Raw genomic sequence first — 51,338 nt, 5'->3', positions numbered from 1 at the left:
TTTTCATGGGGCAAACGAAGCTCTTATTGTACGGTCGGAGTCTCGCCCGCAGCCTGCATGCGTTGCAGCTCTTGCGCGTACAGCGCGTCGAAGTTCACCGGAGCCAGCATCAGTGCCGGGAACGAACCACGGGTCACCAGGCTGTCCAGCGCTTCGCGAGCGTACGGGAACAGGATGTTCGGGCAGAACGCGCCCAGGGTGTGGCTCATCGATGCGTCGTCCAGGTTCTTGATCAGGAAGATACCGGCCTGTTGCACTTCGGCGATGAACGCCACTTCGTCACCGTTTTTCACGGTAACCGACAGGGTCAGCACGACTTCGTGGAAGTCGTTTTCCAACGCCTTTTGACGGGTGTTCAGGTCCAGACCGACGCTCGGCTCCCACTGCTGGCGGAAGATCGCCGGGCTTTTCGGGGCTTCGAAGGACAGGTCACGTACGTAGATGCGCTGCAAGGAGAATTGCGGTGCGGTTTCTTCTTCGCTAGCTGCAGTGTTCTGTTGGTCAGTCATCTCAGATCCTTTCTGATCTTGGGCTTTTTATAGGGTATGGAATTCAGGCCTTGAGCAGCGCGTCGAGCTTACCCGCGCGCTCCAGGGCAAACAAATCATCACAACCGCCAACGTGGGTGCTGCCGATCCAGATCTGCGGCACGGACGTACGTCCGGCCTTCTGAGCCATTGCGGCGCGCACCTGCGGCTTGCCATCGACCTTGATCTCTTCGAAGGCCACGCCTTTGTTCTCGAGCAGGTATTTGGCTCGGGAGCAATAAGGGCAGTAATCGCTGGAGTAGACGACGACGTTGCTCATATCACTTCACCAGCGGCAGATTGTCGGCTTTCCAGCTGGAAACGCCACCGGACAGCTTGGCGGCGGTGAAACCGGCCTTCACCAGCTCGCGAGCGTGGGTGCCGGCGGTCTGGCCCATGGCGTCGACCAGGATGATGGTCTTGGCCTTGTGCTTTTCCAGCTCGCCTACGCGGGCAGTCAGTTTGTCGTGAGGAATGTTCAACGCGCCAACAATGTGACCGGCGGCAAAGTCTTTGGCCGGACGAATGTCGATCACCACGCCCGCGTCTTTGTTGACCAGACCGGTCAGTTCACCGGTGCTCAGGCTACGGCCGCCGCCTTGCATCTGATACGCGATCAGTGCGGCCAGCAGTACGACGAAGATACCGACGAGAATGTAGTGGTTAGTGGCAAATTCAATCAGGTGAGCAACCATCGAAGGAGGTTCCAGGGCGTTAAAATGTCGGCCAGTATACACAGCCACTATGGTGGGCCAAACCCCGTCCGGCGGTGACGTGGCCGGAACTTCGCTTTAAACTGCGACTCCCTTTTTCCATTACCCCTTTTTACCTCAGCCACGAGTGGATTCCATGACTACCACGCCTAAACCTTTGGTCCTGATGATTCTCGACGGCTTCGGTCACAGTGAAAGCCAGGAAGCCAACGCCATCTACGCGGCCAAGAAGCCTGTGCTCGACCGTTTGTGGGCCACCGTGCCCAACGGCCTGATCTCGGGCAGCGGCATGGACGTCGGTCTGCCGGACGGCCAGATGGGCAACTCCGAAGTCGGCCACATGAACCTCGGCGCCGGCCGCGTGGTGTACCAGGACTTCACTCGCGTGACCAAATCGATCCGCGACGGCGAGTTCTTCGAGAACCCGACCATCTGCGCCGCGGTGGATAAAGCGGTCGCCGCCGGCAAAGCCGTGCACTTCATGGGCCTGCTGTCCGATGGCGGCGTGCACAGCCACCAGGATCACCTGGTCGCCATGGCCGAACTGGCTTTCAAGCGCGGCGCCCAGAACATTTACCTGCACGCTTTCCTCGACGGCCGCGACACGCCGCCGAAAAGCGCTCAGTCGTCGATCGAACTGCTCGATGCCACGTTCCAGGCGCTGGGCAAAGGCCGTATTGCCAGCATCATAGGCCGCTACTTCGCCATGGACCGTGACAACCGTTGGGACCGCGTGTCCCAAGCCTACAACCTGATTGTCGACGGCAACGGCGAATTCAACGCTGCCACCGCCCAGGAAGGTCTGCAAGCTGCTTACGAGCGTGGCGAGAGCGACGAATTCGTCAAAGCCACCTCCATCGGCGAGCCGGTGAAAGTCGAAGATGGCGATGCCGTGGTGTTCATGAACTTCCGCGCCGACCGCGCCCGCGAGCTGACCCGCGTGTTCGTCGAGGACGATTTCAAGGAATTCGAACGTGCTCGCCAGCCAAAACTCGCAGGCTACGTCATGCTGACCCAATACGCCGCCAGCATTCCTGCGCCATCGGCCTTTGCTGCCGGCAGCCTGGAAAACGTGCTGGGCGATTACCTGGCGAAAAACGGCAAGACGCAACTGCGCATCGCTGAAACCGAGAAGTACGCCCACGTGACGTTCTTTTTCTCCGGCGGTCGTGAAGAACCGTTCCCGGGCGAAGAGCGCATCCTGATCCCGTCGCCGAAAGTCGCCACTTATGACTTGCAGCCGGAAATGAGCGCGCCGGAAGTCACTGACCGCATCGTCGATGCCATCGAAAACCAGCGCTTCGACGTGATCGTGGTCAACTACGCCAACGGCGACATGGTCGGTCACAGCGGCGTGTTCGAGGCAGCGGTGAAAGCCGTTGAGTGCCTGGACACCTGCGTCGGCCGTATCGTCGAGGCATTGGAAAAGGTTGGCGGCGAAGCCCTGATCACTGCTGACCACGGCAACGTCGAGCAAATGTCCGACGCATCCACCGGCCAGGCGCACACGGCGCACACCACCGAACCGGTGCCGTTCATTTATGTCGGCAAGCGTGATCTCAAGGTCCGCGAAGGCGGCGTGCTGGCGGATGTGGCACCGACCATGCTGAAGTTGTTGGGGCTGGAGAAGCCGGCGGAAATGACCGGGACTTCGATTCTCGTCTAACCACCGAAAAACCCTGTGGGAGCGGGCTTGCTCGCGATAGCGATCTGACAGCCAACTTCAGTGTTGAATGCCAAGCCGCCATCGCTGGCAAGCCAGCTCCCACAGTGGTTTGTGGTGGTTTTGAAGACTAATTGCAGGTGTATTCCGGCCCAGTTATCACACAGTCCCAATTGGGCGTTTTTTTTGCAGCGTGGGGCGGGCATACTAGGCCGTCCCTTTCCCTGGTGTCGCCCGCCTCTATGCTTCGCGTCCTGATCGCCCTTGCCCTGACCTGCCTGCTCCAACCGGCCTTCGCTGACGAGCGCGCGCAAACCCAACAACAGTTGGACGCCACGCGTCAGGACATTGCCGAGCTGAAGAAACTGCTGGGCAAGTTGCAGGAAGAAAAATCCGGCATTCAAAAAGATCTCAAAGGCACCGAGACCGAAATGGGCAAGCTCGAGAAGCAGGTCGAAGCCCTGCAAAAAGAGCTGAAGAAAAGCGAATCCGAGCTGCAGCGTCTCGATGCGGAGAAAAAAAAACTCCAGAGCGCGCGCACTGAACAACAACGACTGATCGCCATCCAGGCCCGCGCCGCCTACCAGAACGGTCGCCAGGAATACCTGAAGCTGCTGCTCAACCAGCAGAATCCCGAGAAATTCGCTCGCACCCTCACCTATTACGACTACCTGAGCCAGGCCCGCCTGGAGCAGCTGAAGAATTTCAACGAAACCCTGCGCCAACTGGCCAATGTCGAAAAAGACATCGGCTTGCAGCAGGCGCAATTGCTGGTACAGAAAAGCAGCCTCGACACCCAGCGCGACGAACTCGACAAAGTCCGCCAGGAACGCCAGCAAGTCCTGGCCAAGCTCAGTGACGACGTAAAAGCCCGCGACCAGAAACTGGCAGCCCGCGAGCAGGATCAGGCAGACCTGTCTAAAGTCCTTAAAACCATTGAGGAAACCCTGGCCCGCCAGGCTCGCGAGGCAGAAGAAGCGCGACAGAAAGCGCTGATTGCCCAGCAGGAAGCCGAAAAAAAGCGTTTACGTGAGGCCCAGGCTCAAGCAGAAGAGACTGACGCCCCACGCAAACCGGTTAAATCAACACCTGGCGCACTGGTTTCCAGCTCCGGCGAAACCTTTGGCGGCCCGTTTGCGTCAACTCGCGGCAAACTTCCATGGCCAGTCGATGGTCGACTGTTGGCACGCTTCGGTGAAAGCCGTGGCGACGATGCCCGGACCAAATGGGACGGCGTGATGATCAGCGCCTCGGCCGGCAGCGCAGTGCATGCGGTGCATGGCGGTCGCGTGGTGTTCGCCGACTGGTTGCGCGGCGCCGGGTTGCTGGTGATTCTCGACCACGGCAACGGTTTTTTGAGTCTCTATGGTCACAACCAGACGCTGCTCAAGTCTGCGGGTGACGTGGTAAAAGCCGGCGAGTCCATCTCCACTGTCGGTAACAGTGGCGGACAAGACACGCCGGCATTGTATTTCGCGATTCGTCAGCAGGGTCACCCGAGTGATCCGGCACAATGGTGTCGCGCGCAAGGATAAGCGCGCTGCCTAATTCAGGAGTTCGTTCGACATGCTGCATTTGTCCCGCCTTACCTCGCTGGCCCTGACGATCGCCCTGGTGATCGGCGCGCCTCTGGCGTTTGCCGCTCAACCGGCCCCGGCGGTCGCGCCTGCGGGCACTGCTGCGACCACCAAGGCGCCATTGCCGCTGGAAGAGTTGCGCACCTTTGCCGAGGTCATGGACCGGATCAAGGCCGCCTATGTCGAACCGGTAGACGACAAGACCCTGCTGGAAAACGCGATCAAGGGCATGCTCAGCAACCTTGATCCGCACTCCGCTTACCTGGGGCCTGAAGACTTCGCTGAATTGCAGGAAAGCACCAGCGGCGAGTTCGGTGGCCTGGGCATCGAAGTCGGTGCCGAAGACGGCTTCATCAAGGTGGTCTCGCCAATCGATGACACACCGGCCTCCAAGGCGGGCATTCAGGCGGGCGACTTCATCGTCAAGATCAACGGCCAGCCGACTCGCGGCCAGAGCATGACCGAAGCCGTGGACAAGATGCGCGGCAAGATCGGCCAAAAAATCACCCTGACCCTGGTTCGCGACGGCGGCACGCCGTTCGACGTGACCCTGGCCCGCGCCATCATTCAAGTGAAGAGCGTGAAGAGCCAGTTGCTGGAGTCCGGCTACGGCTATATCCGCATCACCCAGTTCCAGGTCAAGACCGGCGAAGAGGTCTCCAAGGCACTGGCCAAGCTGCGCAAGGACAACGGCAAGAAGCTCAACGGCATCATCCTCGACCTGCGCAACAACCCGGGCGGCGTGCTGCAATCGGCGGTGGAAGTGGTCGACCACTTCATCACCAAAGGCCTGATCGTCTACACCAAGGGCCGGATAGCCAACTCCGAATTGCGCTTCTCGGCTACCGGCAAGGACGAAAGCGAAGCCGTGCCAATGGTCGTGCTGATCAATGGTGGCAGCGCCTCGGCGTCGGAAATTGTCGCCGGTGCCTTGCAGGATCAGAAACGTGCCGTAGTCATGGGCACCACCAGTTTCGGCAAAGGCTCGGTACAAACCGTGCTGCCGCTGAACAACGACCGCGCATTGAAAATCACAACTGCGCTGTACTACACGCCGAACGGCCGCTCGATCCAGGCCCAGGGCATCGTGCCGGACATCGAAGTGCGCAAGGCCAAGATCACCAGCGAGCAGGACAGCGATTACTTCAAGGAAGCCGATTTGCAAGGTCACCTGGGCAATGGCAACGGCGGCGCCGACAAACCGAGCGGTTCCGGCGGCAAAGCCAAGGCAATGCCGCAGGACGACGATTACCAACTGGCCCAGGCCCTGAGCCTGCTCAAAGGGCTGAGCATCACGTCCGGCCGTTAAGATGTTTCTACGGCTAGCCTTGAGTCTGTTGTGCTGTCTGGCGGGTGTGGCTCACGCTGCCCCCGCCGCAACCCCGCCGCAAAAGGCGTACCTGACGCTGATCATCGATGACCTGGGGCAGAGCCTGCCCCGGGATCGCCGCGTGCTGGCCCTGCCCGGCCCGGTGACTACGGCAATCATGCCCGACACACCTCACGCTACCGAGTTCGCCCGCGAAGCCCATCGCGCCGGCAAGATCGTCATCCTGCATATGCCTATGGACCCGGCCACCGGGCCGTTCGCCTGGCATCCCGAGCTTCCCATCGAAGAGCTTGAGAAACGCCTCAACGCCGCATTCAAAATGGTCCCCTACACCGCCGGCATCAACAACCACATGGGCAGTCGCATGACCGCGCAACCCGCCGCCATGGCCTGGTTGATGGCGGACTTGCAGCGTCGCCACAAGTTCTTCGTCGACAGCCGCACCAGCGCGCAGACCGTGGCCGCGCAGCAAGCGCAGAAGGTCGATCTGGCGAGCGCTTCGCGGGATGTGTTTCTCGATGATGAGCGCACTGAAGCGGCCATCTTCACGCAGCTACAGACGGCGATAAGCCTGGCGCACAATCAGGGTTCAGCGGTGATGATCGGGCATCCGTATCCGCAAACACTGGCGGTGCTGGAGCGAGAATTGCCCAAGCTCAAGGCGCAAGGTATCGAGTGGATCGATATCAGGCAGATGATCAGCGTGCGCGGCAATCGCGCCATGTCCGCGCACGGGAAAGAAGGGATTTATCGGTAATAACCTGTAACGAGCCTATACATATTTACCGCCAAGCGTCTTGTCCAGTTCCGGATATTGAAGTCGCCACCCAATTGGGTTGCCTTTCAATTATCAGGAATGATCATGAACACACAAGATGATGACGCGATACCCGCAAGGCCAATGGAGTCGATCAAAGTTGAAAACCTGCTGATCAACTTTACGACCGAGTTCCACCGGATCTGGGACAACAAAGGTTCACGCTCCAAGCCCGGCGGTTTTTGGCGCCCCACCCCCGCCCCTGATTTGCTACCGGGTTTTTTCCCGCTCGGTGACCTCGCCGTTTCCGGCCACGACAACATCAACGATAAAAGAGTGATGGCCGTTGTTTGCGAAGGCGAACTGCCAAGTGCCGGCGCCAATCAGAGCAAGGCATTGAGCAAGCCCCATGACTTTGAACAGGTCTGGAAAGATACGGGGTCTGGCGCCAAAACGGACTGTTCGATATGGCGACCGATTCCACCTGATGGTTATGTGGCGCTTGGGCTGGTGTGCTCCGATAGTCTGGACAAACCCTCAGTCAACGCCGTTCGTTGCGTGCGGGCGGATCTTGTCGTGGCATCATCCATCGACGAAATGATCTGGAGCGACAAGGGCAGTCGAGCAAAGCAGGACTTCAGCGTCTGGAGTGTTCAACCTCCGGTGGCGGCCCCAGGAGAAATTCATTTTGCGCCTGGCACATTCGTGGGCACCAACAGCTATACCAAACCGGACACGCACGCCGCGGCTTTTTCCCTGCGCATGCTCATCCCGCTGCAGGTCGAACCTGCACCTGTTCCTCCAGTCCTGAGCGGATATGAACCACCGCCCTCAACGCTGCACGCCAAAATCACGCACACTGCAAGGCTTCCCTGGTTCGCGATCAAAGATCCCGAGCTGAATCCCTTTGAGCAGTTTCGTACGACCCCTTACTACCATTTGCAAAGAAAGGATCAGTACCTGCTGATCGGTTTTGGCCATAACACGGGTTCCACGGGACAAACCTTCAAATGGACTGCCGAGGTACAGAATGCAGACAGTCTCGAAACATTCTCCCGGCTGACAGCGATCGAGATAGGGACCGAATGGAGCTCCAGGTGGCCGCCGTTTTCCATAGCGCCTCGACCAGCTTTTTCAGTCGGGTTCTCGGCCAATCTGAGCAACAGCGTCTCACCCGTCGAAACACCCAACAGCAGGCTGGTCGCCCCCGTGCCTACCGATGTCGTTACCATTGTTGCGAAGAACCAAATCGTCGCGGTTTACCGCACACAGTTCGACTATCGGCTACTACGCAGCAACGGCACGCAAGTGGCAAATGAGGGCAGTTACTCAGACTTCGACAAACTGTATTTGACCGAATATCCGCCTGAAAAATAGCCGGATGCTGTCCGGCTCTACGATGCGCGGCAGGCTCGTCAAAATTACAGATACCGTCCCATGATTGCGTCGACTCCCCCTTCCTTGCGGAGCTGATCAAGCGCAGCCTGCAGTTTGGCGACGGTCTCGTCAGGCACGTCCCGGTTCAGCGCCAAATACAGCTCCGCGCTGTTGAAACGCAGGACAGTCTTGAGGCCAGTCACCCCGTCCTGGCGCGCCAGATAGCGCCCGGCCGGGTCGCCGGTAGCCCACAAGTCGATCTGGCCGCTGACCAGTTTTTTCGCGTTGTCCTGATCGCGCAGAACAACGATGGGATTGAGCCCTTGCTTGGCCAGGGTCTCGGCGATCGCATCACCTTTGTAGGCGCCAATCTTGTACTTGCGTGCGTCGTTCAGAGTTTCGAGGGTGATTTTGCTGTCGGCCTTGGCCAGCATGATCCAGTCGTCCGGACCGATCGGCCCGACCCATTTGAACAGCCGCTCGCGATCCGGCAAACGCGCCATCACAAAGGCACCGTAACCGGGGTTTTCCAGGGCGAGTTTGTAGACCCGCTCCCAAGGGAAGCGCAAGGTCAGGCTGTAGGTAATGTCGGCACGCTTGAAGATTTCGCGGACGATATCGGTGGCGATGCCATCGATGTTCTCGCCCTGGGCAAAGTTCTTGCCGTTTTTCGCCATGTTGTAGGGCGGGAAGTTTTCCGTCAGCAACACCATATCGGTGTCGGGACGGTCTGCGGCGTGCGCTGCGCTGACGAACAACAGAGAAGCACTGGCGAGGGCAAGAAGAAGGCGTTTAAGCATGTCTGGCTACCGAAATCCATGGCGTACCCAAGAGTGCCCTGAGCCCGCCATGATGTCCACTGGCCTGTATCGGAATGTTTAGCGCATCACGATTCCGCGATGGGCCATGTAAGCCTTGGCTTCCTGCACGGTGTATTCACCGAAGTGGAAAATACTCGCCGCCAACACCGCACTGGCGTGACCTTCGAGAATGCCGTCGGCCAGATGCTGCAGGTTGCCAACGCCGCCAGAAGCGATCACCGGAATACCTAGCGCATCGCTGATGGCGCGAGTGACGCCGAGGTCGAAGCCGTTTTTCATGCCGTCCTGATCCATGCTGGTCAGCAGAATCTCGCCAGCACCGAGGCCTTCCATCTTTTTCGCCCACTCGACAGCGTCGAGGCCGGTCGGCTTGCGGCCGCCGTGGGTGAAGATCTCCCAGCGCGGGGTTTCGCCCGGACCGGAAACCTTCTTCGCATCGATGGCAACGACGATGCACTGCGAGCCGAAATGCTGCGCGGCTTCGCCAACGAATTCCGGGTTGAACACGGCGGCAGTATTGATCGACACCTTGTCCGCACCGGCATTGAGCAGATTGCGGATGTCCTGCACGGTGCGCACGCCACCGCCCACGGTCAGCGGGATGAACACCTGGCTGGCCATGCGCTCGACGGTATGCAGCGTGGTGTCGCGACCATCGACGCTGGCGGTGATGTCGAGAAAGGTAATCTCGTCGGCACCCTGCTCGTCGTAGCGACGGGCGATTTCCACCGGGTCACCGGCGTCGCGGATGTTTTCGAATTTCACACCCTTGACCACCCGGCCGTTGTCCACGTCGAGGCAAGGGATGATGCGTTTGGCCAGCGCCATGGTCAGTCCTCAGCCTTTGTACGAGTCGCAGAAAGCTTGCGCTTCAGCGACGTCGAGGGTGCCTTCGTAGATCGCCCGGCCGGTGATCGCGCCGATGATGCCTGGCGCCTTGGCGTCGAGCAGCGACTTGATGTCGCCGAGGTTGTGGATGCCACCGGAAGCGATGACCGGGATCTTCGTCGCAGCAGCCAGTGCGGCAGTGAACGGTACGTTGCAGCCCTGCATCATGCCGTCTTTGGCGATGTCGGTATAAACGATCGCGGACACGCCGTCGGCTTCGAATTGCTTGGCCAGGTCGATCACCTGCACGGTGCTGATTTCAGCCCAACCGTCGGTGGCGACAAAACCGTCTTTGGCGTCCAGACCGACGATGACTTTGCCCGGGAATGCGCGGCAGGCTTCGGCGACGAAAGCCGGATCTTTCACAGCTTTGGTGCCGATGATCACGTAGCTCACGCCAGCCTTGACGTAGTGCTCGATGGTTTCCAGCGAACGAATACCGCCGCCGATCTGGATCGGCAGGTTCGGGTAGCGCTTGGCGATCGCGGTGACCACTTCGCCGTTGACCGGCTGGCCTTCGAACGCGCCGTTCAGGTCGACCAGATGCAGACGACGGCAACCGCCCTCTACCCACTTGGCAGCCATGCTCACCGGGTCATCGGAGAACACTGTGGAATCTTCCATGCGGCCTTGGCGCAGACGAACACAGGCACCGTCTTTAAGATCGATAGCGGGAATAATCAGCATCTGGCAAACCTTTAAATTCGATTTTTCAGCATTGCTCGGAAATCAGTTTTTCTCGAGCGCCCACAGGTCGCTTTCGATGCTTTCGAACCTCTCTTTGAGGTGCGTCTGCACATCGAAAATCGCCCTGTTGTAATAGTGCGGAGCAATTTCACGGGTAAACAGCTCAAGAATCTCAGCCGCCTCGAACGAGCCGAGGTCGAGTTCAAAGCGGTCTTCCATGAAACGCTTGATCTTGCTGTTGGCCTCGTTCTCCTGCTCGGGAGTGAGGGTCAGGATCGGCGGCTTCTTCTTGACGGCCATTTACCAGCGACCATCCCACGCGGCGAAGTTCTGCAACAGTTGCAGGCCATGGGTATGGCTTTTCTCCGGGTGGAACTGCACGGCGAATCGCGAGCCATCGGCCAGCGCGGCGGCGAAATCGACACCGTAGTGACCGCCACCGACCACCTGGCGCGCATTGGCGGCCGCGATGTAGTAGCTGTGCACGAAGTAGAAACGCGCCATGTCCGGAATGTCGTGCCACAGCGGGTGACTCACCTTCTGCTGCACTTCGTTCCAGCCCATGTGCGGGACTTTCAGGTGTTCGCCGTCTTCATGCAGGTCTTTGCCGAAGAACTTCACCGCGCCCGGGAACAGGCCGATGCAGTCGACACCGTCATTCTCTTCGCTGGTGTCGAGCAAGGCTTGCATGCCGACGCAGATGCCGAGGAACGGACGGTCCTGGCTGACTTCACGCACCAGCGAATCGAAACCGAGGCGACGAATCTCCGCCATGCAGTCGCGAATCGCACCGACGCCGGGAAAAACCACGCGGTCGGCTTCGCGAATCACATTCGCATCGCTGGTGATCAAAACCTTGCCGGCACCGACGTGCTCGAGGGCCTTGGCCACCGAGTGCAGGTTGCCCATGCCGTAATCGATAACCGCGACTGTCTGCATTACAGAACGCCCTTGGTCGACGGCATTTGCCCGGCCATGCGGTCATCGAGCTCAACGGCCATGCGCAGGGCGCGGCCGAAAGCCTTGAACACGGTTTCGATCTGGTGGTGGGTGTTGTGCCCACGCAGGTTGTCGATGTGCAGGGTGACGTTGGCGTGGTTGACGAAGCCCTGGAAGAACTCCTGGAACAGGTCAACGTCGAAACCGCCAACGGTGGCGCGGGTATACGGAACGTGCATCTGCAGGCCAGGACGGCCGGAGAAGTCGATCACGACACGCGACAGCGCTTCATCGAGCGGCACGTAGGCGTGGCCGTAGCGACGGATGCCTTTCTTGTCGCCGATGGCTTTGGTGAATGCCTGGCCGAGGGTGATACCGACGTCTTCCACGGTGTGGTGGTCATCGATATGCAGGTCGCCCTTGCTGACAATATCCAGGTCGATCAGCCCGTGACGGGCGATCTGGTCCAGCATGTGCTCAAGAAAAGGAACACCGATATCGAATCGGGCCTTTCCGGTGCCATCAAGGTTGATCGAGGCTTTGATCTGGGTTTCCAGAGTGTCGCGCTCGACAGACGCCATACGTTCGGCCATCACCAGCTCCGCAAAATCATTGGGCGAAAAAGGCAACCATTATAGGGGCGCGGGCCGGAAACAGAAACACGAGAGGTGATATCGCTGACGGATAGAATCCCCAGTCGTCGGGGATAGACATGTCCATACAAGACATTTCAGACACCCCGAAACAACTGTAGGAGCGAGCCTGCTCGCGATGAGGCCCTGACATTCAACATCTTCGTTGACTGTCAGACCGCAATCGCGAGCAGGCTCGCTCCTACAGGTTTTGCGTTTTGCAGGATATTAGTGGAACAGTACCGCCGTCTTCTGCAGAGTCACCCAGACACCCCACGCCAACGGAATACCCACAGCCAGCCAGGCAGCGATTGCCAGAGGCTTCGTGCCCGGTGCCGCTTTCCATTCCAGCGAGGTGCTGGCATCAGCGCCTTTATCGTGACCCAGCGCCTGTTCGGCAGCCAGTTCAGCGTCGGTCATGAAGTACTTGTCGGCCACCGGACGCACCAGCAGGTTGCAGATGAAGCCCAGCACCAGCAGGCCAGCAAGGATGTACAAGGTGATGTCGTAAGCCGCGGCACGTTCAACACCGATGCTCAGCTGATACTCACGCAAGTAGTTCACCAACACTGGACCCAACACGCCCGCCGCTGCCCATGCGGTCAGCAGACGACCGTGGATCGCACCGACCATTTGTGTACCGAACAGGTCCGCCAGGTAAGCCGGAACCGTCGCAAAACCACCGCCGTACATCGACAGGATGACGCAGAACGCCGCCACGAACAGCGCAACGCTACCCAGATGACCCAGGTTCGGAATCAGTGCGTACAGCGCAAAGCCCAGGGCGAAGAACACGAAGTAGGTGTTTTTACGGCCCAGGTAGTCCGAGAACGATGCCCAGAAGAAACGGCCACCGATGTTGAACAGGCTCAGCAGACCGGTGAAACCGGCAGCGATCGCAGCGATCGAGGCCAGTTGACCTGCATCCAGCTGACCGAACGGCAGATCATTGCCCAGCAATTTGCCGCCGAACACTTCCTGCAGCAGCGGCGAGGCCATGCCCAGGATGCCGATACCCGCAGATACGTTCAGGCACAGCACCAGCCAAACGAGGCGGAACTGCGGAGTTTTCCAGGCAACATTCACGTGCACGTGACGGTTGGTGATCATCGCGTTCGAAGCTTTCTTCGCTGGAGCAGTCCAGCCTTCAGGCTTCCAGCCGGTTGGCGGCACGCGGTAGGACAGTGCGCCACCGATCATGAACACAAAGTAGATCGCGGCCATTGCGACGAAGCTCTGCCAAACGCCAACGCCTTCTGGCGAACCGAAGTGGCTCATCAGGGCAGTCGCCAGCGGTGCACCGACCATCGCACCACCACCGAAGCCCATGATCGCCATGCCGGTCGCCATGCCGCGCTTGTCCGGGAACCACTTGATCAAGGTCGACACCGGCGAGATGTAGCCCAGGCCCAGGCCGATACCACCGATGACACCGGAGCCGATCCACATCAGCCAGATCTGGTGCGTGTAAATGCCCAGCGCCGAAATCAGCAGACCGCCGCACCAGCACAGTGCCGAGACGACACCGGCCTTGCGTGGCCCGGCATGTTCCAGCCAGCCGCCCCAGATGGCTGCCGAGCAACCCAGGAAGATGAAGAACAGGGTGTAGATCCAGCCGAGCATCGAGATCGGCCAGTCGCATTGCGATGAAAAGACTTGAGCAATGAAGCTCATGTCAGGCGCGCAGGCCATCGGTTTGGTGATGCCCAGCGCTTTGGACAGTGGCAACCAGAACACCGAGAAGCCGTAGGCCATGCCGATGCAAAGGTGGATGGCCAGAGCGGCCGGTGGCACCAGCCAACGGTTGAAACCGGGCTTGGCGATGATGCGCTCCTTGGACAGGAACGAGGGCTGGTCGGCATAGCCGTCCGCCGCGATACTCGTGGTCATTGTGTATCCCCCAATTATTAGTATGGTTCGCCAGCCACTCTTCACCCCCAGCCTTTATGCGCACGCATGACTGTTTTTTCAGGGTGAAGCTCCATTTTAGTGCGACATCAGGTCGCAGAAGGACCGACGAACGGGTGAAGGTTACCATTTGCACGTGACAGAAAAACCAAACTGATATCACCTTTTTCTACGTTGTCCGTTCTCGTACTACTGAAGGAAGCTCCATGCCCATCGTTGTCGAGTCATTGAACCAAGCCACTGATCAAGATCGGCTGGATTTGCAGAAGATCTACCATGACGCCCCGCAGTGGCTGTTTACGCCGTTTACAGGGGCTGCGCAGCTGATTGAGGCCTGTTTACGGGACGGCTCGCTGATTGCCGGACGCTTCAATGATCGACTGTTGGGTGCGGCACGACTGCAACGGCACCCGGACGTTTGGCATCTGTCTTATTTGTGTGTAAGAAAAATCACCCGCCGTCGTGGCGTCGCGGAACGCCTGGTGCGAGAAGCACAGAGCATGGCCACGCAATCCGGCGCCGAATTGCGCCTGCTCGCGCCCGCCGGTCATCTGGAGGCCCAGGCGTTGGCGGCCAGCCTGAACGTGCCGCTGGATGCCCTGTCCGAGTGATCACTGACCGGTCGTCTCTTTTGGAGCGCTATACTCCCCGGCTAAATTTCGAATTCGACTAACTACAAGGACTCGCCCATGAAAGCGTTCGGCAAAATCCTGGGTCTGGTACTTCTCGGGCTGTTGCTGATCATTGTGGCGCTGGGCTTTGCCCTGACCCACCTCTTCGATCCCAACGACTACAAAGACGAGATTCGCCAGATTGCCCGCGACAAGGCCCACATCGAACTGACGCTCAATGGCGATATCGGCTGGAGCCTGTTCCCGTGGCTGGGCCTGGAATTGCACGACGCCGCTGTCGCGACCCTGGCCAAGCCCGCCGAGCCGTTCGCCGATTTGCAGATGCTCGGTCTGTCGGTCCGCGTGCTGCCGCTGTTGCGCCGTGAAGTGCAGATGAGCGATGTGCGCGTCGAAGGCCTGAACCTGCGCCTGAACCGCGACAAGGACGGCCACGGCAACTGGGAAGACATCGGCAAGGTGCCGAAACCTGCGACCACGGACACGCCGCCTGCAACCACCAGCGAACCTGAACCGCAAACCACCGCCCAAGCGGAGAAACCGGCGCAGCCGATTCGCCTGGACATCGACAGCCTGACCGTCAACAACGCCCGCGTTGAGTACAACGACGAAAAAACCGGCAAGCAGTTCAGCGCCGAAAGCATCCAGCTCAGCACCGGTCCGGTGCATGACTCCACCAACATACCGGTCAAGCTCACCGCGTTCCTCGGCACCAACCAGCCGGTTCTGCGAGTGCGCACCGAGCTCAATGGCGAGTTGCGTTTCGAGCGCGCATTGCAGCGCTACAAGCTTGAAGACATGAAACTGTCCGGTGAAGTGGCTGGCGATCCATTGCAAGGCAAGACCATGACCTTCGCCGCACAGGGCCAGTTGCTGCTGGACAAGGCTGCCAACGTCGCCGAATGGACCGGCATCAAAATTTCCGCCAACCAGCTTCGTGCGCTGGGTGAGCTGAAGGTTAACGACCTCGACAAGACGCCACAGGTCAGTGGCGGCCTGTCGATTGCCCAATTCGATCTGGCGAAATTCGTCGACAGCATCGGTCAGAAACTCCCGGCCATGGCCGAAGGCAGCCTGAGCAAAGTGGAACTGGCGACCCGGCTGACCGGTACGCCCACCAGCCTCACGCTGGATGACATCAACCTGAAACTCGATGACAGCACGTTCAGCGGTCGCATCGCCGTCGAGGACTTTGCCAAGCAATCGCTGCGAGCAACCCTCAAGGCAGATACCTTCAACGTCGACCGTTACCTCGCGCCGAAATCAGCCGAAGCCAACAGCGCCAAACAAGTGCGTCAGGCCGAAGTCGCCAGCACCGAAGCCGATGCCATGGCCGGCGCCGGCAGCACACCGCTGCCGCAATCCCCGACCAAAGAAGCGTGGAGCAACGAACGCCTGTTGCCGGTGGAACGCCTGAGCAAGCTGGATGTGGACGCTGACCTGACCTTCGGCCAGTTGACCCTGGAAAAACTGCCGATCCATAACGCGGTACTCAAGGCCAATGGCCAGGGCGGATTGCTGACGCTGGCGAGCCTGCGCGGCGATCTCTACGAAGGTAACTTCGAAGCCAAGGGCACCCTCGATGTGCGCCAGCAAGCGCCAGTGCTGAACATGCAGACGCAGATCAGCCGCGTACCTGCGGAAAAAATCCTCGAAAGCCAGGGCAAAGAACCACCCGTCAAAGGTCTGGTCACGCTCAACAGCACCCTGACCGGTACCGGCAACAGCCAGAAAGCGCTGATCGAAACCCTCAACGGCAACGCCAGTTTTGTCATCAACAATGGCGTGCTACTGAACGCCAACCTTGAACAACAGCTGTGCAAAGGCATCGCCACACTCAACCGTAAAAGTCTCAGCGGCGAGCCACGGGGCAAGGACACACCGTTCCAGGAACTCAAGGGCAACCTGAATTTCCGCAATGGCGTGGCCAGCAACCCGGACCTGAAAGTGCGCATCCCGGGCATGACCGTCAACGGCGACGGTGATGTCGACCTGCGGGTGCTGGGCATGGACTATCGCGTGGGCATCATCGTCGAAGGCGATACGAGCGCCATGCCGGACCCGGCCTGCCAGGTCGGCGACAGGTTTGTCGGCATCGAGTGGCCACTGCGTTGCCGTGGCCCGCTGGAGTTGGGCGCCAAGGCCTGTCGCCTGGATAACGAGCGCATGGGTCAGGTCGCCAGCAAACTGGCGGGCGAACGGATCAGCGAAAAGATCGACGAGAAACTGGGCGACAAGGTCAGCCCGGAACTCAAAGACGCGCTCAAGGGGCTGTTCAAGCGATGAGAGCCGAGCAGTTTTCAACGGCGGTGCTGGACTGGTTCGATCGCCACGGCCGCCACGATTTACCCTGGCAACAGGACATCAACCCGTATCGGGTATGGGTCTCGGAAATCATGTTGCAGCAGACTCAGGTCAGCACCGTGCTGAATTACTTCGACCGCTTCATGGCCTCGCTGCCGACGGTCGAAGCCTTGGCTGCTGCGCCGGAAGACGAAGTACTTCATCTGTGGACGGGGCTGGGTTACTACACCCGTGCGCGCAATCTGCAGAAGACCGCGAAGATCGTCGTCGAGCAGTACGGCGGCGAGTTTCCCCGGGACGTGGAAAAACTCACTGACCTGCCCGGCATCGGCCTGTCCACCGCCGGCGCGATCGCCAGCATCAGCATGGGCCTGCGCGCGCCGATCCTCGACGGCAACGTCAAACGCGTGCTGGCGCGCTTTACCGCGCAAGAGGGTTATCCCGGCGAGCCGAAGGTCGCCAAACAGCTCTGGGCGAATGCTGAGCGCTTCACGCCGCATGATCGGGTCAACGCCTACACCCAGGCGATGATGGACCTGGGCGCGACGCTCTGTACCCGCAGCAAACCGAGTTGCCTGCTTTGCCCGCTGGAACGGGGTTGCGAAGCCCACATGCTTGGCCTGGAAACCCGTTACCCGATCCCCAAGCCGCGCAAAGCCATTCCGCAAAAACGTACGTTGATGCCGATGCTCGCCAACGGTGAAGGGGCGATTCTGCTTTACCGTCGCCCTTCTACGGGCTTGTGGGGCGGTCTTTGGAGCCTGCCGGAACTCGATGACCTCGATGACCTGCAGCATCTGGCGACTCAGCACTCACTGGAACTGGGCGCGCAACAGGCGTTGCCGAGCCTGGTGCACACCTTCAGCCATTTTCAGTTATCCATCGAACCCTGGCTGGTTCAGGTCCAGGAGGCCGGCCATCACGTGGCCGAGGCCGACTGGCTCTGGTATAACCTCGCCACCCCGCCGCGCCTGGGCCTTGCCGCCCCGGTCAAAACCTTGCTCGAACGCGCGGCCGCCGTATTGAACGCAGGAGAGTCGTCATGACCCGCACCATCATGTGCCGCAAGTACAAAGAAGAATTGCCAGGCCTGGAACGCGCTCCGTTCCCGGGCGCCAAAGGCCAGGATATTTTCGACCACGTCTCGCAAAAGGCCTGGGCCGACTGGCAGAAGCACCAGACCCTGCTGATCAACGAAAAACGCCTGAACATGATGAACGCCGAAGACCGCAAATATCTTCAGGGCGAGATGGACAAGTTCTTTTCCGGCGAGGAATACGCCAAGGCCGAAGGCTACGTGCCGCCGTCGGAATAACCCCTCGATTTCGTAAGCGACGGAATTAATTTAAGAAATTTTAAAAAAGTCGTTGACGTAAATCCGAAAAACCCTTTTAATGCGCCCCGTTGCCCAGATAGCTCAGTCGGTAGAGCAGGGGATTGAAAATCCCCGTGTCGGCGGTTCGATTCCGTCTCTGGGCACCAAATACCGAAAACCCTGAATCGCAAGATTCAGGGTTTTTTTATGCCTGCGATTTGATGAGGCTCTGTTCCAGACCAGCTACGCGCCAGATGCAGTCTCCTTCCCCACTCCTATTGCCACAGCATCAAGTTCTCTCAGATCTATCAGAACGCTCTGCATGCTTTAACGGAAATGGATGACATACGCTGATCAGCGGATTAAGCAGAATCGGAGAAGGAGCTGCCGCATAACCGGGAGCAGATTCACAACAGGGATGTAGGCAATGACCGACGCCATTCAATCAGACGGCGAAACCGCAGAGTTTTTTACTGAGCAAGAGATCAGAATTTTCAACTTTGATGTTCGGCAATCAGTATTGCTTCACAAGTTCGCCGAAGAACTGGCCGCCATCGGCGGGCCGCAGGCACCAGGAGCCAAATCCAAAGCCTCACAGGCCGCCACCGAATTAAAACAGTCGTTTTCGAAACACCAATGCGAATTGCTGAGTACCTACTCAGATGGCCTTTTTTCCGCATTGATCTTTGAAGGGCTACAAAAAATCACCGATGCCAGCCCTCCAGATGAGCTGCCTGATCTCACATCCATGGAAAATCGCCACGACGTCCTTTGCCTGGCGGCACGCAATCAGATCTTGTTGAAACTCGTGGATAACAGTGCCTTTGCCTATGACATGGACAACGAAGGAAAACTGGTTCGATTAGTGGCCAACTTCAAAGGTGGCGGACTCATCAAAATCAATGCCGAGCCGGAATTCAAAGAACTGAGTTCCCATTCCGGTCTCGCACTTGGCCCGCATACCGAGGCGCCCTACTGGTGCGCAGTGAGTGCGAAAGACGGACACTCACCCTCACCCTCGTCGCTCATACTTTCTGCCTTGTGGAACCCGAGCCTGGAACCCACACGGGTCATTCCACTCCCTCCCATACTTGAAAAAATTGGCGTCACCAACTGCCTTGCTTTAACAACGGATAACTTCCAATTCACTCGTAGCGACTCCTTTGTAGGTGGCAAAGGGGAAGGTGGGCGCAACGTTTCGATTCTGGAATTCGACGACAAGGTAGGATTCGCAGCCCGCTTTAATTCCTATCGTTTTTCGGTCAATAGCAACGTCTCAAGCGTCGTCAAAGAAGCTTACCGCGCTCTATGCCAAGGTGTCGGCGAAGCAACTCCCGCTGAGTACACACTGACCCAGGAATCGGCGATGGCCATCAATAACATCCGGGCCCTGCACTGCCGCGATGTGATCAAAGACAACAGACGGGTGCTGATTCGTATTTTCGGTCTTTCTAAATTTGCTTCCTCTGTCGTTATTTCAGAGGACCCGCTACTGCTGCAAGGCTGACCTTCCAAGTGTTCCGGCTGTTGAACAGCCAGCCATGTAATTACTCGCCAATAACTAAAAAGAGAGAATCCAATGTCGTGGGATGTAATCGGCATGCTGGCGCTCGTCGCTTTTTGCGCCGGCTTTTTTGATGCGATTGCCGGTGGTGGCGGCTTGATCACCTTGCCTGCGTTGTTTCTAGCGGGTGTAGATCCGATCAGTGCCATTGCAACAAACAAGTTCCAGGCCGCTTCGGCAACCATTTCGGCAACCGCTACCTTTGCTCGCAAAGGAATGATCGAGTGGCGCGAAGGCCGTTTCCTGGTTATCTGCGGGTTTATTGGCGGTGCCAGTGGTGCCTTGCTGGTCAGCTCTATTGATAAGCGCTATCTGGAAGTGTGTGTGCCTATCATGCTGATGCTGGTGGCCATCTATTTTGCACTGTCTCCAAAGCTGGCCAATGAAGATCGACGCAGGAGAATCAGCATCCTGCTTTTTTCATTTACCGTTGCGCCGATCCTGGGCTTTTACGACGGTATTTTTGGTCCCGGTGTGGGGTCTTTCTTGATTGTCGGATTTGTACTTCTCTGCGGCCTGGGCATGATGCGGGCCATGAGTTTTACCAAACTGGCCAACGCCTCCTGCAATCTCGGTGCTCTGTCGGTCTTTATCACCAAAGGTGTGATTATCTGGCCGGTAGCTATAGCCATGGCTTTAGCGGCCTTCCTAGGCGCCCAGTTGGGCGCACGAGCAGCTGTTCGGGTCGGACCACGATTGATCAAACCCATGTTGATCGTGGTCTGCTGCGCCTTGGCCATCAAGCTGCTGAGTGTAGAAACCAACCCTTTACGCGTTGCAGTCATCAAGACATTGGCATCCTTGTGATCGCCACGTCGGTAACGACCTTGCTCGGCGCCTGACGATACACCCACTCCACGCCTCAGATACCAGAGCCCTCTAAATTGCAAAACCGGAGGGCTTCTGTGCGTGAATAAACCTCTGCAAAAAACAATACTCGTCACCATCACGCAGCTGTAGTAGCGTTGTGCCACAAATTCAACGTACGCCACGGAAAACGGCCGAGTTGAACAGATGCAATCCACTGCCCAATCCGCAGTTGGACCACGCAGAAAAAAGGACAGACAACAACGCATGGATAGCCTCCCCCGCCACACCCTCCCTTGCGTTAACCACAACTCGTTGTAACGCCACACACCCCCAAAATCACAGGACATGGAAGAGTTATGTCAACAATCAATGAGCTGAAAGATAAAATCGATACGAAAACACTGAATATGTTTCTGTTGTCGGTCGCCACTGCGGGCATTTATCTTATTTTGTGGATGTACAGAAATAACCAGATCATCAGTGAAACCACCAAGGTACGAGTGGTCTACGACAACTACATCATCTGGCTTGCTGTTTGTGTTGGCTTGAGTGGTGCATTCGCCAATCTGGGCGATGTGCTTTTTGACTCGATATCCGGAATTTGTACCATTGCTTCCGCCGTGCTGTACATCGTATGGGCATACAAGGCTAAACGCGCGCTCTCGGAATATGCGCTCAACGAGCACAAGATCGACCTGCGCATGAACGCCTTCTACACATTCCTGTTCAACGTGTATTACATCAACTACTGCATCAACGACCTGCCTGAAGAACAGCGCAAGCAACAGATTCTCAGAGGCCAGGTGTCGCAAGCCTGATTACAGAGAACGACATCGAGAGCAGGGGGAGACTTTCCTCCTGCTCTAGCCGCTGCATTTACTCGTCACCGTTCCAATGGAAGACGAGATTGCGCGCCGCCCCGCTGCCGATATCCGCCGTATCACGCCGTTCCTCGCCATTGCGCGTGGCAACGACTGTGTATTTGCCGGCAGGCAACTGCACATAAACCAGCGGACCAGCCTGACTCAACGTCAACACCGTCTGCCCCGGCGCTTTCTGAACAAGTACATCCACATCGGGAATGTATTTGTTTTCCGGACCGACAGAGAACGTCATGTGCAAGTTGTAGCCCGTGGCTTGTTGAATAGCTCTGGATTCATCCTCGCCAATCCCCCCGGACAAGTAAGCAATCCCGTTCTGCTCCTGCCTCTGAACCTGCACACCCGAGCTGTCGACAGGCTCAATACTGGTAGCTGTCAGTAGGGTGGGGAACAGCAAAACGCCGACTGTGGCGAGGGGCAACATCAGTGAATGGACGTACTTCATGATGACGACTCCCGGGCTCTACAGAACCTAATCGTTACTTGAATTTTGATTTCCCGAGGAGTGGTGGGGTTTTAGATCGATTTGAACTTGGGCTGAATGCGAAAAGTACTACACGAATAACGCCTGAAACCTGACCTGCCATCAGCGCGGTCCTGCCGGCAAACGCGGAATTTTCTGCTGTTTTCTCAGCTGCACCCTGCATCGTCGACGAGCGAGCAGTGCTTGATCAGCGACTCAATCAAATTTCGTGATAGTAACGACGGATTGTCCATATGCAGTGGCAAGACTATCTTTGGCATCTCCCCGCAAAGGTCCGAAGCCAATGAACTTGCAGGACATGCCCTTTCTGGCTCCCACTCAAATCGAACTGCCGCTGACAACAGACGCAATTGCCGAGCCCTTCAAGCAACCTGCCGCCGACGGCTTCATCCTTGGCGGTTTCACTTGGCGACGCGTTGCACGGGACACCTCCCGCCCAGTCGTCATCATCAACGCCGCCACCTCCGTCCGCTGCCGCCATTACTCACGTTTCGCCGACTACCTGTTCGCTAACGGCTTCGACGTCATCACCTACGACTACCGCGGCATCGGCGAATCGCGTCCGGCATCGCTCAAGGGGCTTGAGGCTACATGGACCGATTGGGGAGCGTTGGATTTCGAGGCGATGCTCAAACGCGCACAGCGTGAATTCCCCGGTCAGCCTGTCGATGTGGTCGGCCACAGCTTTGGCGGCTGTGCAGCGGGCCTGGGAGCCTCAGGTCACCTTATCCGGCGACTGGTGACCGTTGGCGCGCAGTTCGCTTACTGGCGCGATTATGCGCCGGCCCACCGCTGGCGGATGTTCGGCAAATGGCATGTGGTGATGCCGCTGGTGACGATGATTTGCGGTTACTTTCCCGGCAAGCGCTTCGGCTGGCTGGAAGATACGCCCGCCGGCGTTGTCCGTGACTGGAGCACGCCGACTGCCCGTTTCGAAACTCGCCCCAGCGGCCATGCAATCAACGCCGCCAAAGGGCGCCTGCCCTTCGCAACCGTCAACGCGCAAATCCTCGCGATCAGCATCAGCGACGACCCTTACGGCACCATTCCGGCCATCGAACGCCTGCTTGCCTACTTTACCGGCAGCGACAATACCCACCTGCGCATCACCCCCGAAGACATCGGCGAGACAGAAGTTGGACATTTCGCCTTTTTTCGCAGCGCATACCAAGCCACACTATGGCCCATTGCATTGTCCTGGCTGCAAACCGGCGAACTGGCCCCCGATACACCCGGGCGGACAGTCCCGCGCAACTGAGCCACTGCCCTTTCAACGAATTACGGAACGACGACCATGGCCTCCGCCAACAAGCAGCAAAAACGCGCCTCTCGCGCCAAGGCCAAGGCCAAGCAGAACCGCACCCAACGCGCCGCCGCGCCGGTCGAGCTGGACCCGAACGACGATCGCATCGATTTCGAATCGGTGGACCTGACCGACCTGTTCAAAGAAATGATCGATGCACAAAAGATCAGCCAACAAGCAATGTGTGCAGCCTTTCTTGAACACCCGCTGCTCGCACTGGTGCTGGAGCAGGAGGGCGAAGAAACAGCGACAGACTTCATCATCGCTGCACTGATCGAGTATCGCCAATGGTCTACCGAAGCGGATGAAGCCAGCGCCCTGGCGTGGATCGAGTCCCCGGCCTTCCAGACTGACTACGTAACGGCGTCCGAAGTCATCGCAGCCCAAAACCAACAGAAACCGAACTGAGTTCCCATGGCCTCCCTGAACAAGCAACAGAAACGCGCCAAGCGTGCAAAAGCCAAAGCCAAGCAGATCCGCATGGTCGGCAGAAAATCGATTGTAGATCAGGATCTGCCCGATTTCGGCGAGCCGATCCCTGAGTACACCCTGGCGATGTTCAGCAAAATGCGCGACGCGGAAGCCGTCAGCCGCAGCGAAATGCTCTCGGTCTTGCTGACGAACCTCGCCGTTATCATCATCGACCATCCAGAACTGCTGGACATGGAAAACGCCGACGACGAAGGCATGGCCGCCACCCACCTGGCTGCCGACATGCTGATCGACTACCGCATGTGGGCCGATGGCATGGACCGAGAAACCGCCCAGGCCTGGCTCAGCGAGCCGCAATTCATCACCGACTTCGGCGATGCCCTGGACGCCTACACCCAGTCTCTGGATGCGCCGGAAGAAAAAGCCGAGTAACCACTTGGCTTCGGCAAACAAAACGGCCGCTTGTCATCACTGACAGCGGCCGTTTTAGTTGGAGCCAGACCAATCGCGACCCTTGGTCCGAATGCACGTATATCCCATTGACATATCCCACCTGGATCTTATTCTGGGCCACATAGCGACAGCATCAGCGCTGGAGGTCCGTAATGGAACAAACCACCCTTTTCATGAGTAACCGAAGCCAGGCTGTTCGCCTGCCTAAGGCCGTAGCAATGCCGAGCGATGTGAAACGCGTCGATGTGGTCGCCATCGGCAGAACCCGTATCATCACTCCTGCCGGTGAAAGCTGGGACAGTTGGTTCGACGGCGACAGTGTTACGACAGACTTCATGACTGACCGTGAGCAACCTGCCGACCAGGAGCGCGAGTCGTTCTGATGATCAAGTACATGCTCGATACAAACATCTGCATCTTTACCATCAAGAACAAACCTCAAACCGTGCGCGAGGCATTCAACCGCCATCACGGCCAGCTCTGTATCAGCGCCGTCACGTTGATGGAGTTGATATACGGCGCAGAAAAATCTGCTGCCCCGGAAAGAAACCTGGCGGTCATAGAAGGGTTTGCAGCTCGACTTGAGGTCCTGCCTTTTGATAATGATGCCGCGGCGCATACGGGAATGATTCGAGCCGAACTGGCCAAGAACGGCACGCCCATCGGGCCTTATGACCACATGATTGCCGGACATGCGCGTTCACGCGGGTTCATTGTCGTGACAAATAATGTAAGAGAGTTTGAGCGAGTGCCGGGAATACGGGTGGAAGACTGGGTTACCACCGGCTGACTGAGCATGCTTTCTGAAATAAAAACGGCCGCTTGTCATCACTGACAGCGGCCGTTTTTATTTCAGCCAGAGTACTTAGTGCGCGACTGCCGCGACCAGTTTCTCATTGCGACGACGGCGGGCCACCAGCAAGCCGGCAGCCACCACCATCAGGCTCAACAACCCTGTGGCGATGATTTCCACACGGTGGGCATCCTGGAACAGCATGATGGTCAGGGCCGCGACGATGAAGACAATTACCGCGTAGGTCAGGCCCGGGAACAGCCACATGCTGAAGACGATTTTTTCACCGCGAGCCATGCGTTGTTTGCGCATGCGCAGTTGCGAGATCGCGATCACCAGATACACCAGCAGTGCAATGGCACCGGAGCTGGCCAGCAGGAACTCGAACACCGCAGCCGGGGCCACGTAGTTGGCGAATGTGGCCAGGAACGCCGCGCCAGTGGACAACATCACGGCCCAGTACGGCGTACCGCTTTTATTGGTGCGCGTGGACATCGCCGGTGCATCACCGCGTTTGCCCAGGGAGAACAGCATGCGCGACGAGGTGTAGAGCGCCGAGTTCAGGCAGCTGGTCACAGCAACCAGCACCACAATATCGACGATCATCTTGGCGTTCGGGATGCCCATGCGATCAAGTACGGTCTGGTAAGAACCGACGCTGGCCAGAATCGGGTCGTTCCATGGCACCAGGGCCACAACGATGAAGATCGATACGAGGTAGAACAAGCCGATCCGCCAGATCACCGAGTTGGTGGCCTTGGAAATTTGCTTGCCTGGGTCTTTCGATTCCGCGGCCGCAATGGTCACGATTTCGGTACCCATGAAGGAGAACATGGTGGTCAGAATGGCACCCAGCACCGCGCCCATGCCGTTTGGCAGGAAGCCTTGGGTATCGAACAAATGCGAAACGCCGCTGACCTGACTGTTCGGCAGGAAGCCAAAGATCGCTGCCAAGCCGAGAATAATAAAGCCAATGATCGCCAATACTTTGATCAGGGCGAACCAGAACTCGAACTCACCGTAGTTCTTCACGCTAAACAGGTTGGTCACGGTCAGCAGCATCGTGATGACCAGCGCGAAAGCCCAGATGTCCACACCCGGGAACCAGGCGTGCAGGATAGTCGCGGCGGCGTTGGCCTCCAGCGGGATCACCAGAACCCAGAACCACCAGTACAACCAGCCGATGGTGAAACCGGCCCAGTGACCGATCGCCCGATCGGCATAAGTAGAGAAGGAGCCAGTGTCCGGTGAGGCAACAGCCATTTCACCGAGCATGCGCATCACCAACACCACCAGCATACCGGCGGCCGCGTAGGCCAACAGCACAGCCGGGCCTGCTGCAGCGATGGCGTGGCCCGAGCCAACGAACAGGCCGGCGCCGATAACCCCGGCGATCGACAGCATGGTCACATGACGCGGTTTGAGCCCCTGTTCGAGGCCGTTAGAGCTTTGGGTACTGCTCATTGAAACTACCTTTGTAAGGAAAAGCGAATGCATGCATCCCGCCTGGAAATCTCTTCTGTAAAAAGAAACCAACGGGGCGTTCCGGAATCTGCACGCAATAATTACGCCAAAATGTTTCAAAACCCTCTAGTTCGGCGACTTGGGACCTGACCGGACAGTCATCGCAAGTCATTGAAAGTAATAGCACTTTGCCAGAACGTTACCCTGCGACTCACTTAAAAGACGAAACAGCGCTCCGGAAACACACCCGCTAATGGCTCAATGCACAATAAAAGTGCAGATCAACAACGTTTGGCCGGGTTAGCGCTTCACACCCCCCGCCAAAGCTGGCAACATCGCGCCCTTTTTTACGCGACAGCCACCGCGCTTTACCTGAAAGAAGGGTTCAAACGGCTGTTCGGTTGTTGATGGGGCGACAGTCTGCTGTGCCGATGCGACAACCTGCCACATGCCACCCGTTTACTGCCCGTAGCGCTGTTGGCTGCCTTTGAAACGCTATGCTAGGTTGGCCGCCTCGCCAGGAAGGCCACCAACAGCAGGAGCGAATACACAATGAGGAACGCACATGGCTGAGGCCACGCCCGCGCTTGAAATCCGCAACTTGCACAAACGCTACGGCTCGCTGGAGGTGCTAAAAGGCATCTCGCTGACCGCCCGCGACGGCGACGTGATCTCGATCCTCGGCTCCTCCGGCTCCGGCAAGTCCACGTTCCTGCGTTGCATCAACCTGCTGGAAAACCCGCATCAGGGCCAGATCCTGGTGGCCGGCGAAGAACTCAAGCTCAAGGCCGCCAAGAACGGCGAACTGGTTGCTGCCGACGGTAAGCAGATCAACCGCCTGCGCAGCGAGATTGGTTTTGTGTTTCAAAACTTTAATCTGTGGCCGCACATGAGCGTGCTCGACAACATCATCGAAGCCCCGCGCCGCGTGCTCGGCCAGAGCAAGGCAGAAGCCATCGAAGTCGCCGAAGCCTTGCTGGCCAAGGTCGGCATCGCCGACAAGCGCCATGCTTACCCGGCGCAGTTGTCCGGTGGACAGCAACAACGCGCCGCCATCGCCCGCACGCTGGCCATGCAGCCCAAGGTCATCCTGTTCGACGAGCCCACCTCGGCGCTTGACCCGGAAATGGTCCAGGAAGTACTTAATGTCATCCGCGCACTGGCAGAAGAAGGCCGCACCATGCTGCTGGTCACCCATGAAATGGGTTTTGCCCGTCAGGTTTCCAGCGAAGTGGTGTTCCTCCACCAGGGCCTGGTAGAAGAGCAAGGATCGCCACAGCAGGTGTTTGAAAACCCGCTTTCGGCGCGCTGCAAACAATTCATGTCCAGCAACCGCTAACGGAGCTACCCACATGCAGAACTACAAAAAGGTCTTCCTGGCTGCCGCCGTCACCCTGGCGTTCAGCGCCGGTGCCATGGCCGAAACCCTGAAGATGGGCATCGAAGCGGCTTACCCGCCGTTCAACAACAAAGATGCCAGTGGCAATGTCGTCGGCTTCGACAAGGAAATCGGCGACGCCCTGTGCGCCAAGATGAAAGTCGAGTGCACCGTGGTCACGTCCGACTGGGACGGCATCATCCCCGCCCTGAACGCCAAGAAGTTCGACTTCCTGATTTCCTCGATGTCGATCACCGACGAGCGCAAGCAAGCGGTGGACTTCACCGAACCGTACTACTCCAACAAGCTGCAATTCATTGCGCCGAAGACCGTCGACTTCAAAACCGACAAGGCTTCCCTGAAAGGCAAAGTGATCGGCGCCCAGCGCGCAACCCTGGCGGGTACCTGGCTGGAAGACAACATTGGTGACGACATCACCATCAAGCTCTACGACACCCAGGAAAACGCCTACCTCGACCTGACTTCCGGTCGCCTGGACGGCATCCTGGCCGACAAGTACGTCAACTATGAGTGGCTGAAAAGCGACGCCGGCAAATCCTATGAATTCAAGGGTGACCCGGTAGAAGAAAGCGACAAGATCGGTATCGCCGTTCGTAAAAACGATCCTATCCGCGAGAAGCTGAACGTCGCGCTGAAAGAAATCGTTGCTGACGGCACCTACAAGAAGATCAACGACAAGTACTTCCCGTTCAGCATCTATTGATACTGACCTGCCTGGCCGGCGCCTGAGGGCGCCGGTTCTCGGCCTTGCCTGCCGCGATTTGAAAAGAAATCCATGATTATCGACCTCTACGGATTCGGCCCGGCGCTCGCCGCTGGCGCGCTGATGACTGTGAAACTGGCACTCTCGGCCTTGTGCCTGGGGCTGGTGCTCGGTCTGCTCGGCGCCTTGGCCAAGACTTCCCCATACAAGCCGCTGCAATGGCTTGGCGGCACTTATTCGACCCTGGTGCGCGGCATCCCGGAATTGCTCTGGGTACTGTTGATCTACTTCGGTACGGTCAACCTGATGCGCGCCCTGGGTGAGTTCTTCGGCAATCCCGACCTGGAACTCAACGCCTTCGCCGCCGGCGTGATCGCGCTCGGCCTGTGCTTCGGCGCCTACGCCACGGAAGTGTTTCGTGGCGCGATCCTCGCCATTCCCAAAGGCCATCGTGAGGCCGGCGTGGCCCTGGGCCTGTCGAAGTGGCGCATCTTCACCAGGTTGATCATGCCGCAGATGTGGCGTATCGCCCTGCCCGGCCTGGGCAACCTGTTCATGATCCTGATGAAGGACACCGCGCTGGTGTCGGTGATCGGCCTGGAAGAAATCATGCGTCACGCGCAAATCGGCGTGACCGTGTCCAAGCAGCCGTTCACCTTCTATATGGTGGCCGCGTTCATGTATCTGGGCCTGACCGTTCTAGCCATGACCGGCATGCACTTCCTGGAAAAACGCGCCGCTCGCGGCTTCGCGAGGAGCACCCAATGAACTGGGAAGTCATCATCAAGTGGCTACCGAAACTGGCCCAGGGCGCGACCCTGACCCTGGAGCTTGTCGCCATTGCCGTTATCGCTGGCCTGCTGCTGGCAATTCCGCTGGGTATCGCTCGCTCGTCGCGCCTGTGGTGGGTGCGCGCATTTCCCTACGGCTACATCTTCTTTTTCCGTGGCACGCCGTTGCTGGTTCAGCTGTTCCTGGTCTACTACGGCCTGGCGCAGTTCGACGTGATCCGCAACAGTTCGATGTGGCCTTACCTGCGCGATCCGTTCTGGTGCGCCACGGCGACCATGACCCTGCACACCGCGGCCTACATCGCCGAGATCCTGCGCGGCGCCATTCAGGCGATTCCACCGGGCGAGATCGAAGCAGCGCGAGCCTTGGGCATGTCCAAACCCAAAGCGCTGTTCTACATCATCCTGCCCCGTGCGGCGCGCATCGGCCTGCCGGCCTACAGCAACGAAGTGATCCTGATGCTCAAGGCCAGCGCCCTGGCCAGCACCGTGACCTTGCTGGAACTGACCGGCATGGCCCGCACCATCATTGCCCGGACCTACCTGCCCGTGGAGATCTTCTTCGCCGCCGGCATGTTCTACCTGCTGATGGCTTATGTGCTCGTGCGCGGCTTCAAGCTGCTGGAGCGCTGGCTGCGCGTCGATGCCTGCCAAGGGCGTTGATTCCCACGTGCTGACGGGCGAGGACCTGCTCGCCCGCTTCACCGCGCTGGATGCTTTTCTGATAGAGCATCAGGCGCTGTGGAAGCCGCGGCCGTTCACTTATCTGCATCTTCCCTGGGAAACCTCCTACCCCGAGTTGGCCGGTTGGCTACGCGGGCGCTCGCTGGAGGATGCGGAAAACAGTCATAACCAACCTTGCCTGCTTGATGCGCCAGAGCCATTTGCGACCCTGGCGCAGATATCCCTTGCCCTGAGCGCTGTGGATGAATTGCCCGTTCATGCACTGGAAGCCGCGGGTCATCGACTGAACGTCGATGTTCCGGGCCGCAAGTGGCAGCAGATCGAAGCCTTCGCCAGTCGCTTGCAGTTTGCCGAAGCGCCAAGGCATTGGCTGGATTGGTGTTCAGGCAAAGGACACTTGGGGCGACGCCTGCTGCAAACGGGGCAACAACTGACCTGCCTGGAATACGACCCAACGCTGGTTGCCAGCGGCCAGGCACTCAGCCAGCGTCATCATTTGCATGCGCTGCATGTCGAACAGGATGTACTCGCGGCCAACACGGCTTCGTTATTGAAGTCAGAACATACGCCCGTTGCACTGCACGCCTGCGGCGATCTGCATGTGCAACTGATCCAGCTCGCCAGTGCGGCGGGGTGCAAGCAACTCGCCATCGCCCCTTGCTGTTACAACCGGATCAGTCTGACCCATTACTCGCCGATTTCCTCGGCCGCCCAAGACTCTGACCTACAGCTGTCCCTCGACGATCTCGCGCTGCCGATGAGTGAAACCGTCACCGCTGGCGCTCGCGTGCGACGTCAACGCGATATGTCCATGGCCCGGCGACTGGGGTTCGACCTGTTACAGCGAGAGCTGCGCGGTGTTGACGAGTATCTACCCACCCCTTCCCTGCCGAGCGCATGGCTCGATAAATCGTTTGCCGACTACTGCCATCATTTGGCCTCAATCAAAGAGTTATCCACAATCGGCCCGCAGGATTGGCCAGCCCGGGAAGCCGCCGGCTGGCAGCGCTTGGCACATGTGCGCAATCTTGAGCTGCTGCGCGGACTTTTCCGACGCCCGCTGGAGCTTTGGCTGGTGCTTGATCGGGCGCTTTTCCTGCGTAATCAAGGCTACGAAGTTCGTCTCGGCACCTTCTGCGAAACCCCGCTCACACCGCGCAATTTCCTGCTGCTGGCAGAACGCGGATAAATCACTACAGCCTGTGGATAACTCTGTTGATGAAAATATCATGGATCCAATATTTACAGCTGTTTCAGGGGTGGAACGATACTGTTCAGTTTTCGTACACTTGAATAAAAAACCCGTAAAACAGTGATTTGCGTGCTGATGAGAACGGATCCACAAATTCGTCATATAGCCCGTGCAATGCAAATCCCGTTGTGCATAAGCATCCGATCAAAAGGACATAACTGCCGAAATAGAGGTGCTTGTGCAGAAAATGCTGGGGAACTCGTGAGGTGCCGGTCGCAGGTTTTCGACCTGGATTTTCCAGCGCTCGATTACCCCTATGGAGCGCCCGACATCGACGATGGAAGCAAATCCAAAAATAGTCAGAATTCAGGGGTTTACAGAACCTCTCCAATCGCTATAATCGTCGCCCTGACACGCCGGTATAGCTCAGATGGTAGAGCAACTGACTTGTAATCAGTAGGTCCCGGGTTCGATTCCTGGTGCCGGCACCATACAAGGTTCCAGAGAAGGCTTTCAAAATCTCTGAAACCCCCGAAAAACCCGCCTTCCGGCGGGTTTTTTCGTTTTGGCGTTCCATCGGTTTCCGTCAGAAACTAGTGGATTCCAACCGTTTTAAGGGTAGAGTTTGGGATATAGGTCACTTCGATAAAAGGGAGTACCCTTATGTCGCGCACCACAGCTCCGCTCTCCGACGCAGCTTGCCGCTTGGCAAAACCTACAGACCGCGCCTACAAGCTTTTCGACGGCGATGGCCTCTACCTCCTAGTCCAACCCAATGGCCGCAAAGGCTGGCGGCTCCGTTACGTCAAACCCGACGGACGGGAAGGACTGACCTCGTTCGGCAACTACCCCGTCATTGGCCTCGCCGATGCGCGCCGCAAGCGCTTGGAGGTCAAGCGAATGCTGGCGGATGGCATTGATCCCATAGAGACCAAGCACCAAGCCAAGGCGGAAGCCGTGATCAAAGGCAGAACCTTTGAAAGCGTTGCGCTGGACTGGCACACGGAAATGTCGGCCAAGTGGGCACCAGGCCACTCCAAGACTGTGATGAGCCGCCTCAAAACCCACGTTTTCCCGCTGATCGGCACCCGCGCCATTGTCGACCTCGACACTCATGACCTTATGCAACCCTTGGAAGAGATCAAGAAGCGCGGAACGATAGACGTTGCTTTAAGGGTACAAAACTACCTGCAGAGCATCATGCGCGAGGCAAAGCGCCTCCGGCTTATCACCATAAACCCTGCTTACGATCTCGAAGGCTCGATCAAAGCCCCGCGGGTGGTACATCGCCCCGCTCTACCCTTATCGCGACTGCCTGAACTACAGGAACGGATCGACACTTACAAAGGCCGGGCACTTACCCGTCTGACGGTGATGCTGTCGCTGCATGTATTTGTACGATCCAGCGAGCTGCGTTTCGCACGCTGGAGCGAGTTCGACCTCAAGCGCGGCACCTGGGAGATACCGGACACTCGCCCCGCGCTGGAAGGAGTACCCTTTTCCACAAGGGGTACGAAGATGGCAGGGGATATCCATTTAGTACCCTTATCGCCGCAAGCAGTGGCGCTACTCGAAAAAATCCATGCACTCACAGGCAAATTCGCATTGGTCTTCGCAGGGGATGCCAAACCCTGGAAGCCCATGTCCGAAAATACCGTGAACAACGCGCTTCGGACGATGGGATACGACACCAAAACCGATATCTGCGGGCATGGGTTCCGTTCGATGGCCTGCAGCGCACTGATCGAGTCAGGATTGTGGTCGGAGACAGCCATTGAGCGGCAGATGAGCCACAAGGAGCGCAACAACGTCCGCGCCGCTTACATCCACAAGGCCGAGTTCATTGAGGAGCGCAGGCTGATCATGAACTGGTGGAGCCGGTATCTGGAGGCTAACCGGCAGGAGTATGTCACTCCACACGAATTTGCAAACCAGACCGGGACGAACGTCACGCGGCTCAAGGCGAAAAGCCGCTCGAGGGAGTAGGCCGTTAACCTACTCCTCGTCCTGTCCACCAATGTGCGCTTTGTACGCCTGCCTTTCATGAGTCGGCTTGGACGGAAATGCCAACTGAATCTGCCTACTTTTCACCATTCCATTCAGGTACTGCTGACGGAGGGCATCAGGACTGCGCTTTACCAAATTAGCCAACACGTTGAGCGTCAGATAATGCTCCTTGCATAGGGTGATAATCACCTGTTGCATACGATCCTTTTGCATGCGCTCTCGATTGCGCGGTTCCTCAGCCAGTATTTCGAGCTTTTCTCGAAACCCTGCATCAAGCCTGTCCAAAGCATCGATCAGCGGCGCGTCAATATGATCGCTCAACAAGCAGCCATCATCGTTTCGCTGCATTTCCAGCTCGACCTTATGTTCGGAGCTACCTGCGTTATGTTCGGAGCTAGCCCCGTTATGTTCGGAGCTGCCGGCGTAATGTTCGGAGCTCTGCAGCGGACCTGCGAACACTTGCTCCGGCGTAGGCAGTTGCTCACCCGGCAGGTGATAAATCATGCCCCGTGAGCGCCCGTCGGGCACAAGGAATCCCTCGCGTACCAACCGCGCAAGCAGTTGGCTCAAGTCATGAGCATGGGTATCACAAATCTCAAGGAGACGATTATGGCTGACCACCCGCTCAATCGCGGCCGTGGCCAAAATCAACCTGGCAGTATGTTCCAAGCTCTCGAAACGAACCCCAAATCGCTCTCGTAACTGCTCCACCACCCCTTCTGGAAGCAAGTCCAACATGCGAAGCTCAAGCAGGGTTTGCTCGGGCTCGGGCTTTTCATAAAGGGCTGGCGGTCGCCAATGCTGGCTGCGCCACCCGCTGTAGATTTTTGGAACCCCAGAACCACCACGCTCGCCAAGGCCGATAAGAAGAAACATTTGGTGCATTAGCCTGTTCCGGCAATCGCTGGTACCACCTTGCAACACCTGCTCAAGGGGTAAACGTAAGCCGCCAGGATTGCGAAAGCCAAACAAGTCAGGACGCTTCACGACTAACACAGAAACCCGCCCGGTATAGTCGGCATGGACCAAGGTATTAACCAAAGCCTCGCGCAGAGCTTCATGTACCGGTGTGTCATCCTGGCGCTGATCACCTTTGAGAGCGAACGGTACCTTTAAGTCCTCAACCAACTTGCGATAAACCCGCCGGTAGAAATCAAACAGATTTCCTGACCAGGTTCCATCAGGGACGAGCCTATCCACCCAACGTAGTTCTGTTTTGGCGTACGGCCGCTCCTGATAGTCCACAAAGTAATGCGGCACACTCTCTTGGATCGAAAGCCAGCGTCCGAACATTAGTAAACCTGCCAGAGTCAGCCCTTCGACTCCGTTCGCTCGGTCCTTTCGCCAGCCGCCTATCTGTCGGAGAAACTCAATCCCTTGGTGCTCCAGCGCTGGATGGCCTGGCTTTATGTCGCTAAGCATCTGGCGGTAGATACGCAGACTGTCCGGATCGATGTCTGCGAAGTCGTAATTTGGCAAAATCCGCTCGTCCCGACAGTCCTCCACTTGCTCTGCGAACATGCGGCGAACATCTTCCTCAGAGCAACGCCGATCACCCTCATGTAATCGACGATAAGTGTTACCTAGCGGCTGACCATTGAGAAATACCGGCTTCTGCTTACGCGAAGCCGCCGGGATTTTCACTTCAAGTACCTGCTTGCCCTCCAGCTCTCTGACGACCACCTCCCGGTCAGTCAGCAGATTGACACTGACCTTGGCCGGATTGTTGAGGGTATTGAACAGGTCAGTACGTACTTTCTCGATATTTGATAGGCCTGCAACGCTGAACCGCCCATCCTTCTCGCGCACGCCAAGCAGTACTACCCCACCCTGAGTGTTAGCAAAAGCGGAGTAGGTTAACCAGAAATCCTTAGGCAACTCTCCCTTCCCATCCTGCCCCTGAGCGAGCTTGCATTCGAGCTCGACAGATTCAACCAGCGAGGGCAGGTCTTCAAGAGTGTGGGGATTGAGTGACATCAAAGACTTCCTAAATGATCAGCCTGCTTCACGTAGCTGCAAAAGGTCGAAGAAAAGACATACGTGCGGGGATTGTACTCAGTCTTCCATAGTCGCACGCAACTCGACGAGCGGAGACTGATCACCAACTGGTGGAGCCGATTCCCAGTCACCAATTAGCAGGAGGATGTCACTCCTCACGACTTTGCACGAACATCACACGGCCAAAAGCTAATCGCGGCGCAGCAAAGTAAGCGTACGGTCTCGAAATCTCGATGATCCGCTTGTCCACGCGGGTCCATCCAAACAGGGCTGCAAAGCCGCCCTGCTTGGATGGACCTCACTTAAAAAATCTAAAGCCCACGCAACTGTCTGTGGAAAACCACTGATTTCCACCGGTGGATAATTTCATCCACAGCCGCAGAACTCCCGAAAACCCGAGCCTTGACCCGAATTATCCACAGGCGTAGAAAAGATCGGGCAAAGCGCTGTCGTTGACAGCACCCCCAGGTAGCCAGAACCTTTAAGGCTACGCCACACCATGGTGGTTCTCCCAAAGTGCGATTAGCGTCCGGCGGTTCGCACGGTCACAGCGATGTGATGGATGCCTACTTTTACCAGCGTGCCCACTGCGGCAACTCATCCCCTTTCATAGCTGCCCTGCAGCAACCTATCCGCTTGGCCATTCCCATGCGCCAACCTGCGCCCGTCTCTTTCTCCCGGAAAGAGACGGGCGCTCCTACCGCTGCTGCAGCCCAACTCGTACAAGGCTTTGCGGCATTCCCTCTCGTGACAATCGGCGTGACAAACACCGAAGTCACCAGCAACAGCGATGCAGATGATGGTGCCGCAGCCCACGGAATGGACTGCACCTGACTGACAGTCAGGCATGCACCGGTCAATGCTTCATTGCCTTCACCCGACTCAGGATCTCGCGGCGCTGGTCTCGTCAGCCAGTGCAGCCTCCACCCGCCCACTTCCTAGGAAGTGCTCAGGAGGCCAGATCATGAGATGCCCAAGCTCCCGGTCGTAAGGAGCCGCAAGTCCCGCGTTAGTGGACAACCCTCACAGGCCGCAGGGGCCTTGATCCCTGATAACACTCAACATTCTTGGCGGGATGACGTGAGGAAAGCTACAAGGGCTTGGTTTCGAGAGGAGTTTGGTCATGGGATTGGTCGGTAGACGAGATGGCCGGAATTTTGGCTATGGCCGGCAACTAAGTTATGCCGGGCCACAGGCGTTGCGGGACATGTTTGGCGACGGGCATTACGGCACGGTCAAAGCGCACAGTGATCGCTGGCAGGTGTTTGTACGCTGGTGTCGGTCGAAGGATGGACCAGGGATTAACGATGCGCGACAAATTGATCGGCAGACCTTGCTGGATTACGCCGGCCATCTGCGTCACCAAGTTGAACAAGGCGCTATCAGCATCGCCACCGCGCAAAACCGGTTGTCCAGCGTGAACCGGACCATGGCCGCACTTCGCGGTGATCAGTATGTGAAAGTGCCGAGTCCGAGCAAGACGCTGGGAATGCGGCGGAACAGTGTTCGTCGCTCGGTGCCGAAAGGCCAAGACCGCGAACACGTGAAGCGGATCGTCGACGTCCTCTGCGAACACCAAATGCCGCGTGCGGCGGCCATCGCCCAGTTGGCGCGAGCCACCGGCATGCGCTTGCGCGAGGCCATCTTGGCCGACCTTCCGCGCCTGCGAAGAGAAGCCGAACACTACGACAAGATCAACATCCAGGATGGCACTAAAGGTGGCCGCGGCGGCGCAACCGCGCCTCGTTGGATCAGGGTGGATGACCATATTCGCGAAGCGCTCAGGTACGCCGAACAGGTCTCTCCCGACGGTAGCCGCAACCTGCTGGCACCGAACGAGAGCTACCTCGATTTCCAACCGAGTGTCATACGCCCCGCCCGAGACATCCTCCATACGCACAACCTCAAAGGCTTCCACGAACTGCGCGCGGCTTATGCGTGCGAACGCTATGAGCAGATTACCCATCACCTAGCGCCCATCAACGGTGGCAAGTGCAGGCGCCTCGATCTACGCCTTGATCGAGAGGCACGCTTACAAATCAGCTATGAACTGGGACACGGTCGAATCGACGTGGTATCGGCGTACATCGGTGGTCGGGTATGAATAAACCATTCGATATGGAGATCTTCTTGGCTGGAGTACTGACTGGAGCACATGCCTCACGCGAACGTCACATCCGCCAGGCCAAGACTATTCAAGCAGCCATTTCTGAACGCTGGAACCGAGATAATCCATGGACATGGCAAAGAAAGCATCTCGTTTGGTTTTTGAACCACCACATGAATTCAAACTCGAAATCGACGCGCTACTACTACCTGCTGACCACAAGCCTGATCACTCTGCGCCTATGAAAATCCTGGAGTTTTCAACGTTAGCCGAATGCCAGCAACTGCGCGCTCTGTATCCCTCACTGGCAGATTGAGCCAGCCAACGATTTGATTGGGATTAGGGCGGACCTCTTGAGCCCCTGAACCTAACCTCTGTTGTTTGATAACCTCTATGTTTTACTGATGGACCTGAGGGTTGTAGCTTGAGGCTACAGGCTTCACCTGAGACGTAGAGGCTGAAGGCGGTGATAGACACTAGTCTGGTGGCGAAGCTAAGGGCTGAGAATGCAAGATTGGTTGCCTTGCTGGATGCTCATGGCATCGAATGGCGCCCGCCTGCTGAGCCAGTCAAGATAGCGATTGTCCAAGCAGAACAATCACAGCAACTCGAAACTGATGGAAAGCTTGCCCTATTCCGAAGCTTGTTTCGTGGTAGGACGGACGTTTATCCCATCCGCTGGGAAAGCAAGGCAGGCAAATCAGGATACGCACCCGCTTGCGCAAACGAATGGAGGCCTGGCGTTTGTGAGAAGCCCCGAATTAAATGTGGCGACTGCGGTAACCGCCAGCTGCTTCCGCTGACCGATGAGGTGGTCTATCGCCATCTGGCGGGCGAAGTGGTCGTTGGTATCTACCCCCTACTCTCTGATGACACTTGTTATTTTTTGGCGGTCGACTTCGATGAGGCCGAATGGCGTGATGATTCCAAAGCTTTTGTGCAGTCATGCCATGAGCTGAGCGTCCCGGTGGCGCTGGAAATATCGCGCTCAGGCCAAGGGGCTCATGGCTGGATTTTCTTTGAGCGTAATGTTCCTGCCTGCGATGCGCGCTGCCTCGGTGCCGCAATCATCAGTCATGCCTGTGAGCGCACCCGGCAGTTGGCGCTCAGCTCCTATGATCGACTGTTTCCAAACCAGGACTATATGCCCAAAGGCGGCTTTGGAAATCTCATCGCGCTCCCTTTACAAAAGCGGGCCAGGGCCCAAAACAATAGCGTTTTTGTAGACGATTCGCTTGAGCCTCATCCTGATCAATGGGCCTTCCTGGCATCGATTCAGCGCATGAGTCCAGAAGATATCCAGCCCGTTATTATCCAGGCGATGGGTAATCGGGACCCTTTAGGGGTCGCCTATGTCGATGACGAAGGTGATGCAGAACCTTGGAAAAATCGTGAATCGAGATCACGTAAATTGACATGCCCGTTGCCTGCTGCTGTCAACATCACGCAGGCTAACTTAATTTACTTTGAAAAGTCGGAATTGCCACAGCCATTGGCAAACCAGCTTGTCCGGCTCGCTGCCTTTCAAAATCCTGAGTTCTACAAAGCTCAGGCCATGCGCATGTCAGTGTGGAACAAGCCAAGGATTATCGGTTGTGCCCAGAACTTCCCCAAACATATTGCGTTACCACGTGGCTGTTTGGATGCTGCGCTGGAGCTTTTAGAGGAAAACGGGGTTACCCCTATTCTTAAAGACGAACGCTTCGCGGGCGACCCCATCGACGTGAGCTTTCTCGGGACCCTGCGTTCTGACCAAGAGGCTGCTGTCAGCGCAATGCTAAGTCATGACACCGGTATCCTCTGCGCACCGACAGCTTTCGGTAAAACGGTGAGTGCTGCTGCGTTGATTGCCGCACGTGGCATTAACACGTTGGTGCTTGTGCATCGGACGGAACTGTTAAGGCAGTGGCAAGAGCGCTTGCAGGCGTTCTTGGGAGTCGGGAATGGTGTCGTTGGTACTCTTGGGGGCGGAAAAGCGAAGCTTACAGGCATCATCGACATTGCCGTTATGCAGTCGCTATCGCGAAAAGGCGAGATCAGCGATCAGGTAAAAAACTACGGCCAGATCATCGTTGATGAGTGTCATCACCTATCAGCAGTGTCATTCGAGGCACTACTGAGGAGCGCGACCGCGCGGTACGTATTGGGACTCACAGCAACCCCAGTGCGCCGAGATGGACAGCAGCCCATTATTTTTATGCAGTGCGGACCGATCCGACATTCTGCTGCTCGACCAGCGAGTGCGCCCCATGACCTATCTGTCGTGCCTCGATTGCTGCCCAAACCAATAGTGGTCCCCGACGGCTTTGGGATTCAGGACGTTTTTCGGCGTCTAGCCGACGACTCTGAGCGGACAGCCAAAATCGTCTCGGAGATTGAGCTGGCGTACAACGAGGGTAGAAAAATTCTAGTGCTAACGGAGCGGACGGAACATGTGGATGCCCTTGAATTAGAATTGAAGCAGCGCGTGCATAACCTTTTCACGCTTCATGGGCGAGTGCCTAAGAAACAGCGGATTTCCCGTATGCATGAGCTTGAGTCCCTTCCCCCTGATGCTCCACGAGTGCTGTTGGCAACAGGAAAACTAGTAGGTGAAGGCTTCGATCATCCGCCGTTGGACACGCTGGTGCTGGCAATGCCCATCTCATGGAAGGGAATCCTTCAGCAATATGCGGGGCGGTTGCATCGATCACATGCCGATAAGGCCGACGTGCGAGTGATCGACTTCGTTGACGAGGGTAATGTCGCGCTGATGAGGATGTGGGATAAGCGCCAGGCGGGTTACAAAGCGATGGGCTACCGCATGGCTGATTCTATGGCCACCATGGACCTACTCTAACTCTAATGTGGTTGACAGTTGACACATCAACGGCCCAACTCTCATAGACGAATGACCGGCCGCTGTGGGGGCAACTCCGGCCCTTCACGGTTAGTCACGTCAAGCAAGATCCTCAGGCGTACGAGGACCTTGAGGTAGTTTTAGAGGTAGAATCTCACAGACCTTTAAATATTAATCAGCCAATTCAATAGCTTATTAGATTGTTCGACTCCTGGTGCCGCACCATAAAAAACAAAGCCCTCGTAGCAATACGAGGGCTTTGTTGTTTCTGCCGTTTAAAAAACCCAGCTCTTAGTGACCCGCGCTCTGCCCGCCATCGACGTGCAGGATTTCGCCAGTGACGAACTTGGCGTTGTCCAGGTACACGACCGCTTGAGCAATGTCTTCAATCTCGCCCATGTGCCCGACCGGGTGCAGTGCGCCCAGAGCGGCGTGGGTTTCTTCGCCGTGCATCGGGGTTTTGATAATGCCTGGGCTCACCGCGTTTACACGGATACCGCGCTTGGCGTACTCGATGGCCAGGGAGCGGGTTGCTGCGTTCAGGCCACCTTTGGTCAGCGAAGCCAGTACCGACGGCACGCCGTCGATCGCATGGTCCACCAGGCTGGTGGTGATGTTGACGACGTGGCCGCTGCCGTTTTTCTCCATCTCGTTGATGGCGAGTTGGGTGATGTAGAAGAAGCCGTTGAGGTTCACCGACAGCACGTTGGCGTAGTCTTCAGCGGTGTACGCGGTGAACGGTTTGGCGATGAAGATGCCGGCGTTGTTGACCAGGGTGTCGATGCGGCCGAAACGGGCGATCGCTTCACGGATGACGCGCTGGGCAGTTTCCGGTTCGCCGATGTCGCCGGCAACGGTGAGGATGTCCGGATCGGTGGACGGTTTGATCGAACGCGAAGTGGCGACGATCTGGTAACCGAGTTCACGGAAGGCCTTGACCATGCCATCGCCGAGACCTTGGGATGCGCCAGTGATGACAACGACTTTTTTCGAATTGCTCATGATGAAATCCTCAGACAATAAAAGAGTGGGGTAGAAAAATTGTGGATCAGGCTTCGGCGGTGGCCTGGGCCATTTGTCGCAACATCTGTTCGTAGTACTCGATCGATTGCGAACCGGACACCAGGTGACGGCCGTTCAGCACCATGGCCGGTACCGAATTGATGCCGTGCTGCCGGTAAAACTCCTCAAGCTCCCGCACTTCGTCGGCAAACGCGCCCGACGCCAACACCTCCCGAGCACGGGCCTCGTCCAACCCGGCTTCACCTGCCAGCCGCACCAGCGTCTGCTGATCACTCGGGTTCTGGCCTTCGCTGAAGTAAGCGCGAAGCAGGATCTTCTTCAGCGCCACCTGACGCCCTTCCTCCAATGCCCAAAGCAACAAACGGTGAGCGTCGAAGGTGTTGTAGAAGTGGGTGCGCTTCTCCAGGTCGAACTTGAAGCCGATGGCATTGCCGCGTTCGATCTGCATCGCTTTGCCATTAGCGACGTCCTGAGCGGTACGTCCGTATTTGCGCATCAAGTGCTCGACGGCTTTCTCGCCTTCGGCCGGCATGTTCGGGTTCAGCTCGAAAGGCTTGTAGGTCAGCTCAACCGAAATCTCACCCGCCACGTTCTCGATCGCCCGTTCCAGCGCCGCCGCTCCCAGTGCGCACCAAGGGCACACCACATCGGAGACGAAATCGATGGTCACCGCCGCCGTCATGACTGCCCCTCTTCCGCCAGTTGCTTGCGGTACTGGGTGGTGGTGATCCCGGCGTAGCCCCAGTTATCGGTGTCGACTTCCTCGATCACGATGTGGGTCAGGTCAGGGCGTTTGTTGAGCACGCGCTCCAGTGTTTCAGTGATCTCGGCAATCACCTGAGCTTTCTGCTCAGTGGTAACGCCATCGCGGGTGATGCGTACGCTTACGAAAGGCATGAGGGAAACTCCAGTGACCTTCCCGTCGGGATGATGGGAGAGGCGTTGGAGTTCAATGTATGGAGTTAGCTGGAGGGGATAAAGGTGGGGACGGGAACTACATTCGTTACGTGGTGTAATCAGTAAATCGCTGATCATCAAAAAAGCGGTTGCATCAAAAGCTCAATCGTCTAATCTCAATTTATCGTAAATTTTAGATAAATCCAAAAGAGTGAATTCTCATGGCAATTCAATTCTTTGATAGCCCGTTCCACGTTACGCACGACGAGGAGCTCGCCAGCAAAATGGCGTTGAAAATGGAGCTGTCGATATTCATCAGTGACTGCATCAAAAAACTGGGTCTCAAGCAGAGCGAAGCGGCCTCCTTGTTGAACGTGACCCAATCACGCATTTCTGAGCTAACCACAGGCAAGATCGAGAAGTTTACGATCGACGCAATGATGGACATGCTGGATAGACTGGGATTTCGCACCACATTCACGTTGCCCTCCAACGAAGCCGGTGCCCTTCCCCGGATAGTCATTTCTCAGTCTCGCGCCAGCTAGACATTAAACCCTAGCTTTCGTAGCTCCCTTTTCAGCTCCTTCAGCCGGTCTTGGGCAACGGCCATTGCGTGACGATCGGTTCCGTTTGTCGTTTTTACGAATGAATGAAGGACGAAAATGGTGCCTGCATACTTCGCAATGTAGACGCATCGGTATGCCGGACTGCCATTGATGATCAACTCAATGGCGCCCGCACCTACTGAACTCAGCTGCTTTATTGCGAGCTCTGGATCTGCGCTGTATTGCACACGCATCAGGTCTTTCCCGAACTCATCTTGCACCCAGCCCGGTAGATCTTTGTACTCGCGCGTTGCAGCTTCGTTTGCAAAAGCAAATCTCTTCAAAAGATGGATTCCTGCCTGAAACAATCGACGCCCTCCGAACACCCCTGAGTATTCGATTCGGGTGGCACTGTTTAGTAGTCATCGCCGGCTTTATCCGCAGTAAGACCTGGCTCCTTTTGATGTAGTCCGTAACGTGTCGCAATATTTGCGCACAAGGAAATCAACTCAATGAAAAAGCCCCGAATCATTCGGGGCTTTTGTGTTTCAACCTACGTGCTTGAATCGGTTCCTACACGATCACCGTTTCCACAGTGATCTGCTTGAGCGCATAAAACGGCGCAAGCATTGCCTCATCCGCCGCCGCACAAGTTATCAACCGCCACTCGCGCTCAATCGGCGTCCAATGCTGCTGCCTGGCCCGGCCGAGTTTGTCGGTGTCGGCGAGGACGACGATCTGCGCGGCCCGTTTGATGATGCACTCCTTGAGATACGCCTGCTGCGCACTCGCTTCGCACAAGCCGAATTCCGCGACCACGCCGTCCGCGCCGAGGAAGGCTTTGTCGACGCTCAAGCGGCTGAGGGTCAGTTCCGCCAAGGGTCCCAACGTGCTCATGCTCGACCCGCGCAGGTCGCCGCCGATCAAGGTCAGACGTACGCCGGGTGCGTTGGCCAGGGTCATCACGGCGAGCAGGTTGTTGGTGACCACGTGCACGTCCTGGCGGGAGCAAAGGTGATGGGCCAGTGCGGCGCAGGTTGTGCCGCCGTCGAGCAGCACAGTATCGCCGTCCTGCACGTGGGCAGCGGCCGCCAGGGCGATGGCGTCTTTCTGTTCCCACTGGCTGGTTTTGCGTTCTTCCAGCGAGGCTTCCGGTTCGTGCACGCCGACCACAGCGGTGGCGCCGCCGTAGGTGCGCACCAGGTGCCGCTGTTTGGCGAGCATGGTCAGGTCGCGTCGCACGGTCGCTTCCGAGACGCCGAGCGCCGCGCTCAATTGCTCGACGTTGGCATCGCCGATGCGCACGAGTTCGAGGATGGCGCGGTGACGTTCGGACACTTTCATGGCGGGTCTCGTTGTTTGGACGGTTGCCGATCTTACACGACCGCGCCGCCGCAGCTCATCCCCGTCGCGTGGCCAGCTCAGCGCCCTGGCGCAGTGCTTCGAGCAGGCTGCGTTCATCGGCGATGCCCTTGCCGGCGATATCGAACGCGGTGCCGTGGTCGACCGAGGTACGAATCACTTCCAGCCCGACGGTCACGTTCACACCGGCTTCGAGCCCGAGCACTTTGACCGGACCGTGGCCTTGGTCGTGATACATCGCTACCACCAAGTCGAAATCGCCCCGACCGGCACGGAAGAACAGTGTGTCCGCCGGCAACGGGCCGGTCACGTCGAGGCCGCGCTCCTGCAACAGCTTCACCGCCGGGATGATTTTTTCTTCCTCTTCGCCATAACCGAACAAGCCGTTTTCGCCGGCATGCGGGTTGATGCCGCACACGCCGATGCGTGGCCGGGCAATGCCTGCCTTGATCAGCGTCGCGTTGCCGCGTTCGATGGTGCGTTGCACCAGGCCAGGCTCGATCTTGCGTATCGCGTCGATGATGCCGATGTGGGTCGTGACGTGAATTACCCGCAGCTGCGGCGCCACCAGCATCATCGACACTTCGTCGACGTGGGTCAGGTGCGCGAGCATTTCGGTGTGGCCGGGGTACTTGTGGCCACCGGCGTGCAGCGCTTCCTTGTTCAGCGGCGCGGTGCAGATCGCATCGATTTGCTTGGCCTCGGCCAGCTCCACGGCGCGGGCGATGTATTGATAGGCGGCGTCACCGGCAATCGGCGACAGCTCGCCGAACGGCAGATCGTCGGGGATCAGGTCGAGGTCGATGCAATCGATGATGCCGGCCTCGTAGCGCGCCTGTGACGCGTCTTCGATTCGGCGCACTTTGGTGCTGCCACCGACGATCACGTTGGCCTGTTCCAGGCGTCGCGCATCGCCGATCACCAAGGGCCGGCATTGTTGGTAGACGATGTCGTGGGTCAGGCTTTTGACGATGATTTCCGGACCGACACCCGAAGCGTCGCCCATGGTGATGCCGATAATGGGGAGGTAATTGCTCATAGTGTTCATTCGAGTCCTTGGGTTCGTGTGCGTTGAGGCTGGGAGCGATCATTGATTTCGCTCAGGTGTTGCCATGCCGCATACAGGGCGCGGTCGGTGCCGAACGCGCCTGCCTTGGTAATGATTGCCGGGCGATAGCCATGGCGGGAGGCGGTGGGTCGACCATAAGCCACTCCGGCTTCGACTTCCGCCAGCAGTTGCAGGCTGTCGATGCCGACCGTGGTCAAGATCGCTCGCGCCGTCTCGCCGCCCGTGGCGATCAGCCCACCGATCTTGGCGAAGTGCGGCTCGACCAGCACAGCCAACTGGGTCGAGAGGTGCGCGCCTTCCTGCGGATCGAATGCGTCGTCGCGACCGATGCGCAGCAACAGGTCACTCCAGCCGTCGAGCTGTTCGCCGATGCGTGCCTGCCAGGTCGTCCAATCCGGATGGCTGATGCCATGGCGAAGAACTGCTGGCGGTACGATCAATTCGCTCAATCCGCCGCTCTCTTTCAACACGCTGCACTGTCGCTCGCAGACACCGGAGAGGCTGCCGACCAGCACCAGGATCGGTGCCTGATTGCTTTCACTGACGGCGGTTTCGGCACGCGGGTCAGGCGTGTCGAAGAAGTCCGGCAGCCGGGCGATTTCCCGCGCCAGGCCGCCTGAACCGATCCAGAACAGCGGCTGCTCCAGGCTGGCGGTCAGCCGCGCCAAGGTCAGCAAATCGTCTTCGGTTTGCGCATCGACGATCAGTGCCTGCGTGGTGCTGCGGGCCAGTTCGGCGAAATGATGGACCAGTGCATCGGGGTTGCCGCGCAAGGTGTCGAGGTCCAGTTTCGCGGTGCTCAGGCCGGCAGCGACGAGCATGGCTTCGACGTCCGCCGGACGGTCGGCGTTTTCCAGTTTCCAGGTGTCGGTGCTTTCCAGCGGCTGGCCGTTGACGAACACCCGACCGCCGCGCAGCGTGCGCCCGGTGGCCGGGAACGCCGGAGCGACGATGGCCAGGCCTGCCAGCGGTTGCAGGGCGGCAACTTCGGCCGCCCAGTTGCCGCGTAAGGTCGAATCGATTTTCTTGTACAAGCGCTGCCCAGGTTTGCGCAGGGCCTTGAACGCCGCGACGGTACGCTCGGCGGCCTGCTCGGGTGACAGGCGCCGAGTGTCGGTATCGGCGGCGATCACCTGCGCGTCGGGCTGATCATTCGAGGCGTCGAGCGTCACCACGGTCTGCAACCCGGCACTGGCAAAGCCGATGGCGCAATCCGCCGCGCCGGACAGATCGTCAGCGATGATCAACATGCTCATCGCAACGCCTCCTGCTCCTGGGGCTCGCGCTTCGGGACGGCGGCGGGTTGGCGCTGCTGGACGCGTTTGGCAACGGCGGCGGTGAGCAAAGGCGCGAGAATGGCAGTGACGACTACACAAGCGGCCACCAGCAACGTCGCACTCTTGGCGGCTTCGGCGTACACCGGGTTGGCCGCCGCGATCAACGCGGGCACAGCGGCGGCGTTGCCGGCAGTGGTCGCTGCGGCTACACCGGCTACGCCTGTGCCACCGGTTGCACGGTCGGCGAAAAACAGCGGGATACCCGTCAACACCACAACCGCTACACCGAGACCGAGGCCAAGCAAACCGGCCTGCCAGACGTTATGCAGATCCAGGCTGGCGCCAAGGGCCAAGGCAAAGAACGGGATCATCACCGGCACGGCTTTGGCCAGAAAATCGCGCATGTCCCGGTCGAGATTACCCAGCAGCATGCCGAGCGCCAGCGGCAGAATGCTGCCCACCAGCGTCGGCCATGGGAAGGCCGACAACCCGGCGATGCCCAGGGTCACCATGGTCAGGAAAGGCCCGGACTCCAGCGACATCACCGAATAGGCGCCGACATCTTCGGAGCGGCCGTACTGCCCCATCAACGCCATGTAGAGGCCGCCGTTGGTGTCGTTCATTGCAGCGACTACCGCCAGCGTGGAAATGCCGGCGAAGAGCCCCGAGGAAATCGGCTGCTCGCCCAGGAAATGCCCGAGCACAATGCCGATCAGCACGGCGATACCGACTTTGGTGGCCAACAGCGTGCCGCCCTTTTTCAGCAGGTAAGGCGTGGACTTGATGTTGATGCTCGCGCCCATGCACACATAGAACACCGCCAGAATGGGCAGTGCACCGGTGAACAACGCGTTGGTGAAGGAACCGAAAAATTTGGGGGTGTCCGGCAGGAATGTCGCCACCAGTGAACCGATGAGCAGAGGCACGATCATCATGCCGCCGGGGATGCGTTCAATGGTGCGCTTGATTGGGATCTGGGCCACGAGGGTCTCCTTTTATAATTGTTTGGTAAGACGTGTTTCACCTCGAAAGTGACTGAACCGATCACGCGGTGATTGATTCAGTCAAAATAATCTTAGGACATTGCTTTAAATTGCGCAATTCAATCATTGCGAATGCTCATTTTGATCATTCAGCGCGGAGAACTCGCTTCAGCGGGTGATTAAAATTTCTCGGATGGCGCAGACCAGAGCCTTCCAGCGCCCACAAAAAAACCCCGAACCAGTCGGGGTTTTTCCTTTCTCAGCCTTGCATCAGGCCTCGATACCGCAACCAATCATCAGAAAATATTGATCGGGTAATCCACGAACACACGCACTTCGTTGCCGCTGACGTTGTACTCGCTCGACTTCTGCGACACGCGCAGGATCGAGCTGCGCAGTTTCACGCTCAGGTCTTTGGCCGGGCCGCTTTGCACGACGTATTTGAACTGGTTGAAAATTTCGCGCTCGGTGCCGCCTTCGCTGGTGGAAGTGGTGATGTTGTCACCGCGTACGTAGGCGAAGTTGTAGCTCAGGCCCGGAACACCGAAGGTGCTGAAGTCCAGGCCGTAGCCCAGTTGCCAGCTGCGTTCGTCTTCGGCGTTGAAGTCGGACCAGTAGGAGTTGGCCAGGTAGATGGTGTTGCCACCGTCACCGACGCGGTTCTGGTCTTTCTGGTAGCCGCCGTAGGCGTAGCCCAGGTTGCTGTCGCCGGTGCTGCGCTGGTAGCCGAGGGTGAACGAGTGCGGGCCGGTGGCGTAGATGGCTGCCAGGCTCCAGATCTTGTTGTCGTCGCCCGTAGCGCCGACGTCTTGAACGTAGGAGTCGTCCAGCTTGGTACGGTAGCCGTTGAAGTCCAGGGTCAGGGACTGATCCTTGGCGAGCGGGAACACGTAGTTGGCGTTCACGTATTGCTTCTTCAGCACGTCTTCGACGTCGGAGGCGTATAGGGAAGCCTTGAACTGTTCGGTGAACTGGTAGCTACCGCCCAATACGTTGATCGACTTCAAGCCACCGCTGTCACGGCCTTCAGCGCTTTTACGCGATTCGGCGGTGAAGCGACCGGCGTTCAGCTCCAGGCCCTTGATCTCCTTGGAGGTGATCAAAGTACCGGTGTAGCTTTCCGGCAGCAGACGCACGTTGTCGTAGCTCAACACCGGCAAGGCCGGCATTTGGTCGCCGTAGGTCAGTGTGGTGCTGGACAGACGGAATTTGACCGCCGCGCCGCCCTTGGACAGGTCGTCCGCTGCGTTGCCGCTGTCGCCTTGTTTAAAGAAGTCGATACCACCGGCGCCGCTTTTGCCTTTGCCGCCGTCCAGACGCAGTGCGTACAGACCGAAGGCATCCACACCCACACCGATGGTGCCTTGGGTGAAACCAGACGAGAACGTACCGATGGCCGCTTGGCCCCACTCGGCTTTGTCTTCGTTGCCGTCTTTGTAATCACGGTTCATGTAGGCGTTGCGCAGCAGCACTTTGAGGCTGCTGTCTTCAACAAATCCCTTGGATTCGGCCTGGTCGTTAGCCATGGCCTGTGAAGCGCTCAAAATCCCCAGAGCGATCAGGCTGATTCGCTTGTTCAACATTTTGTTTTCCTTATTACGGGTTGAAACGCGCTGTGTCGAACGGCTGAAACGGCACTATCGCGCTCTTTTTTCATTCCGCAAACAAAAAAGCCCGCCCACGATCTCTCGAGGCGGGCCTTCTTATTATTTTTAGGGTCATGGCGGTCTGCCACAGGCGTTGGCCGAATCGTAGCTGCGAGCTTAACGATGTGTCAATTTCATGAATCATCTGTATTTAGGCAAAAATCATCTAAGAAACTGCTTTACGTGGCAGAAAATTCAATTTAACCGCGTTTTGACAGGCAATTTCAGTGCAGCAATTCCCGGTTTTTCGGGAGGAAAACTCCGCTGCAAAGGCTGTGCGTAACAACATCGACACAATTGGAAACAAACAACCAAGGGAACTTCTCAAGAATAATTAACGGAAGTAAATAGCACGCATTACCATTCGCACCCTAAACGCTACAGCCAAAAAAAATCCTACGGATGCGCTTTTCAATGCCTGCCCCTTTTCGTCTTACGCCCTACAGTCTTGGGCTTTCTGCCTTGTTGTCTGCCGGTTTTTCCTACGCTGCACCTACAACGTTACCTGCCACTGCCATCAGCGCCGAAGCGGAAGCCGATGACCCCCGCGTGCAGGAAACCAACACCGCGACCCGCACCAACACGCCGGTACGCTATGTCCCGCAAGCCATTGATTCGATCAAAACCTCGAACGTCGTTGACTACGGCACCAACGATCTGGGCACCGCGCTCAGCGGCATCCCCAACGTCAGCAGTGGCGCCGACACCCGCTTCGATAGCCTGCGCATCCGTGGCTTCGACGCCAGCAATGACTTCTATCTGGACGGTATCCGCGACGACAGCCAGTACGTGCGCGACTTGCACAACATCGAACGCATCGATGTGCTCAAAGGTCCGGCGGCAGTGTTGTACGGCCGTGGCAGCCAAGGCGGGATCGTCAACCGAGTGAGCAAACTGCCGGAATTCGGCCGCCGCTCGACAATCGAAGCCCAAGGCGGCAGCGAGGACCTGCGCAGTCTTTACGCCGACCTCAGCACCGATCCTTCCGAAAACATCAGCCTTCGCCTGAACATGGGCAACATGGACGAAAACAGCTTCCGCGATGGCGTGAGTGGCAATCGCCAATTGTTCGCGCCCTCGATGAGCTGGCAACTGACACCCGATTTGAACTGGCTGGTGCAGTACGAATACAGCCGCTACAACCGAACGCCGGATCGCGGAGTCCCGGGCGTGAATGGCCGCCCGGCCGATGTCGGGCGCGATACGACCTACGGCAGCGAGCACGATTTCATCGACGACAAGTCGCAATCCCTGCGCTCGAAACTCACCTACGAACTCAGCGACAACTGGCAACTGCGCCAGACGCTGGGCGTGTTCAAGCTCAACAGCGACTTCGACAACACGTACCTCACCGGCTACACCCCGGCGACCAATCGGGTCACGCGCCAGCACTGGCAGCAAGACCTGACCACCCGCAACGTCTACAACAACGTTGAACTGGAAGGTGGATTCGATACCTTCGGCCTGGAACATCGTCTGTTGACCGGCATCGAGATCGGCAGCCAGCGTCGCGACCCGACGCTGTACACCGCCGCCACTTCCGGGCCGGGCAGTTCACCGGTGCCGTCGCTGGACCTGAACAACCCCAACCGCGACTTGCGCCACACCGGGCGCATGCAGGTATCGAGCAGTTCTCACACCGAAGTCGAAAGCCGCGCGGTGTACGTCCAGGATCAGTTGCAGCTGAACGATCAATGGCAACTGCTCGGCGGTTTGCGTTACGACACGTTCGACATCGAGTCGACCAACAAGCTGCGGGATATTTCGGAGGATCGTGACAGCCACAGCACCAGCCCACGTGTAGGACTGGTCTGGACGCCACTGCAGAATCATTCCTTCTACGCGTCCTGGTCGAAGACGTTCTCGCCGGTCGGCGGCGGTTTGATCGGCATCACGCCGGGCGCGGCCGGTAACACCAACGACCTGAGCCCCGAACTGACCAAGCAAAAGGAAATCGGCGTGAAGAGCGATTGGCTCGACGATCGCCTGAGCACCACGCTGGCGATTTACGAGCTGGAACTCTACAACCGCCGCACCAGCGATCCAAACAACCCGACCGTTACCTTGCTCACCGGCCTGCAACGTTCGCGCGGTATAGAGCTGACCGCTGCCGGCAAGATCACCGGCAACTGGTACGTGCGCGGCGGCGTGGGCGTGCAGGACGCAACGGTCGAGAAAGACAACAACGGCTTTGAAGGCAAGCGCATCAGCAACGTGGCCAAGCACAACGGCAGCCTGTTCCTGACCTGGAAACCGGAAATGGGCTGGTACGCCGAAACCGGCTTGACCCTCGTCGGTGACCGTTATGCCGACAACCTCAACACCACCGTGCTGCCGGGTTATGGCCGATGGGATGCGTTGGCCGGGTTCCGGCAGAAGGATTGGGACTTGCGTGCGGCGCTGAACAACATCAGCGACAAGACCTATTACTCGTCGGCGACAAGTGCGGCGCAGATCCAACCGGGTGCGCCGCGTAGCGTGGTGGTGACCGGGACCTACAGTTTCTAAACACAAGATCAAAAGATCGCAGCCTGCGGCAGCTCCTACAGGGGGAATGCATTCCAA

The 51,338-nt window shown here is 57.9% G+C and carries 50 protein-coding genes and 2 tRNA genes; 30 read left to right on the top strand and 22 right to left on the bottom strand.

The annotated features are described in order from the left end of the window. Positions 1–23: 23 nt before the first annotated feature. From secB to ACW9JC_RS07695, 3 genes are read right to left on the bottom strand one after another with little or no spacing between them, the layout of a single operon-like run. Complete coding sequence (gene secB, locus ACW9JC_RS07705; RefSeq protein ID WP_034148553.1) at positions 24–509, bottom strand: protein-export chaperone SecB; 486 nt, start codon at positions 507–509, stop codon at positions 24–26. Positions 510–552: 43 nt separating this feature from the next. Continuing rightward, entirely contained in the window at positions 553–807 is a 255-nt protein-coding gene (gene grxC, locus ACW9JC_RS07700; protein WP_008058538.1) for a glutaredoxin 3, read from the bottom strand. Between the two features lies 1 nt (position 808). Then, complete coding sequence (locus tag ACW9JC_RS07695; protein WP_338584249.1) at positions 809–1,222, bottom strand: rhodanese-like domain-containing protein; 414 nt, start codon at positions 1,220–1,222, stop codon at positions 809–811. A gap of 154 nt (positions 1,223–1,376) precedes the next feature. Here ACW9JC_RS07695 and gpmI point away from each other — a divergent pair, with 154 nt between their 5' ends. The 5 genes from gpmI to ACW9JC_RS07670 all read left to right on the top strand — a co-directional run bounded on the left by gpmI (position 1,377) and on the right by ACW9JC_RS07670 (position 7,944). Continuing rightward, entirely contained in the window at positions 1,377–2,906 is a 1,530-nt protein-coding gene (gene gpmI / locus ACW9JC_RS07690) for a 2,3-bisphosphoglycerate-independent phosphoglycerate mutase (protein ID WP_338584248.1), read from the top strand. A 239-nt stretch (positions 2,907–3,145) separates the two neighbouring features. Then, positions 3,146–4,438 (top strand): murein hydrolase activator EnvC family protein, encoded by a 1,293-nt coding sequence (locus ACW9JC_RS07685; RefSeq protein WP_338584247.1) that lies wholly within the window; start codon positions 3,146–3,148, stop codon positions 4,436–4,438. 31 nt (positions 4,439–4,469) lie between these two features. Further along, positions 4,470–5,789, top strand: coding sequence for a S41 family peptidase (locus ACW9JC_RS07680; RefSeq protein WP_457454463.1), 1,320 nt, complete (start codon positions 4,470–4,472; stop codon positions 5,787–5,789). 1 nt (position 5,790) lies between these two features. After that, complete coding sequence (locus ACW9JC_RS07675) at positions 5,791–6,567, top strand: divergent polysaccharide deacetylase family protein (protein WP_457454462.1); 777 nt, start codon at positions 5,791–5,793, stop codon at positions 6,565–6,567. Between the two features lie 105 nt (positions 6,568–6,672). Then, the gene (locus tag ACW9JC_RS07670; protein WP_457454461.1) at positions 6,673–7,944 is read left to right on the top strand and encodes a Vps62-related protein; all 1,272 of its coding nucleotides are present in this window, start codon (positions 6,673–6,675) and stop codon (positions 7,942–7,944) included. 44 nt (positions 7,945–7,988) lie between these two features. On the opposite strand, the gene ACW9JC_RS07665 is transcribed toward ACW9JC_RS07670, so the two are convergent. From ACW9JC_RS07665 to ACW9JC_RS07635, 7 genes are all read right to left on the bottom strand, one after another. Beyond that, positions 7,989–8,744, bottom strand: a complete 756-nt coding sequence (locus ACW9JC_RS07665) for a substrate-binding periplasmic protein (RefSeq protein WP_457454460.1) — start codon at positions 8,742–8,744, stop codon at positions 7,989–7,991. A 78-nt stretch (positions 8,745–8,822) separates the two neighbouring features. After that, a complete protein-coding gene (gene hisF / locus ACW9JC_RS07660; RefSeq protein WP_007897430.1) occupies positions 8,823–9,593 on the bottom strand; it encodes an imidazole glycerol phosphate synthase subunit HisF in 771 nt (256 codons plus the stop codon). A gap of 9 nt (positions 9,594–9,602) precedes the next feature. After that, the gene (gene hisA, locus ACW9JC_RS07655; RefSeq protein ID WP_008041005.1) at positions 9,603–10,340 is read right to left on the bottom strand and encodes a 1-(5-phosphoribosyl)-5-[(5-phosphoribosylamino)methylideneamino]imidazole-4-carboxamide isomerase; all 738 of its coding nucleotides are present in this window, start codon (positions 10,338–10,340) and stop codon (positions 9,603–9,605) included. A 42-nt stretch (positions 10,341–10,382) separates the two neighbouring features. Next, positions 10,383–10,640 carry a DUF2164 domain-containing protein gene (locus tag ACW9JC_RS07650; protein WP_071552372.1) on the bottom strand — a complete coding sequence of 86 codons (258 nt, stop codon included), beginning with the start codon at positions 10,638–10,640 and terminating at the stop codon, positions 10,383–10,385. Beyond that, positions 10,641–11,279 (bottom strand): imidazole glycerol phosphate synthase subunit HisH, encoded by a 639-nt coding sequence (gene hisH, locus ACW9JC_RS07645; protein ID WP_075947168.1) that lies wholly within the window; start codon positions 11,277–11,279, stop codon positions 10,641–10,643. Continuing rightward, positions 11,279–11,872 carry an imidazoleglycerol-phosphate dehydratase HisB gene (gene hisB / locus ACW9JC_RS07640; protein ID WP_007939452.1) on the bottom strand — a complete coding sequence of 198 codons (594 nt, stop codon included), beginning with the start codon at positions 11,870–11,872 and terminating at the stop codon, positions 11,279–11,281. The genes hisH and hisB overlap by 1 nt, the downstream gene beginning before the upstream one ends. Before the next feature lie 267 nt (positions 11,873–12,139). After that, complete coding sequence (locus ACW9JC_RS07635; protein WP_448106004.1) at positions 12,140–13,801, bottom strand: OFA family MFS transporter; 1,662 nt, start codon at positions 13,799–13,801, stop codon at positions 12,140–12,142. Positions 13,802–14,025: 224 nt separating this feature from the next. Between ACW9JC_RS07635 and ACW9JC_RS07630 the strand changes: the two genes are divergently transcribed. The 8 genes from ACW9JC_RS07630 to ACW9JC_RS07595 all read left to right on the top strand — a co-directional run bounded on the left by ACW9JC_RS07630 (position 14,026) and on the right by ACW9JC_RS07595 (position 21,259). Beyond that, positions 14,026–14,430 (top strand): acetyl-CoA sensor PanZ family protein, encoded by a 405-nt coding sequence (locus ACW9JC_RS07630; protein WP_338584239.1) that lies wholly within the window; start codon positions 14,026–14,028, stop codon positions 14,428–14,430. A gap of 78 nt (positions 14,431–14,508) precedes the next feature. Next, the gene (locus tag ACW9JC_RS07625) at positions 14,509–16,734 is read left to right on the top strand and encodes an AsmA family protein (RefSeq protein WP_457454459.1); all 2,226 of its coding nucleotides are present in this window, start codon (positions 14,509–14,511) and stop codon (positions 16,732–16,734) included. Beyond that, positions 16,731–17,798: an A/G-specific adenine glycosylase gene (gene mutY / locus ACW9JC_RS07620; RefSeq protein WP_457454458.1), complete on the top strand. Its 1,068-nt coding sequence runs from the start codon at positions 16,731–16,733 to the stop codon at positions 17,796–17,798. The genes ACW9JC_RS07625 and mutY overlap by 4 nt, the downstream gene beginning before the upstream one ends. Next, positions 17,795–18,067: an oxidative damage protection protein gene (locus tag ACW9JC_RS07615; RefSeq protein WP_338584236.1), complete on the top strand. Its 273-nt coding sequence runs from the start codon at positions 17,795–17,797 to the stop codon at positions 18,065–18,067. The genes mutY and ACW9JC_RS07615 overlap by 4 nt, the downstream gene beginning before the upstream one ends. 91 nt (positions 18,068–18,158) lie before the next feature. Next, a tRNA-Phe gene (locus tag ACW9JC_RS07610) sits at positions 18,159–18,234 on the top strand. A gap of 260 nt (positions 18,235–18,494) precedes the next feature. Then, the gene (locus ACW9JC_RS07605) at positions 18,495–19,574 is read left to right on the top strand and encodes a hypothetical protein (protein ID WP_457454456.1); all 1,080 of its coding nucleotides are present in this window, start codon (positions 18,495–18,497) and stop codon (positions 19,572–19,574) included. 72 nt (positions 19,575–19,646) lie between these two features. After that, entirely contained in the window at positions 19,647–20,438 is a 792-nt protein-coding gene (locus ACW9JC_RS07600; RefSeq protein WP_457454454.1) for a TSUP family transporter, read from the top strand. A 359-nt stretch (positions 20,439–20,797) separates the two neighbouring features. Continuing rightward, complete coding sequence (locus tag ACW9JC_RS07595; RefSeq protein WP_457454453.1) at positions 20,798–21,259, top strand: hypothetical protein; 462 nt, start codon at positions 20,798–20,800, stop codon at positions 21,257–21,259. Between the two features lie 58 nt (positions 21,260–21,317). Here the strand turns inward: ACW9JC_RS07595 and ACW9JC_RS07590 are convergent, their stop codons facing one another. Continuing rightward, positions 21,318–21,767, bottom strand: a complete 450-nt coding sequence (locus ACW9JC_RS07590; protein WP_457454451.1) for a carboxypeptidase regulatory-like domain-containing protein — start codon at positions 21,765–21,767, stop codon at positions 21,318–21,320. Positions 21,768–22,089: 322 nt separating this feature from the next. On the opposite strand from ACW9JC_RS07590, the gene ACW9JC_RS07585 reads away from it, so the two are divergent. The 5 genes from ACW9JC_RS07585 (at position 22,090) to vapC (ending at position 24,784) form a co-directional block, all read left to right on the top strand. Next, positions 22,090–23,064, top strand: a complete 975-nt coding sequence (locus tag ACW9JC_RS07585) for an alpha/beta hydrolase family protein (RefSeq protein WP_457454449.1) — start codon at positions 22,090–22,092, stop codon at positions 23,062–23,064. 36 nt (positions 23,065–23,100) lie between these two features. After that, a complete protein-coding gene (locus tag ACW9JC_RS07580) occupies positions 23,101–23,517 on the top strand; it encodes a hypothetical protein (protein WP_457454448.1) in 417 nt (138 codons plus the stop codon). 6 nt (positions 23,518–23,523) lie between these two features. After that, positions 23,524–23,973, top strand: coding sequence for a hypothetical protein (locus tag ACW9JC_RS07575; RefSeq protein ID WP_457454447.1), 450 nt, complete (start codon positions 23,524–23,526; stop codon positions 23,971–23,973). Positions 23,974–24,146: 173 nt separating this feature from the next. Then, positions 24,147–24,377, top strand: a complete 231-nt coding sequence (vapB, locus tag ACW9JC_RS07570; protein WP_457454446.1) for a type II toxin-antitoxin system VapB family antitoxin — start codon at positions 24,147–24,149, stop codon at positions 24,375–24,377. Beyond that, entirely contained in the window at positions 24,377–24,784 is a 408-nt protein-coding gene (gene vapC, locus ACW9JC_RS07565) for a type II toxin-antitoxin system tRNA(fMet)-specific endonuclease VapC (RefSeq protein ID WP_457454445.1), read from the top strand. The genes vapB and vapC overlap by 1 nt, the downstream gene beginning before the upstream one ends. Before the next feature lie 75 nt (positions 24,785–24,859). On the opposite strand, the gene gabP is transcribed toward vapC, so the two are convergent. After that, positions 24,860–26,251: a GABA permease gene (gene gabP / locus ACW9JC_RS07560; protein WP_457454443.1), complete on the bottom strand. Its 1,392-nt coding sequence runs from the start codon at positions 26,249–26,251 to the stop codon at positions 24,860–24,862. Between the two features lie 565 nt (positions 26,252–26,816). On the opposite strand from gabP, the gene ACW9JC_RS07555 reads away from it, so the two are divergent. From ACW9JC_RS07555 to ACW9JC_RS07525, 7 genes are all read left to right on the top strand, one after another. Beyond that, positions 26,817–27,590 (top strand): ABC transporter ATP-binding protein, encoded by a 774-nt coding sequence (locus ACW9JC_RS07555; RefSeq protein WP_007972784.1) that lies wholly within the window; start codon positions 26,817–26,819, stop codon positions 27,588–27,590. Between the two features lie 13 nt (positions 27,591–27,603). Then, positions 27,604–28,353, top strand: coding sequence for an ABC transporter substrate-binding protein (locus tag ACW9JC_RS07550; RefSeq protein WP_338584228.1), 750 nt, complete (start codon positions 27,604–27,606; stop codon positions 28,351–28,353). 72 nt (positions 28,354–28,425) lie between these two features. Further along, positions 28,426–29,121, top strand: a complete 696-nt coding sequence (locus ACW9JC_RS07545) for an ABC transporter permease (protein WP_457454441.1) — start codon at positions 28,426–28,428, stop codon at positions 29,119–29,121. Further along, positions 29,118–29,807 (top strand): ABC transporter permease, encoded by a 690-nt coding sequence (locus ACW9JC_RS07540; protein WP_095192339.1) that lies wholly within the window; start codon positions 29,118–29,120, stop codon positions 29,805–29,807. Before ACW9JC_RS07545 ends, ACW9JC_RS07540 begins: the two co-directional genes overlap by 4 nt. Then, a complete protein-coding gene (locus ACW9JC_RS07535) occupies positions 29,788–31,017 on the top strand; it encodes a methyltransferase (protein ID WP_457454439.1) in 1,230 nt (409 codons plus the stop codon). The genes ACW9JC_RS07540 and ACW9JC_RS07535 overlap by 20 nt, the downstream gene beginning before the upstream one ends. A gap of 418 nt (positions 31,018–31,435) precedes the next feature. Then, positions 31,436–31,511, top strand: a tRNA-Thr gene (locus ACW9JC_RS07530). Positions 31,512–31,683: 172 nt separating this feature from the next. Then, positions 31,684–33,006 carry a tyrosine-type recombinase/integrase gene (locus tag ACW9JC_RS07525; protein ID WP_457454438.1) on the top strand — a complete coding sequence of 441 codons (1,323 nt, stop codon included), beginning with the start codon at positions 31,684–31,686 and terminating at the stop codon, positions 33,004–33,006. Between the two features lie 9 nt (positions 33,007–33,015). Here ACW9JC_RS07525 and ACW9JC_RS07520 read toward each other — a convergent pair whose 3' ends face one another. Continuing rightward, positions 33,016–35,004 (bottom strand): RNA-binding domain-containing protein, encoded by a 1,989-nt coding sequence (locus tag ACW9JC_RS07520; protein WP_457454437.1) that lies wholly within the window; start codon positions 35,002–35,004, stop codon positions 33,016–33,018. Between the two features lie 1,144 nt (positions 35,005–36,148). Here ACW9JC_RS07520 and ACW9JC_RS07515 point away from each other — a divergent pair. The 3 genes from ACW9JC_RS07515 (at position 36,149) to ACW9JC_RS07505 (ending at position 39,971) form a co-directional block, all read left to right on the top strand. Then, positions 36,149–37,129 carry an integrase domain-containing protein gene (locus ACW9JC_RS07515; protein WP_457454436.1) on the top strand — a complete coding sequence of 327 codons (981 nt, stop codon included), beginning with the start codon at positions 36,149–36,151 and terminating at the stop codon, positions 37,127–37,129. Then, the gene (locus tag ACW9JC_RS07510) at positions 37,126–37,377 is read left to right on the top strand and encodes a hypothetical protein (protein WP_457454434.1); all 252 of its coding nucleotides are present in this window, start codon (positions 37,126–37,128) and stop codon (positions 37,375–37,377) included. The genes ACW9JC_RS07515 and ACW9JC_RS07510 overlap by 4 nt, the downstream gene beginning before the upstream one ends. Positions 37,378–37,598: 221 nt before the next feature. After that, the gene (locus ACW9JC_RS07505) at positions 37,599–39,971 is read left to right on the top strand and encodes a TOTE conflict system archaeo-eukaryotic primase domain-containing protein (protein ID WP_457454433.1); all 2,373 of its coding nucleotides are present in this window, start codon (positions 37,599–37,601) and stop codon (positions 39,969–39,971) included. 291 nt (positions 39,972–40,262) lie between these two features. Here ACW9JC_RS07505 and ACW9JC_RS07500 read toward each other — a convergent pair whose 3' ends face one another. The 3 genes from ACW9JC_RS07500 to ACW9JC_RS07490 are packed head-to-tail and all read right to left on the bottom strand — an operon-like array spanning position 40,263 to position 41,891. Beyond that, positions 40,263–40,973, bottom strand: a complete 711-nt coding sequence (locus ACW9JC_RS07500; RefSeq protein WP_457454432.1) for an SDR family NAD(P)-dependent oxidoreductase — start codon at positions 40,971–40,973, stop codon at positions 40,263–40,265. Between the two features lie 46 nt (positions 40,974–41,019). Then, on the bottom strand, positions 41,020–41,676 hold the full coding sequence (locus tag ACW9JC_RS07495; protein ID WP_457454431.1) for a DsbA family oxidoreductase: 657 nt from the start codon (positions 41,674–41,676) through the stop codon (positions 41,020–41,022). Next, complete coding sequence (locus tag ACW9JC_RS07490) at positions 41,673–41,891, bottom strand: tautomerase family protein (RefSeq protein WP_056852134.1); 219 nt, start codon at positions 41,889–41,891, stop codon at positions 41,673–41,675. Before ACW9JC_RS07490 ends, ACW9JC_RS07495 begins: the two co-directional genes overlap by 4 nt. A 221-nt stretch (positions 41,892–42,112) precedes the next feature. Between ACW9JC_RS07490 and ACW9JC_RS07485 the strand changes: the two genes are divergently transcribed. Continuing rightward, positions 42,113–42,436: a helix-turn-helix domain-containing protein gene (locus tag ACW9JC_RS07485; protein WP_338584203.1), complete on the top strand. Its 324-nt coding sequence runs from the start codon at positions 42,113–42,115 to the stop codon at positions 42,434–42,436. Here ACW9JC_RS07485 and ACW9JC_RS07480 read toward each other — a convergent pair. The 6 genes from ACW9JC_RS07480 to ACW9JC_RS07455 form a co-directional block, all read right to left on the bottom strand. Further along, entirely contained in the window at positions 42,433–42,780 is a 348-nt protein-coding gene (locus ACW9JC_RS07480) for a type II toxin-antitoxin system RelE/ParE family toxin (RefSeq protein WP_457454429.1), read from the bottom strand. The genes ACW9JC_RS07485 and ACW9JC_RS07480 overlap by 4 nt on opposite strands. A 229-nt stretch (positions 42,781–43,009) precedes the next feature. Continuing rightward, positions 43,010–43,780 (bottom strand): DeoR/GlpR family DNA-binding transcription regulator, encoded by a 771-nt coding sequence (locus tag ACW9JC_RS07475; RefSeq protein ID WP_338584201.1) that lies wholly within the window; start codon positions 43,778–43,780, stop codon positions 43,010–43,012. A gap of 55 nt (positions 43,781–43,835) precedes the next feature. After that, positions 43,836–44,837: a 4-hydroxythreonine-4-phosphate dehydrogenase PdxA gene (gene pdxA, locus ACW9JC_RS07470; RefSeq protein WP_457454428.1), complete on the bottom strand. Its 1,002-nt coding sequence runs from the start codon at positions 44,835–44,837 to the stop codon at positions 43,836–43,838. A 5-nt stretch (positions 44,838–44,842) separates the two neighbouring features. Next, positions 44,843–46,123: a four-carbon acid sugar kinase family protein gene (locus ACW9JC_RS07465; RefSeq protein WP_457454427.1), complete on the bottom strand. Its 1,281-nt coding sequence runs from the start codon at positions 46,121–46,123 to the stop codon at positions 44,843–44,845. Next, on the bottom strand, positions 46,120–47,127 hold the full coding sequence (locus ACW9JC_RS07460) for a 2-keto-3-deoxygluconate permease (RefSeq protein ID WP_338584198.1): 1,008 nt from the start codon (positions 47,125–47,127) through the stop codon (positions 46,120–46,122). Before ACW9JC_RS07460 ends, ACW9JC_RS07465 begins: the two co-directional genes overlap by 4 nt. A gap of 296 nt (positions 47,128–47,423) precedes the next feature. Further along, on the bottom strand, positions 47,424–48,710 hold the full coding sequence (locus ACW9JC_RS07455) for an OprD family porin (protein WP_457454425.1): 1,287 nt from the start codon (positions 48,708–48,710) through the stop codon (positions 47,424–47,426). A 477-nt stretch (positions 48,711–49,187) separates the two neighbouring features. Here ACW9JC_RS07455 and ACW9JC_RS07450 point away from each other — a divergent pair, with 477 nt between their 5' ends. Next, the gene (locus ACW9JC_RS07450; RefSeq protein ID WP_457454424.1) at positions 49,188–51,281 is read left to right on the top strand and encodes a TonB-dependent receptor; all 2,094 of its coding nucleotides are present in this window, start codon (positions 49,188–49,190) and stop codon (positions 51,279–51,281) included. Positions 51,282–51,338: the final 57 nt, after the last annotated feature.

The sequence above is a fragment of the Pseudomonas sp. SDO5591_S426 genome, from assembly GCF_054070755.1.
This window is presented reverse-complemented; position numbering and strand designations above follow the sequence as displayed.

Coding starts and splice junctions, on each gene's coding strand:
- secB (WP_034148553.1), bottom strand. CDS start 509: ATGACTGACCAACAGAACACTGCAGCTAGCGAAGAAGAAACCGCACCG.
- grxC (WP_008058538.1), bottom strand. CDS start 807: ATGAGCAACGTCGTCGTCTACTCCAGCGATTACTGCCCTTATTGCTCC.
- ACW9JC_RS07695 (WP_338584249.1), bottom strand. CDS start 1,222: ATGGTTGCTCACCTGATTGAATTTGCCACTAACCACTACATTCTCGTC.
- gpmI (WP_338584248.1), top strand. CDS start 1,377: ATGACTACCACGCCTAAACCTTTGGTCCTGATGATTCTCGACGGCTTC.
- ACW9JC_RS07685 (WP_338584247.1), top strand. CDS start 3,146: ATGCTTCGCGTCCTGATCGCCCTTGCCCTGACCTGCCTGCTCCAACCG.
- ACW9JC_RS07680 (WP_457454463.1), top strand. CDS start 4,470: ATGCTGCATTTGTCCCGCCTTACCTCGCTGGCCCTGACGATCGCCCTG.
- ACW9JC_RS07675 (WP_457454462.1), top strand. CDS start 5,791: ATGTTTCTACGGCTAGCCTTGAGTCTGTTGTGCTGTCTGGCGGGTGTG.
- ACW9JC_RS07670 (WP_457454461.1), top strand. CDS start 6,673: ATGAACACACAAGATGATGACGCGATACCCGCAAGGCCAATGGAGTCG.
- ACW9JC_RS07665 (WP_457454460.1), bottom strand. CDS start 8,744: ATGCTTAAACGCCTTCTTCTTGCCCTCGCCAGTGCTTCTCTGTTGTTC.
- hisF (WP_007897430.1), bottom strand. CDS start 9,593: ATGGCGCTGGCCAAACGCATCATCCCTTGCCTCGACGTGGACAACGGC.
- hisA (WP_008041005.1), bottom strand. CDS start 10,340: ATGCTGATTATTCCCGCTATCGATCTTAAAGACGGTGCCTGTGTTCGT.
- ACW9JC_RS07650 (WP_071552372.1), bottom strand. CDS start 10,640: ATGGCCGTCAAGAAGAAGCCGCCGATCCTGACCCTCACTCCCGAGCAG.
- hisH (WP_075947168.1), bottom strand. CDS start 11,279: ATGCAGACAGTCGCGGTTATCGATTACGGCATGGGCAACCTGCACTCG.
- hisB (WP_007939452.1), bottom strand. CDS start 11,872: ATGGCCGAACGTATGGCGTCTGTCGAGCGCGACACTCTGGAAACCCAG.
- ACW9JC_RS07635 (WP_448106004.1), bottom strand. CDS start 13,801: ATGACCACGAGTATCGCGGCGGACGGCTATGCCGACCAGCCCTCGTTC.
- ACW9JC_RS07630 (WP_338584239.1), top strand. CDS start 14,026: ATGCCCATCGTTGTCGAGTCATTGAACCAAGCCACTGATCAAGATCGG.
- ACW9JC_RS07625 (WP_457454459.1), top strand. CDS start 14,509: ATGAAAGCGTTCGGCAAAATCCTGGGTCTGGTACTTCTCGGGCTGTTG.
- mutY (WP_457454458.1), top strand. CDS start 16,731: ATGAGAGCCGAGCAGTTTTCAACGGCGGTGCTGGACTGGTTCGATCGC.
- ACW9JC_RS07615 (WP_338584236.1), top strand. CDS start 17,795: ATGACCCGCACCATCATGTGCCGCAAGTACAAAGAAGAATTGCCAGGC.
- ACW9JC_RS07605 (WP_457454456.1), top strand. CDS start 18,495: ATGACCGACGCCATTCAATCAGACGGCGAAACCGCAGAGTTTTTTACT.
- ACW9JC_RS07600 (WP_457454454.1), top strand. CDS start 19,647: ATGTCGTGGGATGTAATCGGCATGCTGGCGCTCGTCGCTTTTTGCGCC.
- ACW9JC_RS07595 (WP_457454453.1), top strand. CDS start 20,798: ATGTCAACAATCAATGAGCTGAAAGATAAAATCGATACGAAAACACTG.
- ACW9JC_RS07590 (WP_457454451.1), bottom strand. CDS start 21,767: ATGAAGTACGTCCATTCACTGATGTTGCCCCTCGCCACAGTCGGCGTT.
- ACW9JC_RS07585 (WP_457454449.1), top strand. CDS start 22,090: ATGAACTTGCAGGACATGCCCTTTCTGGCTCCCACTCAAATCGAACTG.
- ACW9JC_RS07580 (WP_457454448.1), top strand. CDS start 23,101: ATGGCCTCCGCCAACAAGCAGCAAAAACGCGCCTCTCGCGCCAAGGCC.
- ACW9JC_RS07575 (WP_457454447.1), top strand. CDS start 23,524: ATGGCCTCCCTGAACAAGCAACAGAAACGCGCCAAGCGTGCAAAAGCC.
- vapB (WP_457454446.1), top strand. CDS start 24,147: ATGGAACAAACCACCCTTTTCATGAGTAACCGAAGCCAGGCTGTTCGC.
- vapC (WP_457454445.1), top strand. CDS start 24,377: ATGATCAAGTACATGCTCGATACAAACATCTGCATCTTTACCATCAAG.
- gabP (WP_457454443.1), bottom strand. CDS start 26,251: ATGAGCAGTACCCAAAGCTCTAACGGCCTCGAACAGGGGCTCAAACCG.
- ACW9JC_RS07555 (WP_007972784.1), top strand. CDS start 26,817: ATGGCTGAGGCCACGCCCGCGCTTGAAATCCGCAACTTGCACAAACGC.
- ACW9JC_RS07550 (WP_338584228.1), top strand. CDS start 27,604: ATGCAGAACTACAAAAAGGTCTTCCTGGCTGCCGCCGTCACCCTGGCG.
- ACW9JC_RS07545 (WP_457454441.1), top strand. CDS start 28,426: ATGATTATCGACCTCTACGGATTCGGCCCGGCGCTCGCCGCTGGCGCG.
- ACW9JC_RS07540 (WP_095192339.1), top strand. CDS start 29,118: ATGAACTGGGAAGTCATCATCAAGTGGCTACCGAAACTGGCCCAGGGC.
- ACW9JC_RS07535 (WP_457454439.1), top strand. CDS start 29,788: ATGCCTGCCAAGGGCGTTGATTCCCACGTGCTGACGGGCGAGGACCTG.
- ACW9JC_RS07525 (WP_457454438.1), top strand. CDS start 31,684: ATGTCGCGCACCACAGCTCCGCTCTCCGACGCAGCTTGCCGCTTGGCA.
- ACW9JC_RS07520 (WP_457454437.1), bottom strand. CDS start 35,004: ATGTCACTCAATCCCCACACTCTTGAAGACCTGCCCTCGCTGGTTGAA.
- ACW9JC_RS07515 (WP_457454436.1), top strand. CDS start 36,149: ATGGGATTGGTCGGTAGACGAGATGGCCGGAATTTTGGCTATGGCCGG.
- ACW9JC_RS07510 (WP_457454434.1), top strand. CDS start 37,126: ATGAATAAACCATTCGATATGGAGATCTTCTTGGCTGGAGTACTGACT.
- ACW9JC_RS07500 (WP_457454432.1), bottom strand. CDS start 40,973: ATGAGCAATTCGAAAAAAGTCGTTGTCATCACTGGCGCATCCCAAGGT.
- ACW9JC_RS07495 (WP_457454431.1), bottom strand. CDS start 41,676: ATGACGGCGGCGGTGACCATCGATTTCGTCTCCGATGTGGTGTGCCCT.
- ACW9JC_RS07490 (WP_056852134.1), bottom strand. CDS start 41,891: ATGCCTTTCGTAAGCGTACGCATCACCCGCGATGGCGTTACCACTGAG.
- ACW9JC_RS07485 (WP_338584203.1), top strand. CDS start 42,113: ATGGCAATTCAATTCTTTGATAGCCCGTTCCACGTTACGCACGACGAG.
- ACW9JC_RS07475 (WP_338584201.1), bottom strand. CDS start 43,780: ATGAAAGTGTCCGAACGTCACCGCGCCATCCTCGAACTCGTGCGCATC.
- pdxA (WP_457454428.1), bottom strand. CDS start 44,837: ATGAGCAATTACCTCCCCATTATCGGCATCACCATGGGCGACGCTTCG.
- ACW9JC_RS07465 (WP_457454427.1), bottom strand. CDS start 46,123: ATGAGCATGTTGATCATCGCTGACGATCTGTCCGGCGCGGCGGATTGC.
- ACW9JC_RS07455 (WP_457454425.1), bottom strand. CDS start 48,710: ATGTTGAACAAGCGAATCAGCCTGATCGCTCTGGGGATTTTGAGCGCT.
- ACW9JC_RS07450 (WP_457454424.1), top strand. CDS start 49,188: ATGCCTGCCCCTTTTCGTCTTACGCCCTACAGTCTTGGGCTTTCTGCC.